The organism is Streptomyces sp. HPF1205 (assembly GCF_020400825.1).
GTDB lineage: Bacteria > Actinomycetota > Actinomycetes > Streptomycetales > Streptomycetaceae > Actinacidiphila.
In genome coordinates this window covers 57,672-114,740 of sequence record NZ_JAINVH010000018.1, presented here as the reverse complement: position 1 = coordinate 114,740, position 57,069 = coordinate 57,672, and the positions used below count along the sequence as shown (strand labels likewise).

The window sequence follows — 57,069 nt, the reverse complement described above, 5'->3', positions numbered from 1 at the left end:
GCGCAGCACGAATTCGGCCGCGCGCCGCTCCAGCCCGGCCCGCACCCCGGAGGCGCCGCGGCGGGACATGGGCAGCAGCCGGCGCTCGCCGGGGGTGAGGGCGAGGACGATCAGCCACAGGCCGAGCGCGGCGGCGACCGCGGCACCGGTCATGACCCACACGTCGTCCAGGGGGCGGGTGGCCAGTTCGTCGGCGAGGTCGACCCGCCAGCGCATGGCATCGCGGCCGGCGCGCACGGACGCGATGTCGTACAGGAACAGGCCGGACAGGCCCAGGAGGACGGCGGCGACGATCGCGGCGGGGACCCGGCGGCCGGACCAGAACCTGCGGATCTTGACCGTACCGGGTTCCTCGGAGGTCACCGCGTACGGCGGGATGCGCCCGGGTTCCGGCCGCTTCTCGACGCTCACCCGGGCGGGGGACGGCGGTTGCCCGGCCGCGGGTCGTTCCGCGTCCGGTTCCGGCCCCTGCCCGGGTCCGGGGCGCGCCGGGGGTTCGTCGTCGCTCACTCCACCCTCCCCTCGTCCTTGCGGCGGGCCGCCGCCGAGTGCAGCCGTTCGACCTCCACGGCCACCTCGGGTACATGCATACCCGTCAGAGCCTGGACCTTGTCGGTGACATGACGGCGTACGGTGCCGCACACCGCGCCGATGTCGACCGGGTGGCCCAGTTCGAGGACCAGCCGCACCCGGGCGGTGTCCCGGGTGCCGCTCTTGCGCACCGACACGGAGGCGTGCGGAGTCACGCCCTTGGGCACCAGGTCGGCGCCCGGCGCGTCGACGAGCACCTCACCCGCCGCCTGGGCGGCGATCTTCGCCACCACCCGGTCCGCGATGCGCAGGCTGCCCCGGACGGCGGCGGGCAGGCTCGCGGGGACCGCTTCCGCCATCAGCGCCGCCGATCACGGTCCCGGGTGCGGAAGAAGTCCCCCGGTTCCAGGTCGCCGTCGAGGAACTTGCCCGCCACGAACCCGACGATGCCGAGCACCGCCACCACGATGAACGCCCCGAACCCGCCGAAGTACCCGGCGAATCCGAGCGCCACCCCGAACATCAGGCCGACCGCCGCCATGCTCATCCCGCGCTCTCCGTCCCCTCGACCGTCCGCGTCCGCGTGCCCGCGAGACCGCTACTGGACCCGTTGCTCCCGCTCGTCCTCGTCGGGTTCGTCGGGCAGTTTCACGTCGTCGACCGCGACATTGACCTCGACGACCTCCAGGCCGGTCATCCGCTCGACCGCGGCGATCACATTCTCCCGCACCGCGCGGGCCACTTCGACGATGGAGACGCCGTAGTCGACGACGATGTCCAGGTCCAGTGCCGTCTGGACCTCGCCGACCTCGGCCTTGACGCCCCGGGTGACCGATCGGCCGCCGCCGGGCACCCGGTCGCGCACGGCGCCGAAGGTGCGGGCCAGGCCGGTGCCCATCGCGTGCACGCCGACGACGTCGCGGGCGGCGAGGCCGGCGATCTTCTCCACCACGCCGTCGGCGATGGTGGTACGCCCCCGCACGGCCGCCTCGGCGAGGTTCCGCCGGCCTGCCGTGCCCCTCTCCAGGGTCCTGCCCTCGTGCGCACCCTCCGGCTCCGGCCGGTTGTGCTGCGCGGTCTCCGTCATCGCGAGTCGTCCCTTCGTCTGGGCTGCTCCGTGTCCCACACTAGGTGCGCGGGCCGCGCCCCGCTGGGGGGATGCGGCCAGTGGGTATCCGCCTACCCCCCGAACGAGTGGCGGCCGCTGGAGGGCGATTCCTTTGACGACGGACCCGACCGACCGACTGGCCCGGACGGTACGGGAGCAGGTGTCCCTGGGCCGGATCGTTCCCCTGGGCAGCGCGGGAGACACGTCCTGGATCACCGAGAGTGCGGCCGTCCGGGTGTTGCGGCGGGCCTGCGCGGCGATGCCGCAGGCGCGGCTCGGCGCGGTGGGACTCGGCCCCGCGGACCCGGGCACGGCCGCCGACGCGGAAGCGGGCCCGGATACGGGGACGGGCGCGGGGACGAGGACGGGCGCAGGCGCGGGCACGGCAGCGCAAGGAGGCACGGGCACACGCACGCGCCCGGGTACGACCGGGGTCGCGCCGGTGGCAGGGGCGCCGATGGGCGCGCTGCCGCACGTGCCGGTGCGGATCGGGGCCGCCTTCGAGGCCGCGGCGGACGAGCCGCTGCCGGCCACGGCGGACCGGCTGCGCGGGGTGCTGTGGGCGGCGGCGCGGGACCTGCTGGGGATCGCGGTGGCCGCGGTGGATCTGACGGTGACCGGGCTGCTGGAGGAGGAGTTCCCGGTCGCGGGCTGGCCGCAGGAACCGTGGGAGGGCCCGGCGGCGCGGGTGACGGTTCCCGACCCGTACCGGCCGCTGGAGGTGGCGGCGCTGGCGGTCCCCGGGGTGGCGGGCCTGACCGGGCGGCTGGCCGGGTTCGCGCCCGGGCTGCGGGTACGGGACACGGCGGAGCCCGGCCGGCCGCCGGCCCGCCTGGTCCAGGTGCAGATCGCGGTGGCCCCGGGGCTGGTGCCGCTGCGGGTGGCCCGCGAGGTGGTGACCGCGGTGACGGCTGCCGCCGCCCCGGGCGCGCCCGGCCCGGTGACGGCGGTCGTGGTGGTGACCGAAGCCGAGTGAGGGGGCGTCGGGCGGCCTCGCGCGAACCCGCACGCGGCCCGCGCGCGGGCCGGTCCGCCGCCCGCTACCGCTACTCGCCGAGGCCCGCCAGGTCGCGCAGCCGGCGGCCCTGGGCGGCGCGTTCCGCGGCGAACTGCTCGGCCTCGGTACGCGACAGGGCGCCACGCAGCAGGGCCTTGGTCTCGTTGACCGCGTCGCGCGGCGCGGCCAGGAGGGCGGCGACCAGGTCCTTGACCGCCGCGTCGAGTTCGGCCGCGGGTACCACGACGGTGGCCAGCCCGATGCGCTCGGCCTCGGTGGCGTGGACGAAGCGGCCGGTGACGCAGATCTCCAGCGCCCTGGCGTAGCCGACGAGTTCCACCAGCGGCTTGGTGCCGGTCAGGTCCGGTACCAGGCCCAGGCTGGTCTCGCGCATGGCGAACTGCGCGTCGTCGGCACAGACCCGCAGGTCGCAGGCGAGGGCGAGCTGGAAGCCGGCCCCGATCGCATGGCCCTGGACGGCGGCGACCGTCACGAGGTCGGTACGCCGCCACCAGGTGAAAGCCTCCTGGTACGCCGAGACGGCCGCGTCGAGTTCCGCCTCGGAGCCGCGCGCCAGATCCAGGAACGACGGCTCCCCGTCGAACCCCTCGGGCGTGAACGCCTGCCGGTCGAGCCCCGCGGAAAAGGACACCCCTTCCCCACGCAGCACGACGACCCGTACCTGCCCGGGCAGCAGGCGGCCCGACTCGGCGAGGGCCCGCCACAGCGCGGGCGACTGGGCGTTGCGCTTGGCAGGGTTGGTCAGGGTGATGTTCGCGACGGTGTCGTCGACGGTGAGCCGCACGCCGTCACGGTCGAGCAGAGTTGTGTCTTCGGGCATCGGGCGCCTCCGAGCGGACCACGGATGTGATTACCGAATTACCGAAGAGTAACCAACCGTGGACGCCGCCTGGCCCCCGGGCCCCGGGGGTCAGGCCGCCGTGGCCTTTTTGCCCCGTGTCGCGCCGCCGCGACCACGCAGGGTCACGCCGGACTCACTGAGCATCCGGTGCACGAACCCGTAGGAGCGGCCGGTCTCCTCGGCCAGCGCCCGGATGCTCGCACCGGAGTCGTACTTCTTCTTCAGGTCTGCCGCGAGCTTCTCGCGCGCGGCGCCGGTCACCCGGCTGCCCTTCTTCAGAGTCTCGGCCACCCGTGCCTCCTCCAGGGAAGTGCGCTATGGACTCTCATGATCACCCCTAAGGGCCGTCCTGGCCACCCATTCGACAAGGTCCGTCGCCGGACATGCGCAACAGGAATGCCGAGATAGAGCCGGTTCACGGGCCGTGGCGCCGCGGTTTTCCCCCGGCAATTACGGACCCGGATCCGGCATCGGGGAATATTTGCAGGTCAGCTGTGGTTGGTAAGGAGTTTGCCGACGTCACGGGGCTGATCACGGTACGAGCGGTCCGCGCGGCGCCGCCGTCGGCCCCGGTACGAGCCGGACTCACGCAGATGAAGGATCACCGATGGGCCGAATGATCGACTGCACATGATCAGCGGGGCGGACCGGCCGTCGGGCCCGCGTCCTCGGGGGCGCCATGACACGGCACGGCGGCCCGCCCGCGAGTCGCGGGGGGGCGCAAGGGCGGCCGCAAGGGCCGCCGCGGGCGGGCCGGGGCGGGCGCCGGGTGCCGGCTCGGCCTCGGGCCGGGGCGCGGACTCAGCGCAGCGCGGTCCTCAACCCGCGGCTCGGCCCGAAAGCCGGGGCCTCGACGCGGGGCGCGGGCCCGTCCGACGCGGGCCCGTCCGACGCGGGCCTCGACCCAGGGCGCGGGCCCGGGCGGACGCGGGCCCCGGCCCATGGCCGCGGCCTCGGCGCGGGCCCCGGCCCGCGCCCGGCACCGGGCTCAGGCCAGTGCCACCAGGTCCGCGTACTCCTGGCCCCACAGGTCCTCCACGCCGTCGGGCAGGAGGATGATGCGCTCCGGCTGCAGCGCCTCCACCGCGCCCTCGTCGTGGGTGACCAGCACCACCGCACCCGTGAAGGAGTGCAGCGCGCCGAGGATCTCCTCGCGGCTGGCCGGGTCGAGGTTGTTGGTGGGCTCGTCGAGCAGCAGCACGTTGGCGCTGGAGACGACCAGTGAGGCGAGCGCGAGCCGGGTCTTCTCGCCGCCGGACAGCACGCCGGCCGGCTTGTCGACGTCGTCGCCGGAGAAGAGGAACGAGCCGAGGATCTTGCGGATCTCGACCAGGTCGGTGTCCGGGGCGGAGGAGCGCATGTTCTCCAGCACGGTGCGGTCCGGGTCGAGCGTCTCGTGCTCCTGGGCGTAGTAGCCCAGCTTGAGGCCGTGCCCGGGAGTGACCTCGCCCGTGTCGGGCCGCTCCAGGCCGGCCAGCAGCCGCAGCAGTGTGGTCTTGCCCGCTCCGTTGAGCCCGAGGATGACCACCCGGGAACCGCGGTCGATGGCCAGGTCGACGCCGCTGAAGATCTCCAGCGAGCCGTACGACTTGGACAGGCCGCTGGCCATCAGCGGGGTCCTGCCGCAAGGCGCCGGCTCGGGGAAGCGCAGCCTGGCCACCTTGTCGGACTGCCGGACCGCCTCCAGGCCGGACAGCAGCTTCTCCGCGCGCCGGGCCATGTTCTGCGCGGCCACGGTCTTGGTGGCCTTGGCGCGCATCTTGTCGGCCTGCGAGTTGAGCGCGGCGGCCTTCTTCTCGGCATTCGCCCGCTCGCGCCTGCGGCGCTTCTCGTCGGCCTCGCGCTGCTGCTGGTACAGCTTCCAGCCCATGTTGTAGACGTCGATCTGCGCGCGGTTGGCGTCGAGGTAGAAGACCTTGTTGACGACCGTCTCGATGAGGTTGACGTCGTGGGAGATGACGATGAACCCGCCGCGGTACGTCTTGAGGTAGTCGCGCAGCCAGGCGATGGAGTCCGCGTCCAGGTGGTTGGTCGGCTCGTCCAGCAGCAGCGTGTCCGCGTCGGAGAACAGGATGCGGGCCAGCTCCACCCGGCGCCGCTGGCCGCCGGACAGGGTGTGCAGCCGCTGGCCGAGGATGCGGTCGGGCAGACCCAGCGCGGCGGCGATGGTGGCGGCCTCGGCCTCGGCGGCGTATCCGCCCTTGGTGAGGAATTCCGTTTCCAGCCGCGAGTATTTCTTCATCGCGTTCTCGCGGGTCGCGCCTTTGCCGTTGGCCATCCGCTCCTCGTTCTCGCGCATTTTGCGCAGCACGGTGTCCAGGCCGCGGGCGGACAGGATGCGGTCGGAGGCGAGCGCGTCCAGGTCGCCGGTGCGCGGGTCCTGCGGCAGGTAGCCGACCTCGCCGGAGCGGGTGACGGTCCCGGCGGCGGGCAGCCCGTCACCGGCCAGGACCTTGGTGAGGGTGGTCTTGCCGGCTCCGTTGCGGCCGACCAGGCCGATGCGGTCGCCCTTGGCGACGCGGAAGGAGGCGGACTCGATGAGGATGCGGGCGCCGGCGCGCAACTCGATGCCGGTGGCAGTGATCACGGAAAAGCTCCAGGGCATGCGGACGACAGTCAGGGGGCGTCGAGGTCGTACGCCGCCGCTAATCGAGGAGGAAAACTGCCATGGGGGAAGTCTACTGGGGGGTGGCAAGCGTTTTACCGGGCGCGGGCCTCCGGCGGTCGGGCGCGGGCGCGGCTGAGCGGGCACGACCGGGCGAATGTGGAGTAGGTCACAGATAATCGGCACAGGCGGTCGAATCGCTCGGAAAGGTGACCACTCATGGCCAGAGGATCCACCGTGTGCCCGGCCCTGCGGTACCGGGACGCGAAGGCGGCCATCGCCCTGCTGAAGGAGGCGTTCGGCTTCACCGGGGTCGTCGTGCACGAGAACGAGGACGGCACGATCGCGCACGCCGAACTCGCCCACGGCGGCGGGACGGTGATGCTCGGCACACTCAGGGAGGGCGACGACTCGGAGTACGACCGGGCCCTGAACGCCCTTGGCCCGGCGCAGGTGTACGTGGTGGTGGACGACCCGGACGCGCACCACGACCGTGCCGTGCAGTACGGCGTGAAGATCGTGATGCCGCTCACCGACCAGGACTACGGCTCGCGCGAGTACGCCGCCCGCGACCCGGAGGGCAACATCTGGGCCTTCGGCACGTACGCGCCGGCCACGCCGACCGCCTGACCAGCGCCCGGAGGCGAGACGGCGGCAACAACCAGCCGCCGAGCCAAAGGGCGCGCCGGTGTCGAAAGAGGAGAGCGCGCGCAGATCGTGAGGAACGAACGAACGAGCACGGTCGACCGTCGACACCGGAGACCAGCGCCCGGAGGCGAGACGGCGGCAACAACCAGCCGCCGAGCCAAAGGGCGCGCCGGTGTCGAAAGAGGAGAGCGCGCGCAGATCGTGAGGAACGAACGATCGAGCACGGTCGACCGTCGACACCGGACACCAGCGCCCGGAGGCGAGACGGCGGCAGCAGGCAGCCGGTCGACGCGCGTCACGCCTCGCCGGTGTGGACCTGGAACGCCGCCCGCCGCATCGCCTTGGCCAGCGCCGGGTCCGGGTGCGCGGCGGCGAGCGCCACCAGCACCTGGACGGTACGCGGATGGCCCACGCCCCTGACCTCTTCCAGCAGCCCGGGCACCGAGCCCTGCACGGCGGTCTCCAGGTGGCTGACCAGCAGGTGGTCCTCGCCGTGGTCGGCGACGGCGGCGGCCGTGTCGATCCACAGCCAGGTGGCCTCCTCGCGGGTGAGCAGCTCGGTCGCCGCGTCCGGGTCGCCGCCGCCGAGTTCGGCCAGCCACAGCACCGCGTACGGGCGCAGGCCGGGCTCGCCGACCACTTCCCGCACGGCCGCCTCGGCCGGGTCGCCGACCACCCGCAGGGCCTCGAAGGCCAGGCCGCGCAGCAGCGCGTCGTCGCCCCGGGCGGTGTCGAGCAGTTCGGCCACCGCGAGGCCGACCGGCCGTGCGGCGAGCCACGCCCGGTACTCGGCGCGGGCCTGGCTCGGGGACAGCCGGGCGCACGCGCGCAGCATGGTCGCCGCGGACTGCTCCATGTGCCCGGCCGGCCCCTGCGCCGCCACGCAGATCTGCTCCAGCTTCACCCACACCGCCCAACTGCCGAGCGCGGTCAGGGACACCTCGTCCGGCCGCAGCGGGTCGCGCGGGCACAGTGCGCCCACCAGGGTGCCGGCCTCCAGCGCCCAGTCCAGCAGTGCGGGCAGCGGGTCGCCGGCCGCGGGCGGCTCGTGCCGCTCGGTCCGCAGTTCGGCCACCCGCTGGCGCAGCAGGTCCAGCAGCGTGTCCAGTGCGACCGGCCCGCTGGACAGGTGCATGAAGGACAGCAACTGCGGTACGGCCTCGATGACTTCGGCGACCAGCGCCGGGTCGGGCCCGTCTCCGCCGCCGGGCAGGAAGGGGTGGGCCAGCGACCAGGCGTCGAACAGGGCGACCCAGCCGCGCAGCACCGCGGTGTCGTCGTCGTCCCAGGCGCGCAGCCGCCAGCCGGGGCGCGCGGTGCCGCCGTGCAGTTCGATCAGGCCGGTCAGCCGGGCGCGGTCCCAGTCGGCACGGACCTGACCGGGCGTCACCCCCAGTGCCGCGGCGGCCTTCGCGACCGCCTGCGGGGGAAGTATGCCCGTCGTGCCCGCGGCGCCCGGACCTGAGCCGGCCCAGCGCGCGAGCCGTACGGCGTCGGCGAGTTCGGCCCGGGCGAGGCGGGCGAGTTCGGGGACCGAGGGCGTGCCCTCGGGCGGGCGCGCGGGCCTGGACCTGCGCGTCGTGGCGGCCCTGCGGGCGGCGGTGAGCGGCCTGCGGGGGACGAGGCGGAGCGGAGTGTCTCGCGGGCTACGGGACGTCACTGGAGAAGTCTCCCCGCTCCGCGCCCATAATCCCAAACTCGCATTCCACCATGCTCACATGAGCGGTGTCAGGAAGCGCCGCAGGGCCTCCTCGTACCCCTTCGGATCGGCGTTCCACATGGCCGCGTGGGGGGCGTCGGGCACCGGGTGGAAGGCGATCAGCTCGGGGTGGCGGTCGGCGAGCGCGCGCGAGTCCTGCCAGTCGGCGAAGGCGTCGTCGGGGCCGTGCACGACGAGGGTGGGAACGGTGGGGTCGGGCGGAACGGCGGCGGTGGCCGCCTCGGGGTGCCGGGCGGCGGCCAGCCCGGCCCGGCCCTCGGCGGCGCGCACCGCCAGCGGCCGCAGCGCGGCGGGCAGGCCACGGGTGGTCACGGCGGCCTGGACCAGCGAGCGCCAGTCGAGCACCGGGGAGTCCAGCACCAGCCCGCCCACGCGGTCGCGCACCGCCGACCTGGCCAGCGCCCACAGCGCCATGGTGGCGCCGGTGGACCAGCCGTAGAGCACGATCCGCCGGGCGCCGTGGTCGGCGGCGAACCGCATGGCCGCGTCGAGGTCCTGCCACTCGGTGTCGCCCAGGTGGTCCAGGCCGTCGGGCGAGGCGGGGGCGCCGGGGTCGTTGCGGTAGCCGAGCACGAGCTGCTGGAAGCGGAAGCGGTGCAGCACCGGCACGGCGTTCAGGGCGTGCTCGCGGGTCGCGCCCAGGCCGTGCACGGTGATCACCCAGGTGGAACGGTCGCCGGGCAGGTACCAGGCGGGCAGCGGCCCGAGTTCGCCGGGCACCTCGACGTCGCTGTAGTCGAGGCCGAAGGCACTGCCCGGGTCGCCGCAGTACGCCTGCGGAGTCATCCGCACGAAGTCGCCCTTGCGCAGGGCGCCCTGCTGGACCCGCCGCAGCGCGCGCGTCACCGAGTACGGATCCTGCTCCAGCACCGGGCCCACGGTGGCGTGCACGCCCACGCCGGTCAGCCCGTAGACGCCGTGGCGCGCCGCGGCCGTCGTCCGGGTGAGCACGACCCGGTCGCCGTCCGCCTCCCGCACGGCGATCAGGCTCTCCGGGGGCGGGCCGGCCACCGAGGGCTTCAGGGCCAGCCCCGACACGTACCGGCCGGCCACCAGTGCGGCCGCCCCGGCACCCACCACCGTCGTGGCCGCCACGGCCACCGCCACTCGAAGGCGCACGCTGTCCATACTGAGCGGATTGCCCGGACTCCGCCAGACAACCGCGGCCGGACGACTCACCTGTGACCCGCGCCGGACGCGCGCCGGACGCGCACCCGGCGTTCCGCGCACGCTTCCCGGACCCGCCCACGGCAGGACGGGTGCCGCGGGGGTCAGTCCGCCGTGTCCGGCTGGCCGTACCCCTTCAGCTTCTCCGCCACCCTGCCCAGCTCGCGGTTGGACAGGGTCCGGGGCGAGCCGGTGTCGTTGGCGGACCTGGCCAGCAGCCAGACCCGGCACATCCATTCGAGCTGGGCGGTCCGCTCGTACGCCTGGCCGAGGGTGTCGCCGTGGGCGAGCGTGCCGTGGTTGCGCATCAGGCAGGCGGTGCGGCCGTCGCGCAGCGCCTTGAGGACCGCGCGGGCCAGCTCCTGGCTGCCGTAGAGGGCGTAGTCGGCGACCAGCACCTGCCCGCCCATGCCGGCGGCCGCGTAGTGGATGTTGGGCAGCTTGCTGACCAGGGTGGAGGCGGCCGTGGCGTGCGGCGCGTGGGTGTGCACGATCGCGCGGGCCGGCGTCTCGCGGTAGACGGCGAGGTGGGTGGGCAGCTCGCTGGTGGGGCGCAGGGTGCCGCGCACCTGCCGGCCGTCCAGGTCGACGGCCACCGCGTCCCCCGGCCCCAGGCGGTCGTACGGGACGCCTGTCGGCGTGACCAGCACCAGGTCGCCGACCCGGGCCGACACGTTTCCCGAGGTCCCGGCGACCAGCCCCTCGGCCACCGTTCTGCGGGCCGTGTCCACCACCTCCGACCAGGCTTTCTCCAGAGCGTCGAGCACCGCGCGTCCTTTACGGGTTGGGGTACGGCCGACCGTTGCAGACGCATTATCACGGCCCGCCCGCTGACGGACGGTGCCGGGTACGCACCCGAACGTATACGTGCTGTTCGAAAGCAGTTCATCTCAGCACTCCGATTACGCCCTGAGTTCACCTCCCGTTCATCAAGCGACCGTACGGTCACCGCGACACTGTCCGATCAAACGAAAAATCGGGTCCATGGAACACGTGACGCTCCTGATCGGAATCGTCATCGCAACCGCTCTGGTCTTCGACTTCACGAACGGTTTCCACGACACCGCCAACGCGATGGCCACCACCATCTCGACCGGCGCTCTCAAACCCAGGACCGCGGTGGCCATGTCCGCCGTCCTCAACCTCGTCGGGGCCTTCCTGTCCGTCCAGGTGGCCAAGACGATCTCCGGCGGCATCATCGACGAGGCGGCGGGCGTGAAACCCGAGGTGATCTTCGCCGGCCTGGTCGGCGCGATCGTCTGGAACCTGCTGACCTGGCTCGCGGGCCTGCCCTCCAGTTCGTCGCACGCGCTGTTCGGCGGTCTGATCGGCGCGGTGCTGGTGGCCGTGGGCACCCACGGCATCCACGGCGACGCGGTCGTCATGAAGGTCCTGATCCCGGCGGCGGCCGCGCCGATCGTCGCCGGCCTGGCCGCGACGCTGTCCACCAGGCTGACCTACCGGCTCGGGCGGGCCGCCGACCCCGCCGCCACCTCGCGCGGCTACCGGGCCGGCCAGATCGCCTCCGCCGGCCTGGTCTCGCTGGCCCACGGCACCAGTGACGGGCAGAAGACGATGGGCGTGATCACCCTCGCGCTGATCACCGGCGACGTGATCGCCCCGCACTCCGACCCGCCGCTGTGGGTGATCTGCTCCGCCGGCGCCGCCATGGCGCTTGGCACCTACCTGGGCGGCTGGCGGATCATCCGCACCATAGGGCGCGGCCTGACCGACATCCAGCCGCAGCAGGGGTTCGCCGCGCAGACCGGCGCGGCGGCCACCATCCTCGCCTCCTCGCACCTCGGCTTCGCCCTGTCGACCACGCAGGTCTGCTCCGGCGCCGTCATGGGTGCGGGCATGGGGCGCAAGGGCGCGGTCGTCCGCTGGGGCACCGCGGGCCGCATGGTCGCCGCCTGGGCGCTGACCCTGCCCGCGGCCGGCCTGGTCGGCGCGGGTGCCGCCCTGCTGGCCGACCGCGGCACCTGGGGCGTCACCCTGGTCGCGGTCCTCGCGCTCGCCGCCTGTCTGGCCATCCGTACCGCTTCGCGCCGCAAGCCGGTCACCCACGCCAACGTCAACGAACTCCCCGACGAGGCGCCGGGCGCGGTCACCGCGGCCATCGCGGCCGTGGCCCCGCCCCCGCCCGCGTCCACCGCCCCCACCACGGCCTGAAGGTCCCCCGATGAGCATCGACTGGCACGCCCTCCTCACGGTCCTCGCCGTCACCGTCCTGTCCACCGTCGGCCTGGTCGGCGTCTTCACCCTCGGGATCGTCGGACTGTCCCGGCCCGCGGGCGCGGCCGCCGCCGGGCCCGCCGTCCTGACCCGCCGGGCCGCCGCCGGCCTGTGCTTCGCCGCCTGCGCGGCGGCCGTCGGCTGGGGCATCTGGCTGATCGTCTCCAAGTAGCCCGCGCCACCCACGGTGTCCCGTCCGCCGCGCCCGTCAGGGGCCCGGCAGACGGGACACCGTGCCGTGTGGGGCTCACCACACTCCGTCGTCGCAGGTCAGCGGTCAGTTGACGGCGCATCCCGCACGTGGTGGACTGCGGGGAGCCATACGGCGGCAGGAGAGGAAGTCCGGTGTGAATCCGGCGCGGTCCCGCCACTGTCACCGGGGAGTGCACTCCCACCCGTACGTCACGGCCGGGTTGCCGGTTGGAAGACCGGGAGTGCGTAGATCCGGGAGCCAGGAGACTCTCACCGCCGGTCACGTCGAACCAGGGCGCGGACCCTGAGTGAGGACTTCAGCCATGCCCGGCCTGCGCGCACCCTGCCCACCCCCTCCCGTACGCCGGAGTGTGACGGCGACGGGCTGACACCTATGCGTACGGATGGTGTTCGTCCCTATGCGTACGGTGCCCTTCTCGGCTTCCTCGGCGACCTTGTCGCGGGCGACCCCCGCCGCGGCCACCCCGTGGCGGGCTTCGGCCGCCTCGCGGGCGCCCTGGAACGCCGGATGTGGCGCGACGACCGCCTCAGCGGCGCGCTCTACACGGCGCTGTGCGTGGGCGGCGCGGCCGGCGCGGCCGCGCTGGCGGACCGTACGGCACGGGTCCGCCCGCCGCTGTCCGCCGCCTTGGCGGCGGCCGCGACCTGGACGGTGATCGGCGGGACCTCGCTGGCCCGCGAGGCGCGGGCGGTCGGCTCCGCACTGGAGGCGGGCGACCTGGCTGCGGCCCGGGCGCGGCTGCCGCACCTGTGCGGACGGGACCCCTGGCGGCTCGACGCGGACGGGATCGCCCGGGCCGTGGTGGAGTCCGTCGCCGAGAACACCTCCGACGCCGTGGTCGGCGCCCTGGTGTGGGGCGCGCTGTGCGGCGTGCCGGGGCTGGCCGGGTTCCGGGCGGTCAACACCCTCGACGCCATGGTCGGGCACCGCTCGCCGCGCCACCTCCGCTTCGGCTGGGCCTCGGCCCGCCTCGACGACCTCGCCGGCCTGCCCGGCTCCCGCCTCACCGCCGCTCTCGCGGTCCTGGCCGGTCCGTACCCCGGCTCCGCCCTGCGCGTGTGGCGCCGCGACGCCGGCGGCCACCCGAGCCCCAACGCGGGCCCGGTGGAGGCGGCGTTCGCCGGAGCCCTGCGGCTGCGGCTGGGCGGCGCCCTGTCGTACGCGGGCCGCGCCGAGCACCGCCCGGTCCTGGGCGCCGAGTTCGCCCCGCCCGGGCCGCGGGACATCGGCCGCGCGGTCCGCCTGTCGCGCCGGGTGTCCGCGCTCGCGCTCCTCGCGTCCGTCGCCGTCCGCCTCGCGGTCGCCGGCCGCCTCTCCGGCGCCGACCGCCGCTCCGGCGGCGGCTGTTCGTCCGGGGGCGGCGGCGCCACCGGGAAGGGGGCCGGCCGATGAGGGGTCTGCTCGTCGCCGGCACGTCGAGCGACGCGGGCAAGAGCGTCCTGGTCGCCGGGATCTGCCGGTTCCTGGCCGGACGCGGGGTGCGGGTCGCCCCGTTCAAGGGCCAGAACATGAGCCTGAACTCGTTCGTGACCCGGGAGGGCGCGGAGATCGGGCGCGCGCAGGCCATGCAGGCGATGGCCGCCCGGGCCGAACCCTCGGCGCTGATGAACCCGGTGCTGCTCAAGCCCGGCGGCGACCGCACCAGCCAGGTCGTGGTGATGGGCAGGCCGGTGGGCGAGATGAGCGCGCGCGGCTACCACGGCGGCCGGCAGGCCGAACTGCTGGCCACGGTGACCGGCTGCCTGGAGGAACTGGCCGCCGCGTACGACGTGGTGGTCTGCGAGGGCGCCGGCAGCCCCGCGGAGATCAACCTGCGCCGCACCGACATCGTCAACATGGCCGTCGCCCGCGCCGCGCGGATCCCCGTCCTCGTCGTCGGCGACATCGACCGCGGCGGGGTGTTCGCGAGCTTCTTCGGTACGACCGCGCTGCTGAGCGCGGAGGACCAGCGGCTGGTCGCGGGCTACGTGGTGAACAAGTTCCGCGGCGACCGCGCCCTGCTGGAGCCCGGCCTCGAGATGCTGCGGCGGCTCACCGGCCGCCCCACCCTGGGCGTCCTGCCGTACGCGGAGGGTCTGGGCATCGACGAGGAGGACGGGCTGGGCGTGCCCCCGCCGGGGCGGGGGTGGGGCGGGGCGGCCCGTGAGTCGGCGCCCACGCCGCCGCACGGCGAGGACGTGCTGCGGGTGGCCGTCGCCGCCGTGCCGCTGATGTCGAACTTCACCGACCTGGACGCGCTCGCCGCCGAACCGGGCGTCCTCGTGCGGTTCGTGGACCGTCCGCAGGAACTGGCGGACGCCGACCTCGTGGTGCTGCCGGGCACGCGCGGCACGGTCGGGGCGCTGGAGTGGCTGCGCGAGCGCGGCCTGGCCGACGCCGTGTGCCGCCGCGCGGCCGAGGGCCGCCCGGTGCTGGGCATCTGCGGCGGCTTCCAGATGCTCGGCGAGGTCATCGAGGACGACGTCGAGTCGCGCCGCGGCACGGTGCCGGGTCTCGGCCTGCTGCCGGTGCGGGTGCGGTTCGCGGCCGCCAAGACCCTCGCCCGCCCGGAGGGCACGTACTACGGGGAGCCGGTCACCGGTTACGAGATCCACCACGGCGTGGCCGACGTGCGCGGCGGCGAGCCGTTCCTCGGCGGCTGCCGGGTCGGGGCCGTCCTGGGCACCCACTGGCACGGCTCGCTGGAGAGCGACGGCTTCCGCCGCCGCTTCCTGGCCGAGGTCGCGGCGGCGGCCGGCCGCCGGTTCGTGCCCGCGCCCGACACCTGCTTCGCCGGCCTGCGCGAGGCCCGGCTCGACCGGCTGGCCGCCCTCGTCGAGGAGCACATGGACACCGCCGCCCTGCTGCGGCTCATCGAGGACGGCGCTCCCGCCGGCCTTCCCTTCGTCGCGCCGGGGGCGCCATGACCACCACCGTTCTGCTGCTGTCCACCGCCGACACCGACCTGCTGGCGGCGCGCGCGGCGAGCGCGCACGGCGCCTCGTACCGGATCGGCAACCCGTCGAGGACCGACCCGGACACCGATCTGCCGGCGCTGCTGGAGGGCGCCGGTCTGGCGGTCGTGCGGCTGCTGGGCGGGCGCCGCGCCTGGGAGCGGGGGCTGGAGCGGCTGGCGCGGTCGGGGGTGCCGACGGTGCTGCTCGGCGGCGAGGCGGTGCCCGACGCGGAACTGATGGCGATGTCGACGGCGCCGGCCGGGGTGGTCGCCGAGGCGCTGCGCTACCTGGTCGAGGGCGGACCGGCCAACCTCGCCGAGCTGGCCCGCTTCCTGTCCGACACCGTCCTGATGAGCGGGGAGGGCTTCGAACCGCCGCGTCCCATGCCGGAGTTCGGCGTCCACGGCACGCGCCCGCACGACCCGGCCCGGCCCACCGTCGCGGTGCTCTTCTACCGGGCCCACGAGCTGGCCGGGAACACCGGGTTCGTCGACACGCTGTGCGCGGCCGTCGAGGCGCGCGGCGCCAACGCGCTGCCGGTGTACTGCGGTTCGCTGCGGGGGGCGGACGAGGGCCTGTACGCGCTGCTGGGCCGCGCCGACGCGATCGTGACGACCGTGCTCGCGGCGGGGGGAACCGTGGCGGCCGACGCGAGCGCGGGCGGCGACGACGAGACGTGGGACATCGGGGCCCTCGCCGAGCTCGACGTGCCGCTGCTGCAGGGGCTGTGCCTGACCTCCCCGCGTGCCGCCTGGCACGACAGCGACGCCGCCCTGACCCCGATGGACGCGGCGATGCAGGTGGCGATCCCGGAGTTCGACGGGCGGCTGGTCACGGTGCCGTTCTCGTTCAAGGAGGCGGGCCCGGACGGCGTGCCGGTCTACGTGGCCGATCCGGAGCGGGCCGCGCGGGTCGCGGGCATCGCGGTGCGCCACGCGGCGCTGCGGCACAGGCCGAACGCGGACAAGAAGCTCGCGCTCGTGTTCACCGCCTACCCCACCAAGCACTCCCGGGTCGGCAACGCGGTCGGCCTGGACACGCCGGCGTCCGCCGTCGCCCTGCTGCGGGCGCTGCGCGGGGCCGGTTACGACACGGGTGACTTCCCCGAGGACGGCGACGAGCTCATCCACCGGCTGATCGCGGCGGGCGGCCACGACGTGGAGTGGCTGACCGAGGAGCAACTGGCGGCGGCTCCGGCCCGCGTGCCGCTGGCGGACTACCGCGAGTGGTTCGGCGCCCTGGACGAGGACCTGCGGGCCGGCATGCTGCGGCACTGGGGCGAGCCGCCGGGATCGCTGTACGTGGACGGCGACGGCGACGACGCCGCCGTCGTGCTGGCGTCCTTGCGGTTCGGCAACGTGGTGGTGATGATCCAGCCGCCGCGCGGCTTCGGCGAGAACCCGGTCGCGATCTACCACGACCCGGACCTGCCGCCCTCGCACCACTACCTGGCCGCGTACCGCTGGCTGGAGCGGTCCTTCCGCGCGGACGCGATCGTGCACCTGGGCAAGCACGGCACGATGGAGTGGCTGCCCGGCAAGGGCCTGGGCCTGTCCGCCGCCTGCGCGCCGGACGCGGTGCTGGGCGAACTCCCGCTCGTCTACCCGTTCATCGTCAACGACCCCGGCGAGGGCACCCAGGCCAAGCGGCGCGGCCACGCCACCGTCGTGGACCACCTGGTGCCGCCGATGGCCCGCGCCGACTCCTACGGCGACCTGGCCAGGCTGGAACAGCTCCTGGACGAGTACGCCATGGTCAGCGACCTCGACCCGGCCAAGGCGCCCGCGATCCGCGGACAGATCTGGACCCTGGTGCGGGCCGCCGAGCTGCACCACGACCTGCACGTGGACGAGCAGCCCGGCGCGGACGACTTCGACGAGTTCGTGCTGCACGTCGACGGCTGGCTGTGCGAGATCAAGGACGTCCAGATCCGCGACGGCCTGCACGTCCTGGGCGGCGGGCCGCTCGGCGCGGCCCGGGTCGACCTGGTGCTGGCGATCCTGCGCTCGGCCCAGGTCTGGGGCGGCACGGGCCGCGGCACCGGCACCGGCGGCGCGCTGCCCGGGCTGCGGGCCGCGCTGGCCGCCCACTTCGGCCTGGTGGAGAAGGACCTGCTGGCCGAACCGGGCGCGCGCCTCGCCGTCCCCGGCACCCTCACCGCCCTCGCCGAGGGGCCCGCGCGGACCGCGTCCGACGCCGTCGACCTGCTGGAGTCGCTGGCCCGGCGGCTGGTCGAGGCGATGGAGGCGGGGGGCTGGGCGCCCGGCTCGGCGGCCGAGGTCGTCGCGGGGGCGCTGGGGCGGGGGGTGCCGGAGGCGGCGGCCGTCCTGGAGTTCGCCGCCGTCGAGGTGGTGCCGCGGCTGGCCCGTACGACCGACGAGATCGGCCACGTCCTGCGCGCGCTGCGCGGCGGCTACGTGCCGGCCGGCCCGTCGGGTTCGCCGACCCGCGGGCTGGTCAACGTCCTGCCCACCGGCCGCAACTTCTACTCCGTCGACCCCAAGGCCATCCCCTCCCGCCTCGCCTGGGACGTCGGCACGGCCCTCGCGGACTCGCTGCTGGACCGCCACCTCGCCGAGACCGGCACGTACCCGGCCTCGGTCGGGCTGACGGTGTGGGGCACCTCCTGCATGCGCACCCAGGGCGACGACATCGCGGAGATCCTGGCTCTCCTGGGCTGCCGCCCGGTGTGGGACGACGCCTCCCGCCGCGTCACGGGTTTCGAGATCGTCCCCGCGGCGGAACTCGGGCGCCCCAGGATCGACGTCACCGTCCGCATCTCGGGCTTCTTCCGCGACGCCTTCCCGCACGTGGTGGCGCTGGTCGACGACGCGGTACGGGCGGTGGCGGACCTGGACGAGCCGGCGGACGTCAACTTCGTCCGCAAGCACGCCGAGGAGGACACGGCTCTGCACGGCGACCGCCGCCGCGCCACCGCCCGCGTCTTCGGCTCCAAACCCGGCGCCTATGGCGCGGGCCTGCTGCCCCTGATCGACGCCCGCAACTGGCGCGACGACTCCGACCTCGCCGAGGTGTACGCGGTGTGGGGCGGCTACGCCTACGGACGCGGCCTGGACGGGCGCCCGGCACGCGGCGACATGGAGGCGGCGTTCCGGCGCATCCAGGTGGCGGCGAAAAATGTGGACTCTCGAGAACATGACATTGTGGACGCCGACGACTACTTCCAGTACCACGGCGGCATGGTCGCGATGGTGCGGCACCTGACCGGGTCCTCACCGCAGGCGTACATCGGCGACAGCGCGCTGACCGACCAGGTGCGGACCCGGACGCTGGGCGAGGAGACGCACCGGGTGTTCCGGGCGCGGGTGGTCAACCCCCGGTGGATGGCGGCGATGCGGCGGCACGGCTACAAGGGCGCCTTCGAGATGGCCGCCACCGTCGACTACCTCTTCGGATACGACGCGACGGCGGGCGTCGTGGACGACTGGATGTACGAACGGCTGGCCTCGGAGTACGTCTTCGACCCGGAGAACCGGGATTTCATGCGGAAGTCCAACCCGTGGGCCCTGCGGGGCATCTCGGAGCGGCTGCTGGAGGCGGCCGATCGCGGGCTGTGGGCAGAGCCGGACGAGGAGACCCTCGACCGGCTCCGGCAGACGTACCTCGACCTCGAAGGGGACCTGGAGGGCGACGCGTGAGGTCCCCGTGTGGCACCCCCGCGCGTGCGGGGAGTAGTCGGCGAGCTCGTGTTCCCGCGTGTCGACATTCGGACCACCCCCACGCAAGCGGGGATCAGATCCTGAGCATCGCACGCGCTGCCTCCCTCATCGGAACACCGGCGCAATCGCCACTCGAAGGAGTGATCACCTCGTGAGTACCCCCTACCCGCTCACCGCGATCGTCGGCCAGGACAGTCTGCGGCTCGCCCTGCTGCTGAACGCGGTCTCGCCGGCGGTCGGCGGCGTGCTCGTGCGCGGCGAGAAGGGGACCGCCAAGAGCACCGCCGTGCGGGCCCTGAGCGCGCTGCTCCCCGAGATCAGCGTGGTTCCGGGGTGCCGTTTCGGTTGCGACCCCGCCTCGCCCGATCCTGCCTGTCCTGATGGGCCGCACGGGGCCGCGGTCCAGGGCGAGTCCCGCCCCACGAAGCTCGTGGAGCTGCCCGTCGGCACCTCGGAGGACCGGCTCGTCGGCGCGCTGGACATCGAGCGGGCGCTGACGGAGGGCGTGAAGTCCTTCGAACCGGGCCTGCTGGCCCATGCCCACCGCGGCATCCTCTACGTGGACGAAGTCAACCTCTTGCACGACCACTTGGTCGACGTCCTGTTGGACGCCGCGGCCATGGGCGCCAGTCACGTCGAGCGGGAGGGCGTCTCCGTGCGGCATGCGGCGCGGTTCCTGCTCGTCGGGACCATGAATCCCGAAGAAGGCGAACTGCGACCTCAATTGCTGGACCGCTTCGGATTGACCGTCGAGGTGACCGCCCCGCGAGAGCCCGAGCAGCGTGTGGAGGTCGTCCGGCGGCGCCTGGCGTACGACGCCGACCCCGCGGCGTTCGCGGCGCGCTGGGCGGACGAGGAGCAGGCGCTGCGCGGGCGGATCGCGGCGGCCCGGTCGCTGCTGCCCGAGGTGCGGCTGGGCGACGGGGCGCTGCGGCAGATCGCCGCGGTCTGCGCCGCCTTCGAGGTGGACGGCATGCGCGCCGACATCGTGACGGCCCGCGCGGCGGCCGCGCTGGCCGCGTGGGCGGGACGTACGGTCGTCCTCGCCGAGGACGTACGGCGGGCGGCCCTGCTGGCCCTCCCCCACCGGCGCCGCCGCAACCCCTTCGACGCGCCCGGCCTCGACGAGGACAAGCTGGACGAGACGCTGCGGCGGGAGCGGGGCACGGACCCCGACGACGACCCCGACCCCGGCCCGGACGACCCTGGCCCGGACGACCCCGGCCCGGACGGCGGCCCCGAGGGAGGCGGCCCCGGCGGCGGCCCCGGCGAAGGCCGCGACGCGGGCCCTGTCGGCCTTGAGGGAGGAGGCGGCCCCGAGAGCCCCGGGGACGGCGGGCAGCCCCCTCGTGGCGACCGTACGGCCGGCCCGGAGGGGAGCCGGGACGCCTCGCGCGGGTCCGCCTCCGCCGGGCAGCGGCCCGCCGCGGCCGCGGACCCGTACCGCACCCGGCCGCTGACCGTGCCGGGCCTCGGCGAGGGCACGGCGGGGCGCCGCTCGCGCGCCAGGACGGTGTCGGGCCACGTCACCGGGTCCCGGCGGCCGCGCGGCGGCGACCGGCTGACCGCGCTGCACCTCGCGGCGACGGTACGGGCGGCGGCGCCGTACCAGATGGCGCGCGGGCGCCGCGGTCCCGGACTGGTGCTGCGCGGCGGCGACCTGCGGCAGGCGGTCAGGGAGGGCAAGGAGTCCAACCTCGTGCTGTTCGTGGTGGACGCCTCCGGTTCCATGGCGGCCCGGCAGCGGATGGGCGCGGTCAAGGGCGCGGTGCTGTCCCTGCTGCTGGACGCCTATCAGCGGCGGGACAAAGTCGGCCTGATCACGTTCCGGGGCGCCGGGGCCGAGTTGGCGCTGCCGCCGACGTCGTCGGTGGAGGCGGGCGCCGCGCGGCTGGAGAAGCTGCCCACCGGGGGCCGCACGCCCCTGGCCGCCGGGCTGCTGACCGCCCATGAGGCGCTGCGGGTGGAGCGGCTGCGGGACCCGGCGCGGCGCCCGCTGCTGGTGGTGGTCACCGACGGCCGGGCCACCGGCGGCCCCGAGCCGGTCGCGCTGGCGGCCCGCGCCGCCCGCCTGCTGGGCGCGGCCGGCGTCGCCTCGGTGGTCGTGGACTGCGAGTCGGGCCCGGTCCGGCTGGGTCTGGCCGGCGCGCTCGCCCGGGACCTGGGCGGGATCGCGGTCACGCTCGGCGAATTGCGCGCGGACACGGTGTCCGCGCTGGTGAAGGACGTACGGAGGGCAGCCTGATGCCGCAGGGACAGCCGAGCGCGGTACCGGACGACGGGCTGACCACCCGTCAGCGCCGCAACCGGCCGCTGACGATCGTGCACACGGGCGCCGGCAAGGGCAAGTCGACCGCCGCGTTCGGCCTGGCGCTGCGCGCCTGGAACCAGGGGTGGCCGGTCGGGGTGTTCCAGTTCGTCAAGTCGGCGAAGTGGCGGGTCGGCGAGGAGCGGGCGCTGCGCGTGCTGGGCGACTCCGGCGAGGGCGGCACGGTGGCCTGGCACAAGATGGGCGAGGGCTGGTCGTGGGTGCAGCGCACGCCGGGCAGCAACGAGGAGGCGGCCCGCGAGGGCTGGGCGCAGGTCAGGCGGGACCTGGCCGCCGAGACCTACCGGCTGTACGTCCTGGACGAGTTCGCGTACCCCATGCGCTGGGGCTGGGTCGACACCGCCGAGGTCGTGGCCGTCCTGCGGGAGCGGCCCGGCACGCAGCACGTCGTGATCACCGGCCGCGAGGCGCCGCGGGAACTGGTCGACGCCGCCGACCTCGTCACCGACATGACGAAGGTCAAGCACCCCATGGACGCCGGTCAGAAGGGCCAGAGGGGCATCGAGTGGTGACCGCCGCCGTCCCCCGCCTGGTCGTCGCGGCACCCGCCTCGGGCAGCGGGAAGACGACCGTGGCCACCGGCCTGATGGCCGCGTTCCGTGCCGCGGGCCTGGCCGTCTCGCCGCACAAGGTCGGCCCCGACTACATCGACCCGGGTTACCACGCCCTGGCCGCCGGCCGGCCGGGCCGCAACCTGGACCCCTACCTGTGCGGCCCCGAGCTGATCGGGCCGCTCTTCCGCCACGGCGCCCGCGGCGGTGACCTCGCGATCGTCGAGGGGGTCATGGGCCTGTACGACGGCGCGCACGGGCAGGGCGAGCTCGGTTCCACCGCGCAGGTCGCCAAACTGCTGCGGGCCCCGGTCGTCCTGGTCGTCGACGCCTCCGCGCAGTCCCGTTCCCTGGCGGCCCTCGTCCACGGCTTCGTCACCTGGGATCCCGGCGTCCGTGTCGGCGGCGTGATCCTGAACAAGGTCGGCTCCGGCCGGCACGAGGCCGCCCTGCGCGAGGCCGCGGCCGAGACGGGCGTCCCGGTCCTCGGCGTACTCCCCCGTACCCCCTCCCTGACCGTCCCCTCCCGCCACCTCGGGCTGGTTCCGGCTGCCGAGCGCCGGCCCGAGGCGCTGGCGTGGGTGCGCGACCTGGCCGCGCGGGTGCGGGAGTCCTGCGACCTTCCCGCCCTGCTGGCCCTGGCCCGCACGGCCCCGCCGCTGGACGGCGGGGAGTGGGACCCGCGGGCGGCGGTGCGGCCGGACGGCGCCGGGCGGGGCGACCGCCGGGACGGGCCGGTCGACCGCCGGGACGGGCCGGTCGTCGCCGTGGCCGGCGGAGCCGCCTTCACCTTCGGTTACGCCGAGAACCGCGAACTGCTGGAGGCCGCCGGGGCGCGGTGCGTCCCCTTCGACCCGCTCCGGGACGAGGCCCTCCCGGAGGGCACCGCGGGCGTCGTCATAGGCGGCGGCTTCCCCGAGACGTACGCGAGGGAGCTGTCCGCGAACGAGGCGCTGCGCCGCCGTGTGCGCGCCTTCCGGGGGCCGGTGGCGGCGGAATGCGCCGGGCTGCTGTACCTCACCCGCGCCCTGGACGGCAGTCCGATGTGCGGCGTCCTGGACGCCACCGCCACGATGACCGACCGCCTGACCCTCGGCTACCGCGAGGCCGTCGCGCTGGGCGACAACGTCCTGGCGGCGGCCGGCACCAGGCTGCGGGGCCACGAGTTCCACCGCACCCGCGTCATGGCGGAGGGCGGGACGGAACCGGCGTGGGGCCTGACCGCCTCGGCCCCTGGGGGCGCCCGCGCCCGACGCCGTACGGAAGGCGTGGTGCGGCGCAACGTGCACGCCTCCTACCTGCACGTCCACTGGGCCGGCGCACCCTATGTCGCGGCCCGCTTCGTAGAGAGGTGTGCCGTATGAGCAGCCCTGTGCCCGGGCCGGCCGCCGCACGTGCGGCGGCCGGAGCCGCGCCCGCGCGGCTGACCGGCGTCGGTGTCGGCCCCGGTGACCCCGAACTCGTCACCGTCAAGGGCGTGAACGCCCTGCGTGCGGCGGGCGCCGTAGTCGTGCCGGTCATGGCCGCGCCCGACGGGACAGCGGCGGGCGGGATCGGCCGCGCCGAGGCGACCGTACGCCATTACGTCGACGCCGGCCGCGTCGTACGCGTCGTCTTCGCCCTCAACGAGCGCGCCGACCGGGCCCGCCACGAGGCCGCCTGGGACGCGGCGGGCGAGACCGTCGCCGAACTGCTGCGGCGGCACGGCACGGTGGCGTTCGCCACGATCGGCGACCCCAACGTGTACTCGACGTTCACCTACCTGGCCGCCACGGTCAGGTCGCTGCTCCCCGCCGTCGCCATCGCGACGGTTCCCGGCATCACCGCGATGCAGGACCTGGCCGCGCGCAGCGGCGCGGTCCTGACCGAGGGGGCGGAACCGCTGACGCTGGTGCCGGTGACGGCCGGGTCCGCGGTGCTGAAGGAGGCGCTGGAGGGCCCTGGCACGGTCGTCGCCTACAAGTTCGGCCGGCTGGCGGACGAGGTCGCGGCGGCGCTGCGGGCCACCGGGCGGACCGAGGGCGCGGTGTGGGGCAGTTCGCTGGGGCTGGCGCAGGAGGCGATCCGCCCGGCCGCGGAGCTGCCCGGCGGCCCCCTGCCGTACCTGTCGACGCTGATCGCGCCGGCGCGCCGCACGGGCCGCGGGGGGAAGCTGTGACGGGGCGGGCCAAGGTCACGATCGTCGGCGCGGGTCCGGGCGCGGCCGACCTGCTGACGTTCCGGGCGGCGCGGGCCATCGCGGAGGCGGACGTCGTCATCTGGGCGGCGAGCCTGGTGCGGCCCGAGGTGCTGGAGCACGCCCGCCCGGACGCGCTGGTCCTGGACTCGGCGGCGATGTCGCTGGAGGACGTGGTGGCCGTCTACGAGCGTGCGCGGCGCGAGGGGCTGCGGGTGGCGCGGATCCACTCGGGCGACCCGGCGCTGTGGGGCGGCACGCAGGAGCAGGTGGACCGGTGCGCCGAGCTGGGCGTCGAGGTGGAGATCGTGCCCGGCGTGTCGTCGTTCTCGGCCGTCGCGGCCGCCGCCGGACGCGAGTTGACGATCCCGGAGGTCGCGCAGTCCGTGGTGCTGACCCGGCTGGGCGGAGGGAAGACGCCCATGCCGCCGGGCGAGGAGGTACGGGAGTTCGCGCGGCACGGCACCACCATGGCGGTCTTCCTGTCCGCCGCACGTTCCGGCCGGCTCGCCGCCGAGCTGCTGGAGGGCGGCTACCCGGCCGACACGCCCGTGATCGTCGCCCACCAGGTGACCTGGCCGGAGGAGGCGCTGGTGCGCTGCACGGTCGGGACGCTGGAGGAGACCGTCAAGGCGCACAAGCTGTGGAAGCACACGCTGTTCCTCGTCGGGCCCGCCCTGTCGGCGTCCGGGACGCGCTCGCACCTGTACCACCCGGGGCACTTCCACGGTTTCCGGCGGGCCGATCCCGCCGCCCGCCGCGAGTTGCGGACCCGCCGTGGCTGACCGTTCGATCACCGTGATCGGTACGGGGACGGTGCCGGGCGGCGCCCCGCCGCCCGTCGCCGGAGCCGACCTCGTGGTGGGCGCCGCCCGGCACCTGGCGGCGGCCGGCCTTCCGCCGGGTGTGCGCCAGGTGGTGCTCGGACCGCTGGCGCCCGCCCTCGACGCCGTCGCCGAGCACGTGGCCGCCGGCCGCCGGGTGGCGGTGCTCGCCTCGGGCGACCCCGGGTTCTTCGGGATCGTACGGGCGCTGGGCGCGCGGTTCGGCGCGGCGGCCCTGGACGTGCGCCCGTCGGTGCCGTCGGTCGCCGCGGCCTTCGCCCGGGTCGGGCTGGGCTGGGACGACGCCGTCGTGGTGAGCGCGCACGGGCGGGACGCGCGGACCGCGGTCAACGTCTGCGCGGCGCATCGCAAGGTGGCCGTGCTGACCGGCCCGGGCGCGGGACCGGCCGAACTCGGCGGGGCGCTGGCGCGTACCGGCGTCGCCCGCACCCTTTTCGTCGCCACCGGGCTGGGGGGCGAGGGCGAGTCCGTGGTGCGGGTCTCCCCCGCCGAGGCGGCGGGCCGGGCGTGGGGTGACGGGGTGTCGGTGGTGCTCAGCCTCGGCGGGCCGCAGGAGTCGTGGACCGCGCCGGCCGCCCGGGTGCTCGCCGGGCCCGCGGGGCCGCCGGCGCAGTGGGCGCTGCCGGAGGACGCCTTCGAGCACCGCGACTCGATGGTCACGAAGTACGAGGTGCGGGCGCTGGCGCTGGCCCGGCTCGGCCCGCGGCCGGGCGAACTGGTGTGGGACGTCGGGGCCGGTTCGGGGTCGGTGGCCGTGGAGTGCGCGCGGCTGGGCGCCGCCGCGGTCGCGGTCGAACGCGACCCCGAGGGCGCGGACCGGGTCCGCGCGAACGCGGCCGCGCACGGGGTCGACGTCCAGGTGGTGTGCGGGACCGCGCCCGGCGCGCTGGCCCCGCTGGCCGAGCCCGACGCGGTGTTCGTCGGCGGCGGGGGCGCGGCGCTCGGCGCGATCGTGGCGCACTGCGCGCGAGTGGTGCGGCGCCGGGTCGTGGTCACGCTGGCCGCGGTGGACCGGGTGCGGGAGGTGCGGCTCGCCCTCGCGTCGGCGGGGCTGGTCACCGACGGCACCCTGCTGCAGTCCTCCCGGCTCGCCCCGCTGCCCGGTGACGTCACGCGGCTTGCCGCCGCCAATCCCGTCTTCGTCCTGTGGGGCACCCGTCCCCGCGCCTTCGCGTCGAAAGGAACTCCCCTGTGATCGGCCTGCTCTGGGCCACGGCCGCCGGCCGCCGGGGCTGCGAACGGCTCGCCGCCGCCCTCCCCGAACCGACCCGGCGCTACGACGGCCCCCTCGGCGAGGCCGTCCCGCGCGCCTTCGCCGAGTGCGACCGGCTCGTCCTCTTCCTGGCGACGGGCGCGGCCGTACGGCTCCTCGCGCCTCTCCTGGCGGGCAAGGACACCGACCCGGGCGTCGTGACCGTGGACGAGGCCCACACCTTCGCCGTCGCGCTGCTCGGCGGCCACGCGGGCGGCGCGAACTCCCTGGCGGGGGCCGTCGCGGACGTCCTCGGCTGCGCGCCGGTCGTCACGACGGCGACGGACTCCTCCGGGACTCCCGCGCTCGACACGCTGCCCTACCCGGTGGAAGGCGCGGTGGCCGCGGTCACCCGTGCCCTCCTGGACGGCTCCCCCGTCCACCTGCGCGAGGACGCGATCTGGCCTCTCCCCGCCCTCCCCGTGATCGCCCACCGGCCGGGGACGCGGGGGGACGCCGCTCCCCCCGGCCCCGCCGCGACGGCGGGAAGCGGGACGACGTGGACCGGCGGTGCCGAACGCTTCGCGCCCGCGACCGCCGCGGCAGCCCGGCCCCACCAAGGACCGGGAGCGTCCGGGGACGGCCGGTCCCCGGGCCCCACCGCGGGCGGGACGGCCGCCGGTGGCGACGGGGGCCGCCCACAGGAAGACGCCGAGCCGCTCGTGTGGGTGACGGACACCGTGAAGCCGCGCGCCGCGCGCACCGTGTTCGTACGGCCGCCGTCACTCGTGGTCGGGGTGGGGGCGAGCCGCGGGGCCGGCGCCGCGGAAGTGCTCGGGCTGGTGCGCGAGAGCCTGGCGGGCGCCTCGCTGTCCGTCAGGAGCGTGAGCGCGCTGGCCACCGCGGACGCCAAGAGGGACGAACCGGGCATCGTGGCGGCGGCCGAGCGGCTGGGGGTGCCGCTCGTGACGTTCGGGGCCGCCGCGCTCGCGCGGGTGGCCGTGCCGAACCCCTCGGACGCCCCGCTGCGGGCGCTCGGCACCCCCTCGGTGGCGGAGGCGGCCGCGCTGCTCGCCGCGCGCGGCGGCGAACTCGTCGTGGAGAAGCGCAAGTCGGCGATGGCCACGGTGGCCGTCGCGCGCCGTCCGCCGCGCGGGCGCCTGGCGGTGGTGGGGCTCGGACCGGGGGCCAGGGACCTGATGACGCCCAGGGCGGAGCGGGAACTGCGGGCCGCGTCGGTCGTGGTGGGGCTCGACCAGTACGTGCGGCAGATCGAGGACCTGCTCCGCCCGGGGACACGGGTGCTGGCCTCGGGGCTCGGCGCCGAGGAGGAGCGGGCCCGTACCGCCGTGGCCGAGGCGCGCGCGGGCCACGCGGTGGCGCTGATCGGCAGCGGCGACGCCGGGGTGTACGCGATGGCCTCCCCCGCGCTGGCCGAGGCCGCGGACGACATCGACGTGGTGGGCGTGCCCGGGGTGACCGCGGCGCTGGCGGCGGCCGCGCTGCTCGGGGCGCCGCTGGGCCACGACCACGTGTCGATCAGCCTCAGCGACCTGCACACCCCGTGGCCGGTGATCGAGCGCAGGGTGCGCGCGGCCGCCGAGTCCGACCTGGTCGTGACGTTCTACAACCCGCGCAGCCGCGGCCGGGACTGGCAGTTGCCGAAGGCCCTGTCGATCCTGGCCGGGCACCGCGCGCCGGACACGCCGGTGGGCGTGGTGCGCGCCGCGTCCCGCCCCGGCGAGCGCACCGTGCTCACTACCCTCGCCGGACTCGATCCGGACACCGTGGACATGGTGACCGTGGTGACGGTCGGCAACACCGCGACCCGTACGGTCGCCGGCCGCATGGTCACCCCCCGCGGCTACCGCTGGCAGCACAACCTCGCCGAGGAGGCCGAGTGAGGCGCACGGTCCATCCCATCGAGCGGGAGTCCTTCCGCATCCTGCGCTCCCGCCTGGACACCTCCGCCTTCCCGCCGCTGCACCGCGCGGTCGTGGAGCGGGTGGTCCACGCGAGCGCCGACCTGGACTACGCCGCCGACCTGGTCACCGAAGAGGCCGCGCTGCGGCGCGGGCACGAGGCGCTGCACAGTGGGGCCCCGGTCGTCGCCGACGTGGAGATGGTCGCGGCCGGGATCACCGCGCGGCGGGCCGTGTGCCGGCTCGCCGACGCGGCCCCCGGCCCGGGCCTGACCCGCAGCGCCCACGCGGTGCGGCTGGCGTACGAGCAGGTGGGGCCGGGCGCGGTCTGGGTGGTGGGCTGCGCCCCGACCGCGCTGGAGGAACTCGTCGCGCTGGACGCGGCGCCCGCCCTGGTCATCGGCATGCCGGTCGGCTTCGTGGGCGCCGCGGAGAGCAAGGCGCGCCTGCGGGCGTCGGGCCTGCCCGCGGTCAGCAACATCTCGGAGAAGGGCGGCTCCGCGGTGGCCGCCGCCGCTCTCAACGCGCTCGTGTACACCGCGTACCCCCTTGAGGAGAACGACCTGTGAACCCGCCCGCACTCCTGCTCGTCGGCCACGGCACCCGCGACGAGGCCGGCGCCGCGGCCTTCCGCGCCTTCGTCGAGAGCCTGCGCGCCGCCGACCCGGCCCTGCCGGTGGGCGGCGGTTTCATCGAGCTGTCCGCGCCGCCGCTGGCGGAGTCGGTGGCGTCCCTGGTGGCCCAGGGGGTGACGCGGTTCGCCGCGGTGCCGCTGGTGCTGGTGTCCGCCGGGCACGCCAAGGGCGACATCCCGGCGGCGCTGGCCCGCGAGGAGCGCCGCCACCCGGGCACGTCCTACGCGTACGGCCGCCCGCTCGGCCCGCATCCGCACCTGCTGACCGTCCTGGAGCGGCGGATCGACGAGGCCCTGGCGGGCACGGACCGGGCGGACGCCACGGTGCTGCTGGTGGGCCGCGGCTCGACCGACCCGGACGCCAACGCCGAGGTCTTCAAGGTGGCCCGGCTGCTGTGGGAGGGCCGCGGCTACGCGGGCGTGGAGACCGCGTTCGTGTCGCTTGCCGAGCCGTCGGTCCCGGCCGGCCTGGAGCGCTGCCGGCGGCTGGGCGCCGAAGGCCGGGGACCCGTCGTGGTCCTGCCGTACTTCCTGTTCCCCGGTGTGCTGCCGGACCGGGTACGGGACCAGGCACGCGAGTGGGCGGACTCGCACCAAGGCGTGGACGTGCGGTGCGCGGACGTACTGGGGGCCGAGCCGGAACTGGCCGCGCTGGTGCGCGAGCGGTACCGCGAGACCCTGACGGGCGATCTGCGGATGAACTGCGACAGCTGCGTGTACCGGGTGAAGCTGCCGGGCTTCGAGGAGCGGGTGGGCATGCCGCAGCAGCCGCACCACCACCCGGACGACCCGGGGCACGCGCACGGCCACGGCCCCGGCCACGATCACGATCACGGCGCAGGTCACGGCTCCGGCTCCGGCACCGACACCGGCACCGGCACCGGCACCGGCACCGACCACGGCACCGGTCATCACCATGCGCACACCCACTGACGCCGGCCGGTACGACCTGCGCTTCCACGGCGACGCGGAGGTCGGCGACGGCCTGGTCGACCTGGCCGTCAACGTCCGCGCGGGCACGCCGCCGCCGTGGCTGCGCGAGCGCATCGCCGCGTCGCTGACCGCGCTGGCCGCGTATCCGGACGGCCGGGCCGCGCTCGCCGCGGTCGCGGCCAGGCACGGCAGGCCGCGTGAGGAGGTGTTGCTGACGGCGGGCGCGGCCGAGGCGTTCGTCCTGCTGGCTCGGGCGCTGCGGCCGCGCCGGGCCGTGGTGGTGCACCCGCAGTTCACCGAGCCCGAGTCGGCGCTGCGCGACGCCGGGCACGAGGTGGAACGGGTGGTGCTGCGGGCCGCGGACGGCTTCCGCCTGGACCCCGCCGCGGTGCCGCGCGACGCCGACCTGGTGGTGGTCGGCAACCCGACGAACCCGACGTCGGTCCTCCATCCCGCCGCGCTGGTACGGCGGTTGGCCCGGCCGGGCCGCACGCTGGTGGTCGACGAGGCGTTCATGGACGCGGTGCCCGGCGAACGGGAGTCGCTGGCGGCCGACCGGGACGTGCCGGGGCTGGTGGTGCTGCGCAGCCTGACCAAGACCTGGGGACTCGCGGGCCTGCGGATCGGCTACGCGCTGGCCGGCCCCGAACCGGTCGCCGCCCTGCGGCGGGCGCAGCCGCTGTGGGCGGTGTCCGCGCCGGCGTTGGCGGCGGCGGCCGCGTGCATGGAGCCGCGGGCGCTGGCCGAAGCGGCGGAGGCGGCCCGCGTGTTCACCGCCGACCGCGCCTACCTGGTGGACCGCCTGCGCGACCTGCCCGGCGTGGAGGTCGCGGGCGACCCGCCGGCGGCGCCGTTCCTCCTGCTGCGGCTGCCGGACGCGGCGAGGGTGCGGGGCACGCTGCGGGCGCTCGGTTACGCCGTCCGGCGCGCCGACACCTTCCCCGGGCTCGGCCCCGAATGGCTGCGGATCGCCGTCCGGGACCGCCGTACCACCGACGGCTTCGTCAACGCGCTGGCGACGGCGACCGCGGACCACTGACCGGGCCGGGCCCCCGGCGGGGACACCCGGCCCGGGTGGGCCCGGCGGGCCGCTACGAGGCGACGCCGAGCGCCGTGAGGTCGACGCCGCCCAGCACCTGGTGCTCGTAGACGTTGGTCAGGTGCGGGCCGCGGTAGACGAGGTAGCGGAGGTAGACCAGCGGCACCATGGTGGACTCGCCCATCACCAGCTTGTCGATGTCCTGCCAGTCGGCGGCGGCCTTGGCCGGGTCCGTCTCGGAGTCGGCGGTGTCCACCTCGCTGTTGATCCGGCTGTCGTCCAGGCCGGAGTAGTTGTTCTCGCTGCCGGGTTCGACGAGGGTGCGCAGGAAGCCGCCGCCGGTCGGCCAGTCGGCTGCCCAGCCGGTGAGCACCATGCCCCAGTGCTTGGCCTTCAGCGCGGTGGGCGACAGCAGGGCGGAGTAGAAACTGCTGGGGTCCACGGCCTGGATCTTGACGGTGATGCCGACCTTGGCCAGGGACTGCTGGATCGACTCCATCGCCCGCTCGATCCTGGTCACGCCGCTCGGCCCGGCCAGGGTGACGGTGAAGCCGTTCGGCTGCCCGCACTTGGCCAGGTTCTTCTTGGCCTCGTCGGGGTAGGTCAGGCCGACCGAGGTGTTGAACGGGGTGAAGGTCGGGTCGTAGCCGTCGGTGGTCGGGGGCAGGATGGTGGTGGCGACGTCGCCTGCGTACTGCCCGCCGAGCGCCTTGAGGACGTCGGCGCGGTCGATCGCGTACTCCACGGCCCACCGGCACTGGTACCTGTCGAAGGGCTTCTCGTAGGTCTGCAGGCTCAGGTAGCGCGTGGTGCCGCCGAAGACCAGGTCGGTGTCGGCCTTGAGCGACGGGTCGGTGAGGATCCTGGTCTGCGTGGCGTCGCTCAGCGCGGAGCCCTGGATGTCCAGGTCGGCGCTGCCGCCCAGCAGGGCGTTCTCCACCTCGTCCTGGCTGTCGTAGTAGGTGAGCCGGATGGTGTCCGGCAGCGCCGAGTGGACGGTGTCGGTGGCCTGCTTCCAGTACGGGTTGCGCACCATCACCAGGGACTTGCCGGGGGTGTAGCTGCTGACCCGGTACGGGCCGCTGCCGACGGGGTGCTTCTCGAAGTCCTTGCCGCCGTCGCCGTCGGCGGACTGCGGGACGGGCGCGCCGATGGACAGCGCCAGCACGTAGCGGAAGTCGGCGAAGGGCTTGGCGAGCGTGAACTCGATGGTGGTGGCGTCGGGCGTCCGGACGCTGCGCAGCCCGAGCTTGTTCGGGTCGCTGTCCTTGTACGGACCGGGGTAGTGCTGGCCCTGGTCGAGCAGGTCCACGAAGTGCGAGGGGCCGCCGGGGAACACGGTGCGGTCGAAGGTGCGCTCGATGCCGTACTTGACGTCCTCGGAGGTGACGGCCTCGCCGTTGTCGAACCGCAGCCCCGGCTTGAGGTGGAAGGTCCAGGTCAGGCCGTCGGAGCTGACCTCGCCGGTGTCGGTGGCCAGGTCCGGGACGAGGCGGCGGCCCTTGTCGCCGGGGGCGGGCGCGTAGTCGACGAGCTTGCGCAGGTAGAGCCGCTGGACGTTCCACGACGCCTGGTCGTACGTGGCGGCCGGGTCGAGCAGGTTGGTGGCGCCGCCCACGGACGCCAGCCGCAGCGTGCCGCCGCGCTGTGTGGAGGGGCGGACGACGCCGGCGAGACCGCCGTCGTAGCCGCTGCCCTCCTTGCCGCCGTGCAGCGTGAGGGCGGCGTTCCGCACGGTGGTGGGGCTGTGGGTGGGGCTCGGCGTGCCGCCGTGGCCGCCGATCGGGGCGAAGGCGAGGGTGACGGAGACCGCGGTGGCGGCGACGGCCACGCCCGCGCCCGCCGCGATCCAGCGGCGGCGCCGGCGCCGGGCCGGCGGGACGGCCGGGGTCCCGGCGTTGGAAGGCGGCGGGGTGCCCGGCAGGTAGGGCGGCGGCAGCGGCACCTGCGGGGCCCGGGAGTACGCGGGGTGCTCCGGCTGGGCGGGCCGGGGCGGCGGAGGCGGGGTGGCGTCGCGTACGGCGCCGGGGGCGGCGGGAGTCGCGGGACCGGCGGGCGCCGGGGCGGCGGAGGGGCCCGACGGCGGCGGCGTGCCCGGCGCGGCGGCGGGCAGGGAGGGGAGCCTGGCGCCGACGCCGTAGGTGAAGCGCGGGTCGGCCGGCCGCTCCCCCGAGGTCCGGGCACCGCCCGGGTCGTGCCCGCCCGCCGTCTGCCCGCCGGGCGGGGGCGTACCGCCGGACTCCCGTGCCTGGCCGGGTACGGAGCCGGGCCGGGGCAGGCCCTCGGCCGCCGGGCCGCCGAGGGTCTCCGGGCCGGCCGTGACGAGCCAGGCGCGCAGCCGGTCGCGGTACGCGGCGGCGTCGGCCGGCCGGTCGGCGGGGTCCTTGGCGAGCGCGGCCAGCACCAGGTCGTCGAGTTCCCGGGGCACCCGCCGGATACGGGAGGACGGGGCGGGCGGCGGGGTGTGGACGTGCCAGTACATGAGGTTGAGCGGGTTGCCGTCGGTGAACGGCGGCTTGCCGGTGAGCAGTTCGGTCAGTACGCAGCCGACGGAGTAGACGTCGCTGCGCGGGTCGACGTCCTCGCCGTTGATCTGCTCGGGCGACATGTAGCTGGGGGTGCCGATCGCCGAGCCGGTGGTGGTCAGGCGGGCGTCGTTGTCCAGGACGCGGGCGATGCCGAAGTCGGCGACCTTGACCGCGCCCGCGGTCGTGATCATTACGTTGGCGGGTTTCACGTCGCGGTGCACGGTGCCGTGGCTGTGCGCGTGGGCGAGCGCGTCCAGGATGTCGCAGGTGATGCGGACCGCCCGCGCGGGCTCCAGCGGGGCCTGGGCGCGGACGAGGGCGGCCAGGGTGGTGCCCTCGACGTACTCCATCACCAGGTAGGGGATGACGCTGTCGCCGTCGCGCACCTCGTCCTGGTCGTGGACGGTGACGATGCCCGGGTGGTTGAGGGCGCCCGCGGCCTGGGCCTCGCGCGCGAACCTGCGCCGCGCGTCGGGGTCGCTGGCCAGTTCCGGCAGCAGCGTCTTGACGGCGACGGTGCGGCCCATCCGCGTGTCGCGGGCCCGCTGCACCCGGGCCATCCCGCCGGAGCCGAGCAGCTCCGCAAGCTCGTAGCGACCCGCGAAAAGCCCGTCAGCCATTCCCCGCCCGTCCCTGCGCCCGCCCCGGCGCCTCATCCGGTCCGTCCCCCCGCCCCCGCGGACGGCGAACGCACGTCAACCCCTGCGCACGGACGATGCGTTGCCGTGCGTAGGGAAAGCGTAAGGGGCGGCACCGACGGGGGTGCCGCCCCGGGTCCTGTCGTTACACCGTTGTGGCGATCACGAGACGATGTCTCACGCCTCGGGACGGGAGGCCGCCCGCGCCCGGCGCCGGCGGCCGGACAGCGCGATGGCTCCCGCCCCGGCCGCCATGAGCCCGGCGGCGGCCGGTACGAGGTAGGGCAGGGCCCCACTGGCGCCGGTGTGGGCCAGGTCGCCGCCGGTCGCGTAACCGTCGCCGCCGGTCGCCGTGGTGCCGGCGGAGGCCGGCGTGCCGGTGCTTCCGGTTCCGGTGGTTCCTGCTCCCGTGGTTCCTGCTCCGGAGGTTCCCGTGCCCGCCGTCCCCGTCCCGCCGGACGCCGTGGCGCCGGTGGACGAACCGCCGCCGGACGCGCCGCTGGTGGAGGCGCCGCCCGAGCCGCTGCCGCCCGAGGCCGAACCGCCGGACGCCGAGCCGGAGGTGGAGCCGCCCGAGGTCGGGCCCGCGGTCGAACCCGCGGTGGAGCCCACCGTAGATCCGCTCGTCGATCCGCTCGTCGATCCGTTCGTCACGCCGCCCGTCGAGCCGCCCGCCCGCGGGGTGCGGCAGGTGGCCTGGACCAGGGTGACGTCGCCGGAAACCTTGGCCACGCCCAGGCGGGCCGGGTCGAGACGGACGCCCAGGTGGAGTGCGGTGGCCGCCGCGGTGGTGGAGGTGGTGGCGGTACGGGTGAGGTCGAGCCGGACCCTGCCGACGCCCGGGACCTGGACGTCGGTCGGGCCGTCCGCGTGGAGTGCGACACGGCGGCCGAGGACGGTGACCCCCGCGAGCGTCGAGGACGCGGTCGGGTGGTGGCCGGCCCTGCAGGTGGCGGTGGCGGTGAGCACGTCCGCCCTGACCAGGGCGAGCAGCGGCAGCCCCGGGACGTGGACCTGAACGTCGGCCAGTTCCGCGTGGCCCCGCGCCTGCCGCGTGTCCGCGGTGGCCTCGGCCGTGGCGGCCTTCGCCCGCAGCAGGCTCACCGGGCGCCCGCCCTGCACCCCGCGGCCCACGGTCACGGTGAGCGCGGTCTCACTGGCGTCGGCGGGCGCGCGCACGTCGTCCAGCGACGTGTCCACGGGCACGTCCGCGGTCCCGCCGAGCAGCGACACGTCCAGCGAGGCCCGCAGGACCGCGGCGGTCGACGTGCCGCCGCCGTACGCGGCGTCCGGCGCCGCCTGCGCCGCGGGTACGGCGAGCGCCCCCGCGGCGGCGGCCAGTGCGGCGGCCCCGGCGGCGAGGGCCGAACGGCGTGCGGGCAGGCGGAAGGTGATGGTGCGGTACACGGTGGTGGAACCCCCACGAAGGACACGGCGTCCCGGGCGCGGCACTGAAGGGGACAGCGGCGCCGGGAACTTGACCCGGCCATATTTACGCACTGACGGTGAACGCACGGCTACGCGCCGCCAGTTCACCCATAAGGGTGGTTTCCCGCAGCTTTCACCGAGCTGCGGGCAGTCCTCGTCCCGCTGGTCGTCAGGTCGTGGTCGTCAGGAGGTCGTCGGGAGGTCGTCGGCACGCCGTCAGGCACGCCGTCAGGCCACGATCGCGCCGCGCAGGACGATCCGCCTGGGCGCGAGCAGCACGCCGACGTCCTCGCGCGGGTCGGCGTCGTAGACCACGAAGTCCGCGGGCGCGCCCTCCGCCAGGCCCTCGCGGCCGAGCCAGGTCCGCGCGCCCCAGGTGGCGGCGGACAGCGCGGCCTCGGTCGGCAGCCCGGCGCGGACGAGCTCCCCGACCTCGGCGGCGATCAGGCCGTGGGCGAGGCCGCCGCCCGCGTCCGTACCGGCGTAGACGGGGATGCCGGCGTCGTACGCGTCGCGGACGGTGTCGAAGCGGCGGGCGTGCAGGCGGCGCAAGTGGTCGGCCCAGCGCGGGAACTTGGCCTGGCCGCCGTCGGCGAGCCGGGGGAAGGAGGCGATGTTGACCAGCGTCGGCACGATGGCGACGCCGTGCTCGGCGAACAGCGGGATGGTCTCGGCGGTCAGGCCGGTGGCGTGCTCGACGCAGTCGATGCCGGCGTTCACCAGGTCGGCCAGGGAGTCCTCGGCGAAGCAGTGGGCGGTGACGCGGGCGCCCTCCTCGTGTGCGGCGGCGATGGCCTCGGCGAGGGCGCCGGCCGGCCAGCAGGGGGCCAGGTCGCCGGCCTCGCGGTCGATCCAGTCGCCGACCAGCTTGACCCAGCCGTCGCCGCGCCGGGCCTCCCGCCGGACGTAGGCGGTCAGGTCGCCGGGTTCGATCTCGTGGGCGTAGTTGCGGATGTAGCGGCGGGTGCGGGCGATGTGCCGGCCGGCCCTGATGATCCTCGGCAGGTCCTCGCGCTCGTCGATCCACCGGGTGTCGCTGGGCGAGCCGGCGTCCCGGGCCAGCAGGGCGCCGGCGTCCCGGTCGGTCAGCGCCTGCTTCTCCGCGGTTTGGGCGTCCACCGCGCCGTGCGCGTCCAGGCCGATGTGGCAGTGCGCGTCCACCAGCCCGGGCAGCACCCAGCCGGTGACGGTGCCGGCCGGCTCCGCGGCCGGCCGCTCGTAGGTGACCCGCCCGCCGACCACCCACATCTCGTCGCGGACGTCCTGGGGACCGGTCAGGATCCAGCCCTTGATGTGCAGCACTTCGCGTTCGGCCATGCACGGAACTCTACGAGCCGCGGGCCCGGCAGAGGAGCGGGCGTGGGCGGACGGACGGACGGGCGGACGGACGGACGGACGGGCGGGCGGACGGACGGGCGGGCGGACGCGGGATCTCGCCCCGGCCGGGTACCGGTGCCGCGCGGGCACCCGGCCGGGGCCGCGCGGGTCAGGCGGAGGCCGCCGCGACCTGGGCGACGCCGTCCACCCGGCGGGGCAGCCCGAGGGGGTTGTCGTCGCGCAGTTCGGGGGGAAGGAGGGCGGGCGGGGTGTCCTGGTGGACCACGGGGCGCAGCCAGCGTTCGATGGCGGTGGCCCCCACCGAGGTGAAGGTGGAGGTGGTGGCCGGGTAGGGCCCGCCGTGGTGCTGGGCGGGGGCGACGGCGACGCCGGTGGGCCAGCCGTTGACCAGGACGCGCCCGGCCACGGCGGTGAGCCGGCCGAGGAGGGCTGCCGCAGGGCCGTCGCCCGCCTCGGCCTCCCGCTCGGACAGGTGGACCGTCGCGGTGAGGTTGCCGGGGAGGCGGTCGAGCACGGCGTCCCGTTCGGCCTCGCCGCCGTACCGCACGACCACGGTGAGCGGTCCGAAGCACTCCTCCAGCAGCAGGTCGCCCGCGCCCTCGGCGGCCAGGTCGGCGGCCTGGACGGTGAGGAAGCCGGGGCGTACGGACAGCTCGCCGGCGTCCCCGGCCTCGACGGGCGCGGTGACGCCGGGCAGTTCGGCGCGGGCGGCGGCGCCCTTGAGGAAGGAGTCGCGCATGCGGGAGTCGAGCAGGACCCCGGGGCCGGCGGCGGACGCGGCCGAGGTGAGCGCCTCGACCAGGCGGTCGCCGTCGGGACCCGAGGGGGTGAGCACGAGGCCGGGCTTGGTGCAGAACTGCCCGTTGCCCAGGGTGAAGGACGCGGCGAGCCCGGTGCCGATCCGCTCGGCCCGCTCGGCCGCGGCGGCCGGGGTGACGACGACCGGGTTGAGGCTGCCGAGCTCACCGTAGAAGGGGATGGGACGGGGCCTGGCTGCGGCGGCGTCGTACAGCGCGCGCCCGCCGGGGATGGAGCCGGTGAACCCGGCGGCGGCCACCAGGGGGTGCCGCACGAGCTCGACGCCGGCCTGGAAGCCGTGCACGAGGACGACCGTGTCCGCGGGCAGCCCGGCCTCCTCCGCGGCCCTGCGCAGCAGGCCGGCGCACAGCTCGGAGGTCGCCGGGTGGTCGGGGTGGGCCTTGACGACCACCGGGCAGCCGGCGGCCAGCGCGCTGGCGGTGTCGCCGCCGGGGACGGAGAAGGCGAGCGGGAAGTTGCTGGCCGAGTAGACGGCGACGACGCCGAGCGGGATCTTGTAGCGCCGCAGGTCGGGCCGGGGAATGGGCTTGGCGTCCGGGTCGGCGTGGTCGATGGTCACGTCGAGGAAGGCGCCCTCGTCCACGACGTCGGCGAAGGCCCGCAGCTGGAAGGCGGTGCGGGCCAGTTCCCCGGTCAGCCGGGGCGTCCCGAGCGCGGTCTCGGCGTCGGCGACGGCCACGACGTCCGCGGCCGCCTCCTCCAGCAGCCCGGCGGCGCCGCGCAGCAGCCGGGAGCGTACGCTGCGCTCGGCGAGGGCCGGGAGCGCGGCGGCGGCGGCGCGGACGGCGTCGTCGACCTGCTCGGCCGTGGCCTCGACGGCGACCCGCTCACGCGGCTTCCCGGTCCGCGGGTCGACGCTCCAGACTGGTTCTGCCACCGTGAAACCTCCATAAAGCGACATCGTCACAGCTCATCGAGATGCGTCGTTCTATATACTGAACAGCGTCCTCAGATGTGAATCTCCGTCGGGAGCCTACGTCCGCGCCTCCCGGCCGAACAAGAGGGGGTCCCCGCGATGGCGGCTGCCGAAGGAGCCGGTTCCCAGGTCAAGTCCGCGGTCCGCACGGTGGAACTGCTGGAGTTCTTCGCCGGCAGCCCGGGCATGCACAGCCTGGCGGCGGTCCAGGAGGCGGTCGGCTACCCCAAGTCCAGCCTCTACATGCTGCTGCGCACCCTCGTCGAGCTCGGCTGGATCGAGACGGACGCGACCGGAACGCGGTACGGGATCGGCGTGCGCGCGCTGCTGGTGGGCACCTCGTACATCGACGGGGACGAGGTGGTGGCCGCCGCCCGGCCCACCCTGGACCGGCTCTCGGACGACACCAGCGAGACCATCCACCTGGCCCGGCTCGACGGCACCAGCGTGGTCTACCTGGCCACCCGGCAGTCCCAGCACTACCTGCGGCCCTTCACCCGGGTCGGCCGCCGGCTGCCCGCCCACTCGACCTCGCTGGGCAAGGCGATCCTGGCCACGTACAGCGACGAGCAGGTGCGCACGATGCTGCCGCAGACGCTGGAGCCGCTCACCGAGCACACCCACACCGACCGCGAGAAGCTCATCGAGGAGCTGGACCGGATCCGCGAGCAGGGCTACGCGGTGGACCGCGAGGAGAACACCGTGGGGCTGCGCTGCTTCGGCATCGCGATCCCGTACCGCACGCCGGCCCGCGACGCGGTGAGCTGCTCGGTGCCGGTGGCCCGGCTCACGCCCGGCCACGAGCAGATGATCAAGGACGCGCTCTTCGACGCCCGCGACCGGCTGCTGCTGGCGACCCGCCGCCTGTGACCGCGAGCCGCGTGCCGTACTCCGGACTCCGACTCCGTACTCGGTACTCGGTGCTCCGTACTTTCCGTACTCCGTACTTTCCGTACTCCGTCCGACTCTGCCAGGGGGCGACATGAGCACGCGTGACACCGGCGCCGAGCCCGGGGCGTTCGCCCGCAGGGCGACCGCCTTCGGGGGCCGGGCCGCCGCCTACGCCGAGCACCGGCCCGACTACCCCGCGGCCGCGGTGCGGTGGCTGCTGGAGCCGGTGGCCGGCGCGGCCGAGCCGGGCGCGCTGCACGTGCTGGACCTCGGGGCCGGAACGGGAAAGCTCGGCGCGGGCGTGCTCGCGCTCGGCCACCGGGTCACGGCGGTGGAGCCGGACGCGCGGATGCTGGCCGAGCTGGGCCGGCGGGTGCCCGGGGCGACCGCGCTGGCCGGCAGCGCGGAGGACATACCGCTGCCGGACGGCTCGGTGGACGCCGTGGTGGTGGGCCAGGCGTTCCACTGGTTCGACCAGGACCGGGCGCTGCCCGAGATCGCCCGGGTGCTGCGGCCGGGCGGGGCGCTGGGCGCGCTGTGGAACACCGACGACGACCGGGTGGAATGGACGGCCGGCCTCGGCCGGGTCGCCGCGAGCCTGGTCTCCTTCGTCGACTGGCCGCAGGACCGCGTCATCCGGGCGCATCCGGCCTACTCCCCCGTGGAGCACGCCGACTTCGCGCACCGCCGGCGGCACACCGTCGACTCGCTGGTCGCCACCGTGGCCACCCACTCCCGCGTACTCCTGCTCGAACCGGCCGAGCGCGAGCGGCGGCTGGCGGCGGTGCGCGACTACCTGCGCTCGCGGCCCGAGACCTCCGGCGGCGCCTTCGATCTGGAGATCGTCACGCGGGCGCAGCGCTGCGTGCGCCGTACCTGACGGTTCCTCAAGCGCTTGGCGCGTCTGCGTCACCTGCGGCTTCGTCCGGCCCCTTCTTCCGCCGTGGAATCGGTGATTCCCGACCTCTGCCCACGACTCGCACGCGCTGCTACGCTCTCGCCGCGCCGTGGCGGGGAGGTCCGGGCAGGAAGAGGTGACCGTGTCCACTTCGGTCGAAGCCGGGGGCGCCGACGCCGTCGAGGCCGCCGGCAGCGCCGTGGTCGACGGCGCTGAACACACAGTCCACGACGTGCCCCGGGCGGGCGGCCCGCCCGCCGTACCGGAGCTGTCGCAGGACGCCGCCGCGCAGTTCCACTGCTTCTTCGAGCGGCATTACGCGGAACTCGCCCGTCTCGCCCACCTGCTGACCGGCGAGGTGGACGCGGCCGACGACCTCGCCGCCGACGCGCTGGTGGCGCTGTGGCGGCGCTGGGACCGGGTGCGGGACGCCGAGCATCCGGCGGCGTACGCCCGCGGGGTCGTGGCCAACCTGGCCCGCTCGCGCATCCGCAGCGCCGTGCGGGAGCGCCGGCGGATCGCGATCTTCTGGTCGCAGCGCCCCGAGCGGGTCGAGGGGCCGGACGTGCCCGCCGTCCTCGACCTGCGCCAGGCGCTGCAGCGGCTGCCGTTCCGCAAACGGGCGTGCGTGGTGCTGCGGCACGCGTTCGACCTGTCGGAGCGGGACACGGCCGAGGCGCTGGGCATCTCGGTCGGTACCGTCAAGAGCCAGACCTCGCGCGGTGTCGCGGAGTTGGAGCGGCTGCTGGCCCCGCACCCCGAGGCGGCGCCCGGTGACCGGGTGGCGGACGAGTGCCGGATGCGGGACGCGGTACGGTCGCCGGTGGGCCGGGGGACGGCCGCGGGACCCGCGCGGGAGCCGGTGCACGAGGCCGGTCCGCCGTCCGCCGCCAGGCCGCGGACGCTGCTGAGGACGCGAGGTACGGCGATGGGCGCCACGGCTCGTCCGCGGACGGGACGGGGACTGTGATGTCCGAGCTGCCGGAGCGGCTGCGGGCCGCGGCAGACGCGCACCACCCCGACCGGGAGCGGATGCTGGCCCGGGTGGAACGCGGGATGGACCCGCCCGGCGCCGGCGCGCGGCCCGGCCGGGCGGAGCGGTCGCCGGCGCCCTGGGGCCGGGTGGTCGCGGTGACCGCGGCGGTGGCGGGGGCGATCGGCCTGGGCGGGCTCGCGGTGGGCGCGGCCGGCGGCGCCGGCGGGACCGGCGGCGCGGACACCCCCGGGTGGACGGTGACGACGTCGGGCGACGCGACCGTGACGCCGCCGCCCGCCGTGTCGGGCACCTCGGGCTCCGCCGCCGCGCACCCCAGGGCAGGCTCGACCGGCACCTCCCTTCCGCCGACCGGTCTGCCCCCGCACTCGCCGCACAGCCCTTCCGCGGCCGTCACGACGCCCGCCGGGCACGCGACCGGCACCGGCTCCGGCTACGCGCCCGGCGCGTCCGGCGCCGGGAGCGCCGCACCGCCGCCGTCCGCCGGGTCCGGCACCGGGATGACGGCGACCGGCAAGGTCGACTCCGGCAGCAACGCCTACTGGACGCAGAGCGACATCACGGTCACCGTCAGCAGCCCGCTCACGTCGCTCACCGTGGAGCTGCGGGTGGCGGCCGGCGGCGGGGTGGCGAGCACCGGGCAGTGGAGCACGATGAGCGCGCAGGACCTCACGGCGTCGACGAGCACCGAAGGCGGCTACCTCGTCTACCGGTGGGTGCTGGACGCCGGCCGCACCGTGCAGCCGGGTACGTACACCTTCGCCGGGCAGTTCCAGCACGATCCCGGCAACCGGGACGCGAGCGGCGACCACTACGGGGTGACGGCCGACGGACCGGGCGGTCCGGTGGCCGCCGGCGGAGGATTCTGAGCCGGATTCCCCCTATCGGGAACGGTTCGGACACTTTGCCGTGAATCACCGTTTTTCCGCCGGTTCGTGCCGCGGGTCTGGACCCGGCCGGTCATCGCCCGGAAATATTCGCGTCACCACGGCAACCTCCTCCGTCCCGGTGGCGACTTGAGTGTGCATCCGGCTCCTTGTTCACCGCCGGAATGGTTCCGGGGCGCGGCGGTACCCCCATGATCGCCGCGCCCCGGCATGCGGTGCGCTTGCCGCGGATCCCCCGGCCACGCGCTCACCGCAGTGCCGCGCGCACCTGGGCGAGATCGGCGTCGGAGGCCAACCCGGCGTGGTAGAGCCGCAGTTCGGTCGCACCGAGGGCGGCCGCGTGCGCCGCGTCCCCCGCGAGCGAGCCGGGGCTGCCGCCCATGCCGGCCACGACCGTGAAGTTCGCGGCGACGACGGTGTGTTCGCGCGCGTGCGCCGCGACCGGCCCGAGCACCGCCTCGCGCGCGGCCGGCCCTCCGGTGCACGGCAGCACCAGTCCGTCGACATGGCCGAGGACGTGCTCCGGGTCCACCCCGGCGTTGGCTCCGCAGTGGTACGGGACGGGGTCGGCGTGCATCAGCACCTGGAAGCCGTCCGGCGCGGCCGCCCTGACGGCCGCGACCACACGCTCCTGCAGCGATCGGGCCGTCGCGGCACGGAAGTCCAGGGTGAGCGCGGCGGCCTCCTCGCCCAGCAGCTTCCCGATGCCGGCCACCCCCCCGGCCGCGCCCTCGGCGCCGCCGGCCCACACCGGTTCCAGGGCGCGGCGGACGGCCGCGGCCAGGTCGTCCGGGTCGGCGCCGAGCCCGGCGTACCCGTCCCGGCAGTGCGGGCAGAAGCACAGCGACATCAGGTAGGCGGCCGCGTCGCCGAGCGGGACCCCGCCGGTCTTGTCGTGGGCGTGCAGGTGGGCCAGGCCGTACCAGCCCAGCGACTCCAGCTCGGTACCGCGCGCGCCGGGGCGTACCGCGGCCTCGGCGGCCAGGTCGGCCAGGTAGGCGCGTACGGCGGGCCGGGCGACGCAGGGCGCCCACGGATAGCGGTCGCCGTAGGCGTTGACGACGCTGGTGTCCGGATGCTCCGCGCCCATGCGGGAGTTGTGGGCCAGCACGACCCAGCTGTGGACCTCCAGACCCGCCTCCTGGAGGGCCGCGGCGGCCGTGCCGTACGCGTCGGCGCCGGGGTCGGCGCCGGTCCACCCGCCGGCCGGGTGAGGCCGAAGCTCGCGGCCGGCCCAGCGCCGCTCGTCCACCGGGTAGTGGACGGCGGCGTACTCGGCGGTGACGACCCGGTGGCGCGGGTGACGGGGGGTCAGGGCCCGGGTGGAGTGGTAGGCGGAGGCGAGGGTGACCTGCTGGACGCCGAGAGCGGCGACGCGCTCCGCGGCGGCGGGGTCGCCCAGGACGTCCCAGGGGTAGAGGAAGGCGGAGGTCTTCACGGCGGTCTGCCTCCTGGTCAGCGGTCGGCGAGCAGGGCGGTGCCGCGCTCGATCAGCGCGGCGAGTTCCGCGACGTGCGCCGCGGACGGCTCCGACAGCGGCGGCCGGACCTCGCCCACGTCCAGGCCGCGCAGCCGCACGCCTGCCTTGACCAGCGAGACCGCGTAACCGCGGCCTTTGTTGCGGAGGTTGACCAGGGGGCGGTAGAAGCCGTCGAGCAGGCGGTTCACGGTGGCGTCGTCGCCCGTGGTGAGTGCCGTGTGGAAGGCGAGGGCGATCTCCGGCGAGAAGGCGTACACCGCCGAGGAGTAGAGGGTGACGCCGATGCCGCGGTAGGCCAGGCCGGTGAGTTCGGCGGTGGGCAGGCCGTTGAAGTAACGGAAGCCGCGGCCCTCGGGGCCGGGCAGTTCCGTGCGGACCGCGCTGATGATGCGCTGCATCAGGTCGAGGTCGCCCACGCCGTCCTTCAGGCCGACGACCGAGGGGTTCGCGGCCAGTTCCACCACCGTCTCGGGGGTGAGGACGGCGTTGTCGCGCTGGTAGACGATGACCGGCAGCGAGGTCCCGGCGGCCAGCGCGGTGTAGTGGCGCAGCAGGCCCGCCTGGTCGGGCACGACGAGGTAGGGCGGCATGGCCAGCAGGCCGTCCGCGCCGGCGTCCTCGGCCGCCTTCGCGTACTGCAGTGCCACGGCGGTGCCGTAGCCGGCCCCGGCGACGACCGGGACGCGGCCGTCGGCCGCCTCGACCGCGGCGGCCACGCAGGCGCCGAACTCCTCGCGGGTCAGCGCGTGGAACTCACCCGTGCCGCAGCAGGCGAAGACGGCCCCGGCGCCCTTGTCCACTCCCGCCCGCACATGGTCGCGGAAGGCACCGAGGTCGAGGCCGCCGTCCGGGCCGAAGGCCGTGACCGGGAAGAACAGCAGGCCGCCGAGGCGCTCGGCGAGCGCGGGTGAGGTCATCGGGGTTCCCCTCAGAGCCAGGGCGCGATGTGCGCTCATGTGATTCATGTCCATATTCGTGAACGCTGCCACGCTAGGGGAGACGCGCCGGGGGGTCAAGCTGTCCGGAAACGGGCGGGCGCGGCAAGCGATCCGGACCCGTCCACGTACGTGAACGCATCCGCTCCTATACTCGGCTCGGCCATCGCCCGCGTCCGGCCGCGGCGGACCGCCTCCACCTTCGGGCCCAGCCCGGCCGGTGAGACCGAGGAGACCTGACATGCCCGCTCCCCGTACCGTCCTGCTCACCGGCGCAGCCGGCGGGCTGGGCACCCTAATGCGCGGCCTGCTCCCGTCGTACGGCTACGACCTGCGGCTGCTGGACCTGCGGCCGATCGAGGGCGAGCCGGACGCCGTGGTCGCGGACCTCGCCGACAAGGAGGCCCTGCGGGCGGCGGTACGCGGGGTCGACGCGATCCTGCACCTCGCCGGGATCTCGCTGGAGTCCACCTTCGACAAGATCCTGCGGGCCAACATCGAGGGCACCTACAACCTCTACGAGGCCGCGCGCGAGGAAGGCGTGAACCGCGTGGTGTTCGCGTCCAGCAACCACACGGTGGGCTGGACGCCGACGCCGCGCGAGGGCGACCCGCTCCTCCCGGTCACCGCCCCGCGCCGGCCCGACACCTTCTACGGCCTGTCCAAGTGCTTCGGCGAGGACCTGGCGCAGCTCTACGCCGACCGGCACGGCATCGACACCGTCTCGGTGCGCATCGGCTCCTGCTTCCCCGAGCCCACCACGGTCCGGATGCTGTCGGTGTGGCTCTCCCCCGCCGACGGCGCCCGTCTCTTCCACGCCGCTCTCACCGCCCCGGTCCGCGGCCACACCGTCGTCTACGGCTCCTCCGCCAACACCCGCCTGTGGTGGGACCTCGGCCCGGCCCGCGCCCTCGGCTACACCCCGCAGGACGACTCCGAGCCCTTCGCCGGGAAACTGATCGCCGAACAGGGCGAGCTCGACCGCTCCGACCCGGCCCAGGCGCACTTCGGCGGGGCGTTCGTCGTCGACCCGCCGATCTGGCCGCACTGAGGCGCGGCGGGCCGGGCGGTCCAGGGCCGGGGCCGCACGGGGCCGTCCAGGGCCGTGTCACGGGCGCGGGCCGGAGCCCGGCGAGGCGCGTTGCGGGCGCGGCCCGAGCCCGGCGAGGCGTCACGGGCGCGGGCCGGATGCCGCACCGCCACGGTCCGGTCCGCCCGGAGGTGCCAGACTCGTCCCGAGGGGCGCCGGCGGTACGCGCGGCGGGACAGGAGGCGGGACGTGGCGGGCGGACGGCGGCTGGTGGTGCGGCGGGTCACCGGCACGGGCACCCCGCGGGGAGCCGTGCTCCTGCTCCACGGAGGGGCCGAGTACGGGATGCGGCGGCCCTCGCGGCTCAGCGGGCCGTCGTGGCGCATGCGGCCGTTCGTGCGGGCACTGGCGCGGGAGCCGGACGGCGGCGGCCTGGTGCCGGCAGAAGCGGGCGGCGGCGGCCTGGTGCTGGCCGAGGCGCGGTACCGCCACCGCGGCTGGAACGGCGAGCGCGCCGACGCTGCCAGGGACGCCGAGGAGGCGCTGGCTGAGCTCGACACGTTTAGCGGCGGCGTCCCCGTCGTCCTCGTGGGCCACTCCATGGGCGGCAGGGCCGCCCTGCGCGTGGCCGGCCACGAGCGGGTGACCGGCGTGGTCGCGCTGGCCCCGTGGTGTCCGCCCGGCGAGCCCGTCGCCCAACTGGCCGGCCGCCGCCTGGTGTTCGCCCACGCCCGGGCCGACCGCGTGACCGCCCCCGAGGAGTCCTTGCGGATGGCCGTCGCGGCGCGGGCCGCGGGCGCCGGGGTGTGCCGCTACCTGCTGCCCGGCGGCGACCACACGATGCTCAGGTACGCGGCCGTGTGGCACTCCCTGACCGCCCGGGCCGCCTGCGCCCTGCTCGGCCTGGCCCCGCTGCCGGCCGAGGCGGCGGCCGCCTTCGCCCTGCCGGCCGCGTCCCCCGGGGGCCTGGAACTTCGGGCACCCGGCGCCGCGAACACGATGTGACGCCCTGTGACCGGACCGCCGCGTCGGCCCGGACGGCGGGCCCGGCCGCTCACCGCGGGTAATGGAACCGCAAAGCGCGGCCGGTCGTTAGCGGGGCATGACCGCAATGACGCCTGGCTCGAATGTGCCGCTGACCGTGCCCCGGGTGACGGTGGAAGTCGCCGCTCCGGTGCGGCTGGACGTCTCGGGCCTGCTCCTGGCCGCCGATGGCAAGGTGCGCTCCGACGACGACTTCGTGTTCTACAACCAGCCGCAGGGGCCCGGGGTGACGTACCGGGCCGGGGGCGGCTCGGCCCCCGACGCGATCACGGTGGACACCGCCGCCGTGCCGGCCGCCATCGAGAAGATCGTGGTGACGGCCAGCATCGACGGGGGCGGCGCCTTCGCCGGGCGGACGCCGACCGCCACCGTGCGCGGCGCCGACGACGGCTCGGTGGTGGCCACCTTCTCGCCCACCGGCCTCGGTCCGGAGACCGCCCTGATCGTGGTGGAGGTCTACCGCAGGGGCGGCGCCTGGAAGGTGCGCGCGGTCGGGCAGGGGTACGCCGACGGGCTGGCGGGCATCGCCACCGACTTCGGGGTGTCCGTGGAGGAGCCGGCCGCGCCCGCCGCGCCGCAGGCCCCGGCGCCGGCCGTCGTCTCCCCGCCCGCGCCGCCGAGTGCCCCGCCGGCCTCCGCGCCGCCGCCGAGCGGGCCGGCCGCCACGCACCTCCCGCCGCCCCCGGCCGCGGCGCCACCCGCTGCCCCGCCGGCGCCCGCGCCCGCCGCGGCGCCCGGCCGGATCAACCTCGACAAGGGCCGGGTCAACCTGCGCAAGAACGAGACGGTCTCCCTGGTCAAGGGGGGCAAGCCGCTGCTGTCCTCGGTCCGGATGGGCCTGGGCTGGGAGCCTGCGTACGGCGGCAGGGCCATCGACCTGGACGCCTCGGTCATCGCCTACGGCCCCCAGCGCAACCACGTGGCGACCTGCTACTTCGGCAAGCTGATGGTCCTGAACGGCGCGATCCAGCACTCCGGGGACAACCTGACCGGCCAGGGCTCGGGCGACGACGAGGCGATCACCGTCCACCTCGGCGGCCTGCCCGCCGACGTGACCGGCCTGATCTTCACCGTGAACTCCTACTCCGGGCAGAAGTTCAACCACGTGGCGAAGGCGTACTGCCGCCTGCTGGACGCCGCGAGCGGCGAGGAGCTGGTCCGCTTCGACCTGACCAACAGCGAGGCGCGCACCGGCGTGATGATGGCCAAGCTGATCAAGCAGTACTCGGGCGAGTGGGAGATGACCGCCCTCGGCCAGTTCGTCGACTCACGCACCGCGAAGGGCATGGTGAAGCCGGGCGCCGCGGCGCTGTGAGCGCGAGTACGGCGAGGGGCGCGGCGGGCGCAGGGGCGCGAGGAGCGCGACGGCCACCTGCGGTGGCGGCCCGTGCTCAGGAGCCGCCGGCCGCCGCCGTCCCGCGAGCCGGGACCGCCTCCCGTCCCGGAGCGCTCCGGGACGGGAGAGGTCCGGCGGCACAGCGGGCCGCCCGGGTCGGCGGTGTCCCAGGCGGGGCGCCAGGTGAGAGGGGCCGCGTCCCGGATCGCGGACGGCCGGGGATCCGTCCGGGTCCGTCCGGGAAACCCAGGAACGCGGCGCCCGTCCGCGGACCCGCTCCTGCCGGGCCGGTTAGAGGGCCGGGGCAGAGGACCGAGGTCAGAGGGCCGAGACCGGAAGTCCGGAATCGGAGGACCGGAATCGGCGGACCGAGGTCAGAGGGCCGAGCCCTCGCGGGACCGGGCCTTGAAGGCCGCCTTACGCGCTTCCTTGGCGGCCTTGCGGTCCGGGTGGAGGCGGCCCACCGCCTCCAGGACGTCGGCGGTGGCCGGGTGCTCGACCCGCCAGGCCGCGTCGAAGAAGCCGTCGTGCCGGGCGACCAGGTCGCGGACGAGCTCGGTGAGCGGTTCCGGGTCGTCGTCGGCGGAGAGCTGGGCCGCCAGGGTGTCCACGGTCAGCCAGTAGACCATCTCGGCATCGGGCGCGGGCACGTCCGCGGCGCCGCGCTCGGCGAGCCACACCCGGGCCAGGCCGCCGAGCTGCCGGTCGTCCAGCACTTCCCGCAGCGCCGGTTCGGCCTCGGCGCCGAGCAGGGCGAGGGTCTCCTGGCAGATCAGGCGGCGGCGCGGCGCGTCCTCGTCGTCGCCGCGGCCGGCGGCCAGCAGCTCGCGGGCGGCCTCGACGGCCTCCCGCCGCTCCAGCCACAGCTCGGCCTCGGCGCGGGCGCTGTGGTCGGGGTACTCGGTGAGCGCGTCCAGCAGGTCCGCCCCCGGGCCCTCCGCCAGGTCGCCGAGTGCGGGCACGTGGGCGCCCGCGTCGCTGAGCCGCTCGCGCACCCCGTGCAGGCCGAGGGGGGTCAGCCTGACCAGCCCGTAGCGGGCGACCTCGGCCGGATCCGGGTCCGCCTGCGGCGCCGCGGGCGGCTCGGGGGCGGCATCCTCTTCCTCGATGAGCGCCTCGTCGACCGGCTGGTAGTCCAGCAGCCCGGTCGGCGCGAGCAGCCGGAAGTGGTCGTCCAGCCGCATCATCACCTCGGTGACCTCTTCGAGCACCGCGTCGCTGGGCTGCTCCATCTCGTCGGGCATGACCAGCGAGGCGGCCAGCACGGGCAGCGGCACGGCCCCGGACGGCTCGGTTGAGCCGGCGGCGCCGTCCTCCACCGCGGTCAGGGCGTAGAGGTTGGCGAGCGCGGTGTCCAGGAACTCCGCCTCCTCCTCCGGGTCCCAGTCCAGCTCGTCCAGCATCAGCCGGTCACCGTCGTCCAGCGCCCCGCGCAGGCTCTCGTAGTCCGGCGAGGCGGCCTCGGCCAGCGCGGACTCCGCGGCGGCCAGCCAGATGTCCAGCACCTCGTAGGGGTCGCCCGACGAGATCCGCCGGTAGGCGTCGCCCGGCTCCGCCCGGCCCGCGGCCTCGCCGGGCGGCGTGGACTCCTCGGACGGCTCGTCGATCCGCAGCGCGAGCAGCCCGGTGTCGACGGCCACCGCCCACGCCTGCGCGGTGTCCGCGAGCCCTTCGTCCTCCTCGTCGGTCGGCAGCCCCAACTCCTCGGCGGCCGCCACCAGATCGGCGTCGAGCAGTTCGCCCGCCGCGTCCACCTGCCGGTACGGCTCCGCCCACCGGACCAGCCGCACGGCGCGGTCCAGCAGCGGCGCGGCGAGCGCCAGCCGCGCCAGATCGTCCGCGGGCAGCAGCCGCACCGGCGGCAGGACGAAAGGACTTGCGGGCATCGGAGGAACTCCCATTCGGCGCGAGGGATGTGAGGGGATGTCGGATCTGCGGCAGCGCGCGTCCTCGCCGGGCACGGCCCGCCCCGGGCGGCCGTCCGTCCGGGCGACACGCGTGGCTCTCAGCGTATTGCCTGCGCGCGCCGGCCCGGTCCGCCCCAGGATACGAGGACCCGCCCCGGGAGGCGGGACCCGACCGCCCCTGCCGCCGGGCGGGGGCGGGCCCTCCCCTCGGGCGGGGCCTCAGTTGTGCGCGTGCAGGACCGCGTTCAGGCCGCCCCAGGAACCCGTGCGCTGCAGGGCCTCCACCGCGCCGGTGGTGGAGTTGCGGCGGAAGAGCAGGTTGCTCGCTCCGGACAGCTCCACGGCCTTGACGATCGTGCCGTCGGGCAGGGTCACCCGGGTTCCGGCCGTCACGTACAGGCCGGCCTCGACGACGCAGTCGTCACCGAGGGCGATGCCGAGGCCGGACTCGGCGCCGAGCAGGCAGCGCTCGCCGACGGAGATCACCTGGGTGCCGCCGCCGGACAGGGTGCCCATGATGGACGCGCCGCCGCCGACGTCGCTGCCGTCGCCGATGACCACGCCCTGCGAGATACGGCCCTCGACCATGGAGGTGCCCAGCGTTCCGGCGTTGAAGTTGCAGAAACCCTCGTGCATGACGGTGGTCCCGGCGGCCAGGTGCGCCCCGAGCCGGACCCGGTCGGCGTCGGCGATACGGACACCGGCCGGCGCGACGTAGTCGGTCATGCGCGGGAACTTGTCGATCCCGTGGACGGCCAGGTGCTGCCCCTCGGCGCGCACGGCGAGCCGGGCGGCTTCCAGCGAGCCGACCGGGACGGGCCCGATCGAGGTCCACGCGACGTTGGCCAGCAGCCCGAAGACGCCGTCAAGGCTGAGGCTGTTGGGCCGGGCCAGGCGGTGGCTGAGCAGGTGCAGCCGCAGGTACACGTCGTGCGTGTCGACCGGCTTCTCGTCGAGCGCGGCGATGGTGGTACGGACCGCCACGACCTCCACCCCGCGCCGCGGGTCGGGGCCGAGCGCCTTGGGGGCGGCGGCGCCCAGCGCTTCGGCCGCCTGCTCCGCGGTGAGCCGCTCGGTGCCGGCGGGGCCCGGCCGCGCGACCAGTTCGGGGGCGGGGTACCAGGTGTCGAGGACGGTGCCGTCGTCGGCGACCGTCGCGAGGCCGTAGGCGCGGGCCCCGCCGGGACGCAAGTCGTTCATGCGGTCACGCTAACCGCTGGGCCCGTCCGATGCGTACTCGGACCACCATGCGGAAGGAGGACCCGGCCGCGGCCCGCGCGGGCACGGGCGGCACGGCACGCCCGGGCGACGGCAGCGCGGAGGGCGGCCACCCATCGGGTGACCGCCCTCCGCGAACCTCACGCGAACCCCGCGCGGACCCCGCGCGTCAGACGTTGAAGCCCAGCGCCCGCAACTGCTCGCGGCCGTCGTCGGTGATCTTCTCCGGGCCCCACGGCGGCATCCAGACCCAGTTGATCCTCAGGTCGTTGACGATGCCCTCGGTGGCGGACTTGGCCTGCTCCTCGATCACGTCGGTGAGCGGGCAGGCCGCCGAGGTGAGGGTCATGTCGATGGTGGCGACATTGCTCTCGTCGATGTGCATGCCGTAGATGAGGCCCAGGTTGACCACGTCGATCCCCAGCTCGGGGTCGACCACGTCGTACAGCGCCTCCTTCAGCTCCTCCTCGGAGGCGGGCTTCGTGGTGGTGGGGGCACCACCCGGGCCGGGGCCCACCGGGGACGTCCCCTGGTGCTCGGCGTGTTCCTCGGGCGCGGTCATGCGGTCTCCTTGGTGGGGGCGCCGGACAGCGCCTGCGCGGTCGCGTCCTTCCACGCCATCCAGCTCAGCAGCGCGCACTTCACACGCGCCGGGTACTTCGAGACGCCGGCGAACGCCACCGCGTCCTCCAGCAGCTCCTCCATCGCGTCGTCGGGCTCGACCTGGCCCTTGGACTGCATCAGCTCCAGGAAGGTCTCCTGGATCCTGCGGGCCTCGCCCAGTTCCTTGCCGACGAGCAGGTCGTTGAGCATCGAGGCGCTGGCCTGGCTGATGGAACAGCCCTGCCCCTCGTAGGAGACGTCGCCGATGACGCTGCCGTCCATCCGCACCCGCAGGGTGATCTCGTCCCCGCAGGTCGGATTGACGTGGTGCACCTCGGCCTGGCCGTCCCGCAGGCCGCGCCCGTGGGGGTGCTTGTAGTGGTCCAGGATCACGTCCTGGTACATCGAGTCGAGCTTCACAGCAGCACCACCATCAGCCGAAGAAGTTGCGTACCTGCTCCAGGCCCTCGACCAGGGCGTCGACCTCGGCCGGGGTGGAGTACAGATAGAACGACGCTCGCGTGGTCGCGGGAATTCCGTACCGCAGGCAGACCGGCCGCGCGCAGTGGTGGCCGACCCGCACCGCGATGCCCTGCTCGTCGAGCACCTGCCCCACGTCGTGCGGGTGGATGTCGCCGAGGGTGAAGGAGATGGCGGCGCCGCGGTCCTCGCCGGTGACCGGGCCGACGATCCGCAGGTCCGGGACCTCCCGCAGCCGGCTCAGCGCGTACTCGGTGATCGCGTGCTCATGGGCGGCGATCTTGTCCATGCCGATCGCGGTGAGGTAGTCCACCGCGACGCCCAGCCCGATGGCCTGGGCGATCGGCGGGGTGCCGGCCTCGAACTTGTGCGGCGCGGGCGCGTACGTGGACGAGTGCATCGAGACGGTCTCGATCATCTCGCCGCCGCCGAGGAACGGCGGCAGGTCCTCCAGCAGCTCCTGGCGGCCCCACAGCACGCCGATGCCGGTCGGGCCGAGCATCTTGTGGCCGGTGAAGGCCACGAAGTCCGCGCCGAGCGCCTGCACGTCCAACGCCATGTGCGGGGCGGCCTGCGAGGCGTCGATCAGCACCAGCGCGCCGACGTCCTGGGCGCGGCGCACGATGGCCTCGACCGGGTTGAGGGTGCCGAGGATGTTGGAGACCAGCACGAAGGAGACGATCTTCGTCTTCTCGGTGATGACCTGCTCGATCCCGGACAGGTCGAGCCGGCCGTCGTCGGTCAGGCCGAACCACTTCAGCTTCGCGCCCGTGCGCTGCGACAGCAGCTGCCAGGGCACGATGTTGGAGTGGTGCTCCATCTCGGTGATGACGATCTCGGTGTCCTGGTCCACCCGGTAGGGCTCGTCGGCCCAGCCGAGCATGTTCGCCACGAGGTTCAGCGACTCCGAGGCGTTCTTGGTGAAGATCACCTCGTCGCGGCTGGGCGCGTTGATGAACGCGGCGATCTTGTCGCGCGCGCCCTCGTACGCCGCCGTGGCCTCCTCGGCGAGGGTGTGCACACCGCGGTGGACGTTGGAGTTGTGCCGCTCGTAGTAGGCGGCCAGGGCGTCCAGGACCTGGCGCGGCTTCTGCGAGGTCGCCGCGTTGTCCAGGTAGACCAGCTTCCGGTCGTCGTGGACCAGGCGATCCAGTACGGGGAAGTCCTTGCGGATCGCCTCGGTGTCGAGGAGGCCGGGCAGTAGCCGGCCGGTCGGCGAAGTGGCTGTCACGCGGATGCACCCTTCACATAGGACTCGTAGCCCTCCTCCTCCAGCTTGTCCGCGAGCTCGGCGCCGCCGGACTCGGCGATCCGGCCGTTCGCGAACACGTGCACGAAGTCGGGCTTGATGTAGCGCAGGATGCGCGTGTAGTGCGTGATCAGCAGGGTGCCGACCTCGCCGGTGTCGCGGACCCGGTTGACGCCCTCGGAGACGATCCGCAGGGCGTCCACGTCGAGGCCGGAGTCGGTCTCGTCGAGGATCGCCACCTTCGGCTTGAGCAGTTCGAGCTGGAGGATCTCGTGGCGCTTCTTCTCGCCGCCGGAGAAGCCCTCGTTGACGTTGCGCTCGGCGAAGGCGGGGTCCATCTGGAGCCGCTCCATGGTCTCCTTGACCTCCTTCACCCAGGTGCGCAGCTTCGGCGCCTCGCCGCGGATGGCGGTGGCCGAGGTGCGCAGGAAGTTGGAGACCGAGACACCGGGCACCTCGACCGGGTACTGCATGGCCAGGAACAGCCCGGCCCTGGCCCGCTCGTCGACGGACATGGCCAGCACGTCCTCGCCGTCGAGGGTGACGGTGCCGCCGGTGACGGTGTACTTGGGGTGACCGGCCAGCGAGTACGCCAGGGTGGACTTGCCGGAGCCGTTGGGGCCCATGATGGCGTGGGTCTCGCCCTGCCGGACGGTCAGGTCGACGCCGCGCAGGATCTCGCGGGGTCCGTTCTCGGCATCGACGGAGACGCGCAGGTCGTTGATTTCAAGGGTGGCCATGGGTGACTCAGGACTCCTGGGTGACGGAGACGAGCACGTCGTCCCCAACGATCTTGACGGGGTACACGGGGACCGGCCGCGTGGCGGGCAGCCCGGACGGCTTGCCGGTGCGCAGGTCGAAGGTGGAGCCGTGCAGCCAGCACTCGATCTGGCAGTCCTCCACCTCGCCCTCGGACAGCGAGACGTTGGCGTGCGAGCAGACGTCGTGGATGGCGAACACCTCGCCGTCGGTGCGCACCACGGACACCGGCACGCCGCCCAGTTCGACCCGGTGCGGCGTGTCCTCCTCCAGCTCGCTCAGCGCGCAGGCCCGGACGAAGCCGGTGGCTTCTGTCATGCGACGGACGCCTCCAGTTCCTCGTCGATCTTCGCCATCAGCCGCTCCTCGACATCGGCCAGGCCGATCTGCTGGACCAGCTCGCCGAAGAAGCCGCGGACCACCAGGCGCCGGGCCTCGTCGGCCCGGATGCCGCGGCTCATCAGGTAGAAGAGCTGCTCGTCCTCGAACCGGCCGGTGGCGGAGGCGTGCCCGGCGCCGACGATCTCGCCGGTCTCGATCTCCAGGTTGGGCACCGAGTCGACCCGGGCGCCGTCGGTCAGGACGAGGTTCCGGTTGAGCTCGTAGGTGTCGGTGCCCTCGGCGGCCGCCCTGATGAGGACGTCGCCGATCCAGACCGCGTGCGCGTCCCTGCCCTGCAGCGCGCCCTTGTACGCCACGTTGGACCGGCAGTGCGGCGTGTCGTGGTCGATGAACAGGCGGTGCTCCTGGTGCTGGCCCTGGTCGGTGAAGTACAGGCCGAACAGCTCGGCCTCGCCGCCGGGACCGTCGTAGACCACCCGCGGGTGCAGCCGGACCAGGTCGCCGCCGAAGGTGACCACCACCGACTTGAACGTGGCGTCCCGGCCCACCAGGGCGGTGTGCTGGGCGACGTGCACGGCGGTGTCGTCCCAGTCCTGGACGGACACCACGGTCAGCTTGGCGCCCTCGCCGACCAGGAACTCGACGTTGGCCGCGAGGGTGGCGTCGCCGGTGTGGTCGATGACGACCACGGCCTCGGCGAAGGCGCCGACCTCGACCACCTGGTGGGCGAAGACCGTGCCGCCCTCGCCGTGCACGCCGATCCGTACCGGCTCGGTGAGCACCGCCTCCTTGGGGACGGTCACCACCGAGGCCTTCTCGAACGCGCTGAACGCCTGGGCGGCCACCCGGTCCACGGGCTTGCCGGCCCGGCCGACCCGGGGGTCGGTGCGGTCGACGGTGTGGGTGGTGACGCCGTCGGGGGCGGTGACCTCGACCCGGACCGAACCGGTGGCCTCGGCGGTGCCGTCGTGCAGACCGCGCAGCCGCTCCAGCGGGGTGAAGCGCCACTCCTCCTCGCGGCCGTGCGGCACGGGGAAGTCCGCCACGTCGTAGGACGGGGCCGCGCTGACCCGGGCGTCGGCCGGCTGGCCCACCACCGGTTCGCGCTCGCCCACCGTGATGGCACCGTCCGTGGTGCTGCCCGCAGGGGTGTACTCAGCCATGGCTTGTCGAACTGCTCGCTTTCTGCCTTATCGGTGCTCGCTCGCCCTTGTCGGTGCTCGCTCGCAAGGGTTGCCGTCGGACGGGGGAAGGCCGGTGGGGGTCAGCCCACCGACCCTTCCATCTGCAGCTCGATCAGCCGGTTCAGCTCCAGCGCGTACTCCATGGGGAGCTCCTTGGCGATCGGCTCGACGAAGCCGCGCACGATCATCGCCATGGCCTCGAACTCGGTCATGCCGCGGCTCATCAGGTAGAAGAGCTGGTCCTCCGAGACCTTCGAGACGGTCGCCTCGTGACCCATCGACACGTCGTCCTCGCGCACGTCCACGTACGGGTACGTGTCGGAGCGGGAGACCGTGTCGACCAGCAGCGCGTCGCACAGCACGTTGGACTTCGAGCCCTGCGCGCCCTCGCCGATCTCGATCAGGCCGCGGTACGAGGTGCGGCCGCCGCCGCGCGCCACCGACTTGGAGACGATGTTGGACGACGTGTTCGGCGCCATGTGGACCATCTTGGCGCCCGCGTCCTGGTGCTGGCCCTCGCCGGCGAACGCGATGGACAGCGTCTCGCCCTTGGCGTGCTCGCCCATCAGGTAGACGGCCGGGTACTTCATCGTGACCTTGGAGCCGATGTTGCCGTCGATCCACTCCATGGTCGCGCCCTCGTACGCCACGGCGCGCTTGGTGACCAGGTTGTAGACGTTGTTCGACCAGTTCTGGATCGTCGTGTAGCGGCAGCGGCCGCCCTTCTTGACGATGATCTCGACCACGGCGGAGTGCAGCGAGTCCGACTTGTAGATCGGCGCGGTGCAGCCCTCGACGTAGTGGACGTAGGCGTCCTCGTCCACGATGATCAGGGTCCGCTCGAACTGGCCCATGTTCTCCGTGTTGATCCGGAAGTACGCCTGCAGCGGGATGTCCACGTGCACGCCCTTGGGGACGTAGATGAACGATCCGCCGGACCACACCGCGGTGTTCAGCGACGCGAACTTGTTGTCGCCGGCCGGGATGACGGTGCCGAAGTACTCCTGGAACAGCTCGGGGTGCTGCTTGAGGGCGGTGTCGGTGTCCAGGAAGATGACGCCCTGGGCCTCCAGGTCCTCGCGGATCTGGTGGTAGACGACCTCGGACTCGTACTGCGCGGCGACACCGGCGACCAGGCGCTGCTTCTCGGCCTCCGGGATGCCCAGCTTGTCGTAGGTGTTCTTGATGTCCTCCGGCAGGTCCTCCCAGCTCTCGGCCTGCTTCTCGGTGGACCGCACGAAGTACTTGATGTTGTCGAAGTCGATGCCGGTCAGGTCGGAGCCCCAGGTCGGCATGGGCTTCTTGGCGAACAGCCGCAGGCCCTTGAGCCGCAGCTTCAGCATCCACTCCGGCTCCGCCTTCTTCGCGGAGATGTCGCGGACGACCTCCTCGGAAAGGCCGCGCCTGGCGGACGCGCCCGCCACGTCGGAGTCGGCCCAGCCGTATTCGTACGTGCCGATGCCTTCGAGCTCCGGGTGAGTGGTCTGCGTGGGAGCAGTCATGCGGGGTTCCTCCCGGACGTGCCGGATGTCGCTGGGCTTTCGCTGGTTTGTGTGGCGTGGCGTGCGCGCGCGGCCTTGGGCGGGGCCTGGACCGGCGGGGCCGGTGCGGGGTCCGCGGTCCGCGCGGACCCGGGGGTACCGGGCTGCGCGGGCGGCTGGTGCGAGCGGGGGACGAAGGTGGTGCACACCCCGTCGCCGTGCGCGATGGTGGCCAGCCGCTGGACGTGGGTGCCCAGCAGCGTGGAGAAGACCTCGGCCTCCGCCTCGCACAGCTGCGGGAACTGCTCGGCGGTGTGGGCCACCGGGCAGTGGTGCTGGCACAGTTGCTCCCCGGCGGGG

At 74.9% G+C, this 57,069-nt stretch carries 49 protein-coding genes, 1 pseudogene and 1 riboswitch (2 of these 51 running past the window's edge); of the genes and pseudogenes, 24 read left to right on the top strand and 26 right to left on the bottom strand.

Features of this window, described 5'->3' with window-relative positions:
- The 4 genes in view from K7G61_RS21375 to K7G61_RS21360 are tightly spaced (at most 51 nt apart) and all read right to left on the bottom strand, a layout consistent with a single transcriptional unit that may run on beyond the window.
- Positions 1 to 510, bottom strand: the 5' portion of a protein-coding gene (locus K7G61_RS21375; protein WP_225848530.1) for a DUF6286 domain-containing protein. The gene continues 210 nt to the left of window position 1, outside the view; the window shows 510 of its 720 coding nt (coding positions 1-510); it begins with the start codon at positions 508 to 510; its stop codon lies beyond the left edge, outside the window.
- Positions 507 to 890, bottom strand: coding sequence for an Asp23/Gls24 family envelope stress response protein (locus tag K7G61_RS21370; RefSeq protein ID WP_225848529.1), 384 nt, complete (start codon positions 888 to 890; stop codon positions 507 to 509). Before K7G61_RS21370 ends, K7G61_RS21375 begins: the two co-directional genes overlap by 4 nt.
- Entirely contained in the window at positions 890 to 1,078 is a 189-nt protein-coding gene (locus K7G61_RS21365) for a hypothetical protein (protein WP_225848528.1), read from the bottom strand. The genes K7G61_RS21370 and K7G61_RS21365 overlap by 1 nt, the downstream gene beginning before the upstream one ends.
- 51 nt (positions 1,079 to 1,129) lie before the next feature.
- On the bottom strand, positions 1,130 to 1,618 hold the full coding sequence (locus K7G61_RS21360; protein WP_225848527.1) for an Asp23/Gls24 family envelope stress response protein: 489 nt from the start codon (positions 1,616 to 1,618) through the stop codon (positions 1,130 to 1,132).
- Between the two features lie 133 nt (positions 1,619 to 1,751).
- Between K7G61_RS21360 and K7G61_RS21355 the strand changes: the two genes are divergently transcribed.
- A complete protein-coding gene (locus K7G61_RS21355; protein WP_225848526.1) occupies positions 1,752 to 2,615 on the top strand; it encodes a hypothetical protein in 864 nt (287 codons plus the stop codon).
- Between the two features lie 70 nt (positions 2,616 to 2,685).
- Here the strand turns inward: K7G61_RS21355 and K7G61_RS21350 are convergent, their stop codons facing one another.
- From K7G61_RS21350 to abc-f, 3 genes are all read right to left on the bottom strand, one after another.
- A complete protein-coding gene (locus tag K7G61_RS21350; RefSeq protein WP_225848525.1) occupies positions 2,686 to 3,477 on the bottom strand; it encodes an enoyl-CoA hydratase/isomerase family protein in 792 nt (263 codons plus the stop codon).
- Positions 3,478 to 3,567: 90 nt separating this feature from the next.
- Positions 3,568 to 3,789: a helix-turn-helix domain-containing protein gene (locus tag K7G61_RS21345; protein WP_177246478.1), complete on the bottom strand. Its 222-nt coding sequence runs from the start codon at positions 3,787 to 3,789 to the stop codon at positions 3,568 to 3,570.
- 697 nt (positions 3,790 to 4,486) lie between these two features.
- Positions 4,487 to 6,085, bottom strand: a complete 1,599-nt coding sequence (abc-f, locus tag K7G61_RS21340; RefSeq protein ID WP_225848566.1) for a ribosomal protection-like ABC-F family protein — start codon at positions 6,083 to 6,085, stop codon at positions 4,487 to 4,489.
- A 237-nt stretch (positions 6,086 to 6,322) separates the two neighbouring features.
- Between abc-f and K7G61_RS21335 the strand changes: the two genes are divergently transcribed.
- Positions 6,323 to 6,733 (top strand): VOC family protein, encoded by a 411-nt coding sequence (locus K7G61_RS21335; protein ID WP_225848524.1) that lies wholly within the window; start codon positions 6,323 to 6,325, stop codon positions 6,731 to 6,733.
- Between the two features lie 313 nt (positions 6,734 to 7,046).
- Here the strand turns inward: K7G61_RS21335 and K7G61_RS21330 are convergent, their stop codons facing one another.
- The 3 genes from K7G61_RS21330 to K7G61_RS21320 all read right to left on the bottom strand — a co-directional run bounded on the left by K7G61_RS21330 (position 7,047) and on the right by K7G61_RS21320 (position 10,405).
- Positions 7,047 to 8,411: a hypothetical protein gene (locus K7G61_RS21330; protein ID WP_225848523.1), complete on the bottom strand. Its 1,365-nt coding sequence runs from the start codon at positions 8,409 to 8,411 to the stop codon at positions 7,047 to 7,049.
- A gap of 54 nt (positions 8,412 to 8,465) precedes the next feature.
- Positions 8,466 to 9,590: a S9 family peptidase gene (locus K7G61_RS21325; protein ID WP_225848522.1), complete on the bottom strand. Its 1,125-nt coding sequence runs from the start codon at positions 9,588 to 9,590 to the stop codon at positions 8,466 to 8,468.
- 152 nt (positions 9,591 to 9,742) lie between these two features.
- A complete protein-coding gene (locus K7G61_RS21320) occupies positions 9,743 to 10,405 on the bottom strand; it encodes a class II aldolase/adducin family protein (protein WP_225848521.1) in 663 nt (220 codons plus the stop codon).
- Between the two features lie 217 nt (positions 10,406 to 10,622).
- Here K7G61_RS21320 and K7G61_RS21315 point away from each other — a divergent pair, with 217 nt between their 5' ends.
- From K7G61_RS21315 to cobC, 15 genes are all read left to right on the top strand, one after another.
- The gene (locus K7G61_RS21315) at positions 10,623 to 11,810 is read left to right on the top strand and encodes an inorganic phosphate transporter (protein WP_225848520.1); all 1,188 of its coding nucleotides are present in this window, start codon (positions 10,623 to 10,625) and stop codon (positions 11,808 to 11,810) included.
- Between the two features lie 10 nt (positions 11,811 to 11,820).
- A complete protein-coding gene (locus K7G61_RS21310) occupies positions 11,821 to 12,045 on the top strand; it encodes a hypothetical protein (RefSeq protein WP_225848519.1) in 225 nt (74 codons plus the stop codon).
- 161 nt (positions 12,046 to 12,206) lie between these two features.
- A riboswitch (cobalamin riboswitch) is annotated at positions 12,207 to 12,335 on the top strand.
- Positions 12,336 to 12,459: 124 nt separating this feature from the next.
- On the top strand, positions 12,460 to 13,479 hold the full coding sequence (locus K7G61_RS21305) for a cobalamin biosynthesis protein (protein ID WP_225848518.1): 1,020 nt from the start codon (positions 12,460 to 12,462) through the stop codon (positions 13,477 to 13,479).
- A complete protein-coding gene (locus K7G61_RS21300) occupies positions 13,476 to 14,993 on the top strand; it encodes a cobyric acid synthase (RefSeq protein ID WP_225848517.1) in 1,518 nt (505 codons plus the stop codon). The genes K7G61_RS21305 and K7G61_RS21300 overlap by 4 nt, the downstream gene beginning before the upstream one ends.
- Entirely contained in the window at positions 14,990 to 18,682 is a 3,693-nt protein-coding gene (cobN, locus tag K7G61_RS21295; RefSeq protein WP_225848516.1) for a cobaltochelatase subunit CobN, read from the top strand. The genes K7G61_RS21300 and cobN overlap by 4 nt, the downstream gene beginning before the upstream one ends.
- A 172-nt stretch (positions 18,683 to 18,854) precedes the next feature.
- Positions 18,855 to 20,948 (top strand): putative cobaltochelatase, encoded by a 2,094-nt coding sequence (locus K7G61_RS21290; RefSeq protein ID WP_225848515.1) that lies wholly within the window; start codon positions 18,855 to 18,857, stop codon positions 20,946 to 20,948.
- Positions 20,948 to 21,544 carry a cob(I)yrinic acid a,c-diamide adenosyltransferase gene (gene cobO, locus K7G61_RS21285; protein ID WP_225848514.1) on the top strand — a complete coding sequence of 199 codons (597 nt, stop codon included), beginning with the start codon at positions 20,948 to 20,950 and terminating at the stop codon, positions 21,542 to 21,544. Before K7G61_RS21290 ends, cobO begins: the two co-directional genes overlap by 1 nt.
- Entirely contained in the window at positions 21,541 to 22,947 is a 1,407-nt protein-coding gene (locus K7G61_RS21280) for a cobyrinate a,c-diamide synthase (RefSeq protein ID WP_225848513.1), read from the top strand. Before cobO ends, K7G61_RS21280 begins: the two co-directional genes overlap by 4 nt.
- Positions 22,944 to 23,741 (top strand): precorrin-2 C(20)-methyltransferase, encoded by a 798-nt coding sequence (gene cobI / locus K7G61_RS21275; protein WP_225848512.1) that lies wholly within the window; start codon positions 22,944 to 22,946, stop codon positions 23,739 to 23,741. Before K7G61_RS21280 ends, cobI begins: the two co-directional genes overlap by 4 nt.
- Complete coding sequence (gene cobM, locus K7G61_RS21270) at positions 23,738 to 24,544, top strand: precorrin-4 C(11)-methyltransferase (RefSeq protein ID WP_225848511.1); 807 nt, start codon at positions 23,738 to 23,740, stop codon at positions 24,542 to 24,544. The genes cobI and cobM overlap by 4 nt, the downstream gene beginning before the upstream one ends.
- Positions 24,537 to 25,799 carry a precorrin-6y C5,15-methyltransferase (decarboxylating) subunit CbiE gene (cbiE, locus tag K7G61_RS21265; protein ID WP_308190675.1) on the top strand — a complete coding sequence of 421 codons (1,263 nt, stop codon included), beginning with the start codon at positions 24,537 to 24,539 and terminating at the stop codon, positions 25,797 to 25,799. The genes cobM and cbiE overlap by 8 nt, the downstream gene beginning before the upstream one ends.
- Complete coding sequence (cobJ, locus tag K7G61_RS21260) at positions 25,796 to 27,700, top strand: precorrin-3B C(17)-methyltransferase (protein WP_225848510.1); 1,905 nt, start codon at positions 25,796 to 25,798, stop codon at positions 27,698 to 27,700. Before cbiE ends, cobJ begins: the two co-directional genes overlap by 4 nt.
- On the top strand, positions 27,697 to 28,287 hold the full coding sequence (locus K7G61_RS21255; RefSeq protein ID WP_225848509.1) for a precorrin-8X methylmutase: 591 nt from the start codon (positions 27,697 to 27,699) through the stop codon (positions 28,285 to 28,287). Before cobJ ends, K7G61_RS21255 begins: the two co-directional genes overlap by 4 nt.
- The gene (locus K7G61_RS21250; protein WP_225848508.1) at positions 28,284 to 29,285 is read left to right on the top strand and encodes a sirohydrochlorin chelatase; all 1,002 of its coding nucleotides are present in this window, start codon (positions 28,284 to 28,286) and stop codon (positions 29,283 to 29,285) included. The genes K7G61_RS21255 and K7G61_RS21250 overlap by 4 nt, the downstream gene beginning before the upstream one ends.
- Entirely contained in the window at positions 29,269 to 30,324 is a 1,056-nt protein-coding gene (gene cobC / locus K7G61_RS21245) for an Rv2231c family pyridoxal phosphate-dependent protein CobC (RefSeq protein ID WP_225848507.1), read from the top strand. Before K7G61_RS21250 ends, cobC begins: the two co-directional genes overlap by 17 nt.
- Positions 30,325 to 30,376: 52 nt before the next feature.
- On the opposite strand, the gene K7G61_RS21240 is transcribed toward cobC, so the two are convergent.
- The 4 genes from K7G61_RS21240 to K7G61_RS21225 form a co-directional block, all read right to left on the bottom strand.
- The gene (locus tag K7G61_RS21240; protein WP_225848506.1) at positions 30,377 to 33,472 is read right to left on the bottom strand and encodes an ABC transporter substrate-binding protein; all 3,096 of its coding nucleotides are present in this window, start codon (positions 33,470 to 33,472) and stop codon (positions 30,377 to 30,379) included.
- A 195-nt stretch (positions 33,473 to 33,667) separates the two neighbouring features.
- Positions 33,668 to 34,897, bottom strand: coding sequence for an SCO1860 family LAETG-anchored protein (locus K7G61_RS21235; RefSeq protein WP_225848505.1), 1,230 nt, complete (start codon positions 34,895 to 34,897; stop codon positions 33,668 to 33,670).
- 249 nt (positions 34,898 to 35,146) lie between these two features.
- Entirely contained in the window at positions 35,147 to 36,235 is a 1,089-nt protein-coding gene (locus tag K7G61_RS21230) for an amidohydrolase family protein (protein ID WP_225848504.1), read from the bottom strand.
- Between the two features lie 169 nt (positions 36,236 to 36,404).
- The gene (locus tag K7G61_RS21225; RefSeq protein WP_225848503.1) at positions 36,405 to 37,952 is read right to left on the bottom strand and encodes an aldehyde dehydrogenase (NADP(+)); all 1,548 of its coding nucleotides are present in this window, start codon (positions 37,950 to 37,952) and stop codon (positions 36,405 to 36,407) included.
- A 138-nt stretch (positions 37,953 to 38,090) separates the two neighbouring features.
- On the opposite strand from K7G61_RS21225, the gene K7G61_RS21220 reads away from it, so the two are divergent.
- The 4 genes and pseudogenes from K7G61_RS21220 to K7G61_RS21205 all read left to right on the top strand — a co-directional run bounded on the left by K7G61_RS21220 (position 38,091) and on the right by K7G61_RS21205 (position 41,643).
- Positions 38,091 to 38,861: an IclR family transcriptional regulator gene (locus K7G61_RS21220; RefSeq protein WP_225848502.1), complete on the top strand. Its 771-nt coding sequence runs from the start codon at positions 38,091 to 38,093 to the stop codon at positions 38,859 to 38,861.
- Between the two features lie 112 nt (positions 38,862 to 38,973).
- Positions 38,974 to 39,762 (top strand): class I SAM-dependent methyltransferase, encoded by a 789-nt coding sequence (locus tag K7G61_RS21215; RefSeq protein WP_225848501.1) that lies wholly within the window; start codon positions 38,974 to 38,976, stop codon positions 39,760 to 39,762.
- A 286-nt stretch (positions 39,763 to 40,048) separates the two neighbouring features.
- Positions 40,049 to 40,591 (top strand): annotated as a pseudogene (locus K7G61_RS21210) (SigE family RNA polymerase sigma factor); the annotation flags it as partial.
- A 158-nt stretch (positions 40,592 to 40,749) separates the two neighbouring features.
- Entirely contained in the window at positions 40,750 to 41,643 is an 894-nt protein-coding gene (locus K7G61_RS21205) for a hypothetical protein (protein ID WP_225848500.1), read from the top strand.
- Positions 41,644 to 41,908: 265 nt separating this feature from the next.
- Here K7G61_RS21205 and K7G61_RS21200 read toward each other — a convergent pair whose 3' ends face one another.
- Entirely contained in the window at positions 41,909 to 43,099 is a 1,191-nt protein-coding gene (locus K7G61_RS21200) for a hypothetical protein (RefSeq protein WP_225848499.1), read from the bottom strand.
- A gap of 17 nt (positions 43,100 to 43,116) precedes the next feature.
- The gene (locus K7G61_RS21195) at positions 43,117 to 44,058 is read right to left on the bottom strand and encodes a 5-dehydro-4-deoxyglucarate dehydratase (RefSeq protein WP_225848498.1); all 942 of its coding nucleotides are present in this window, start codon (positions 44,056 to 44,058) and stop codon (positions 43,117 to 43,119) included.
- Positions 44,059 to 44,317: 259 nt separating this feature from the next.
- On the opposite strand from K7G61_RS21195, the gene K7G61_RS21190 reads away from it, so the two are divergent.
- The 3 genes from K7G61_RS21190 to K7G61_RS21180 all read left to right on the top strand — a co-directional run bounded on the left by K7G61_RS21190 (position 44,318) and on the right by K7G61_RS21180 (position 47,465).
- Complete coding sequence (locus K7G61_RS21190) at positions 44,318 to 45,127, top strand: NAD(P)-dependent oxidoreductase (RefSeq protein ID WP_225848497.1); 810 nt, start codon at positions 44,318 to 44,320, stop codon at positions 45,125 to 45,127.
- 228 nt (positions 45,128 to 45,355) lie between these two features.
- The gene (locus tag K7G61_RS21185; RefSeq protein ID WP_225848496.1) at positions 45,356 to 46,111 is read left to right on the top strand and encodes an alpha/beta hydrolase; all 756 of its coding nucleotides are present in this window, start codon (positions 45,356 to 45,358) and stop codon (positions 46,109 to 46,111) included.
- A gap of 106 nt (positions 46,112 to 46,217) precedes the next feature.
- A complete protein-coding gene (locus tag K7G61_RS21180) occupies positions 46,218 to 47,465 on the top strand; it encodes a TerD family protein (protein ID WP_225848495.1) in 1,248 nt (415 codons plus the stop codon).
- Positions 47,466 to 47,860: 395 nt separating this feature from the next.
- Here the strand turns inward: K7G61_RS21180 and K7G61_RS21175 are convergent, their stop codons facing one another.
- From K7G61_RS21175 to K7G61_RS21130, 10 genes are all read right to left on the bottom strand, one after another.
- Positions 47,861 to 49,372, bottom strand: coding sequence for a hypothetical protein (locus tag K7G61_RS21175; protein WP_225848494.1), 1,512 nt, complete (start codon positions 49,370 to 49,372; stop codon positions 47,861 to 47,863).
- 240 nt (positions 49,373 to 49,612) lie between these two features.
- Entirely contained in the window at positions 49,613 to 50,593 is a 981-nt protein-coding gene (gene dapD, locus K7G61_RS21170) for a 2,3,4,5-tetrahydropyridine-2,6-dicarboxylate N-succinyltransferase (protein WP_225848493.1), read from the bottom strand.
- A gap of 187 nt (positions 50,594 to 50,780) precedes the next feature.
- Positions 50,781 to 51,173, bottom strand: coding sequence for a metal-sulfur cluster assembly factor (locus tag K7G61_RS21165; RefSeq protein WP_225848492.1), 393 nt, complete (start codon positions 51,171 to 51,173; stop codon positions 50,781 to 50,783).
- Positions 51,170 to 51,634 carry a Fe-S cluster assembly sulfur transfer protein SufU gene (gene sufU, locus K7G61_RS21160; RefSeq protein WP_225848491.1) on the bottom strand — a complete coding sequence of 155 codons (465 nt, stop codon included), beginning with the start codon at positions 51,632 to 51,634 and terminating at the stop codon, positions 51,170 to 51,172. Before sufU ends, K7G61_RS21165 begins: the two co-directional genes overlap by 4 nt.
- Before the next feature lie 13 nt (positions 51,635 to 51,647).
- A complete protein-coding gene (locus K7G61_RS21155; RefSeq protein WP_225848564.1) occupies positions 51,648 to 52,895 on the bottom strand; it encodes a cysteine desulfurase in 1,248 nt (415 codons plus the stop codon).
- Positions 52,896 to 52,921: 26 nt separating this feature from the next.
- The gene (gene sufC, locus K7G61_RS21150) at positions 52,922 to 53,683 is read right to left on the bottom strand and encodes a Fe-S cluster assembly ATPase SufC (protein WP_225848490.1); all 762 of its coding nucleotides are present in this window, start codon (positions 53,681 to 53,683) and stop codon (positions 52,922 to 52,924) included.
- Positions 53,684 to 53,690: 7 nt separating this feature from the next.
- Positions 53,691 to 54,020: a non-heme iron oxygenase ferredoxin subunit gene (locus tag K7G61_RS21145; RefSeq protein ID WP_225848489.1), complete on the bottom strand. Its 330-nt coding sequence runs from the start codon at positions 54,018 to 54,020 to the stop codon at positions 53,691 to 53,693.
- Positions 54,017 to 55,207, bottom strand: coding sequence for a Fe-S cluster assembly protein SufD (gene sufD, locus K7G61_RS21140; protein WP_225848488.1), 1,191 nt, complete (start codon positions 55,205 to 55,207; stop codon positions 54,017 to 54,019). The genes K7G61_RS21145 and sufD overlap by 4 nt, the downstream gene beginning before the upstream one ends.
- A gap of 101 nt (positions 55,208 to 55,308) precedes the next feature.
- Complete coding sequence (gene sufB / locus K7G61_RS21135; protein WP_225848487.1) at positions 55,309 to 56,730, bottom strand: Fe-S cluster assembly protein SufB; 1,422 nt, start codon at positions 56,728 to 56,730, stop codon at positions 55,309 to 55,311.
- Positions 56,727 to 57,069 carry the end of a metalloregulator ArsR/SmtB family transcription factor gene (locus K7G61_RS21130; protein ID WP_225848486.1) on the bottom strand. It continues 545 nt past the right edge of the window, so the window shows 343 of its 888 coding nt (coding positions 546-888); its start codon lies off the right edge, out of view — the gene reads right to left on this strand; the stop codon is at positions 56,727 to 56,729. The genes sufB and K7G61_RS21130 overlap by 4 nt, the downstream gene beginning before the upstream one ends.

Bases quoted from the DNA above. Each gene is read 5' to 3' on its own strand.
- K7G61_RS21365 (WP_225848528.1), bottom strand. From the start codon at position 1,078: ATGAGCATGGCGGCGGTCGGCCTGATGTTCGGGGTGGCGCTCGGATTC.
- K7G61_RS21190 (WP_225848497.1), top strand. From the start codon at position 44,318: ATGCCCGCTCCCCGTACCGTCCTGCTCACCGGCGCAGCCGGCGGGCTG.
- K7G61_RS21300 (WP_225848517.1), top strand. From the start codon at position 13,476: ATGAGGGGTCTGCTCGTCGCCGGCACGTCGAGCGACGCGGGCAAGAGC.
- K7G61_RS21175 (WP_225848494.1), bottom strand. From the start codon at position 49,372: ATGCCCGCAAGTCCTTTCGTCCTGCCGCCGGTGCGGCTGCTGCCCGCG.
- K7G61_RS21310 (WP_225848519.1), top strand. From the start codon at position 11,821: ATGAGCATCGACTGGCACGCCCTCCTCACGGTCCTCGCCGTCACCGTC.
- cobC (WP_225848507.1), top strand. From the start codon at position 29,269: ATGCGCACACCCACTGACGCCGGCCGGTACGACCTGCGCTTCCACGGC.
- sufB (WP_225848487.1), bottom strand. From the start codon at position 56,730: ATGACTGCTCCCACGCAGACCACTCACCCGGAGCTCGAAGGCATCGGC.
- K7G61_RS21145 (WP_225848489.1), bottom strand. From the start codon at position 54,020: ATGACAGAAGCCACCGGCTTCGTCCGGGCCTGCGCGCTGAGCGAGCTG.
- sufC (WP_225848490.1), bottom strand. From the start codon at position 53,683: ATGGCCACCCTTGAAATCAACGACCTGCGCGTCTCCGTCGATGCCGAG.
- K7G61_RS21215 (WP_225848501.1), top strand. From the start codon at position 38,974: ATGAGCACGCGTGACACCGGCGCCGAGCCCGGGGCGTTCGCCCGCAGG.
- K7G61_RS21240 (WP_225848506.1), bottom strand. From the start codon at position 33,472: ATGGCTGACGGGCTTTTCGCGGGTCGCTACGAGCTTGCGGAGCTGCTC.
- cobI (WP_225848512.1), top strand. From the start codon at position 22,944: ATGAGCAGCCCTGTGCCCGGGCCGGCCGCCGCACGTGCGGCGGCCGGA.
- K7G61_RS21350 (WP_225848525.1), bottom strand. From the start codon at position 3,477: ATGCCCGAAGACACAACTCTGCTCGACCGTGACGGCGTGCGGCTCACC.
- sufD (WP_225848488.1), bottom strand. From the start codon at position 55,207: ATGGCTGAGTACACCCCTGCGGGCAGCACCACGGACGGTGCCATCACG.
- K7G61_RS21220 (WP_225848502.1), top strand. From the start codon at position 38,091: ATGGCGGCTGCCGAAGGAGCCGGTTCCCAGGTCAAGTCCGCGGTCCGC.
- cobO (WP_225848514.1), top strand. From the start codon at position 20,948: ATGCCGCAGGGACAGCCGAGCGCGGTACCGGACGACGGGCTGACCACC.
- dapD (WP_225848493.1), bottom strand. From the start codon at position 50,593: ATGAACGACTTGCGTCCCGGCGGGGCCCGCGCCTACGGCCTCGCGACG.
- cobN (WP_225848516.1), top strand. From the start codon at position 14,990: ATGACCACCACCGTTCTGCTGCTGTCCACCGCCGACACCGACCTGCTG.
- K7G61_RS21335 (WP_225848524.1), top strand. From the start codon at position 6,323: ATGGCCAGAGGATCCACCGTGTGCCCGGCCCTGCGGTACCGGGACGCG.
- K7G61_RS21315 (WP_225848520.1), top strand. From the start codon at position 10,623: ATGGAACACGTGACGCTCCTGATCGGAATCGTCATCGCAACCGCTCTG.
- K7G61_RS21370 (WP_225848529.1), bottom strand. From the start codon at position 890: ATGGCGGAAGCGGTCCCCGCGAGCCTGCCCGCCGCCGTCCGGGGCAGC.
- K7G61_RS21230 (WP_225848504.1), bottom strand. From the start codon at position 36,235: ATGGCCGAACGCGAAGTGCTGCACATCAAGGGCTGGATCCTGACCGGT.
- K7G61_RS21165 (WP_225848492.1), bottom strand. From the start codon at position 51,173: ATGACCGCGCCCGAGGAACACGCCGAGCACCAGGGGACGTCCCCGGTG.
- K7G61_RS21180 (WP_225848495.1), top strand. From the start codon at position 46,218: ATGACGCCTGGCTCGAATGTGCCGCTGACCGTGCCCCGGGTGACGGTG.
- K7G61_RS21305 (WP_225848518.1), top strand. From the start codon at position 12,460: ATGCGTACGGATGGTGTTCGTCCCTATGCGTACGGTGCCCTTCTCGGC.
- K7G61_RS21360 (WP_225848527.1), bottom strand. From the start codon at position 1,618: ATGACGGAGACCGCGCAGCACAACCGGCCGGAGCCGGAGGGTGCGCAC.
- K7G61_RS21205 (WP_225848500.1), top strand. From the start codon at position 40,750: ATGTCCGAGCTGCCGGAGCGGCTGCGGGCCGCGGCAGACGCGCACCAC.
- K7G61_RS21195 (WP_225848498.1), bottom strand. From the start codon at position 44,058: ATGACCTCACCCGCGCTCGCCGAGCGCCTCGGCGGCCTGCTGTTCTTC.